This window comes from Kitasatospora sp. NPDC096147, from assembly GCF_044763225.1.
Classification (GTDB): domain Bacteria; phylum Actinomycetota; class Actinomycetes; order Streptomycetales; family Streptomycetaceae; genus Kitasatospora.
The window spans coordinates 17,313-72,181 of record NZ_JBIWFX010000022.1 but is presented as its reverse complement, the minus strand read 5'-3'; the positions used below and the strand labels follow the sequence as shown (position 1 = coordinate 72,181).

Annotated in this window: 55 protein-coding genes; 22 read left to right on the top strand and 33 right to left on the bottom strand. The window is 74.8% G+C overall.

Going from position 1 to position 54,869, the window contains the following annotated elements:
- The first annotated feature begins 116 nt into the window (after positions 1-116).
- The 8 genes from ACIRBX_RS36580 (at position 117) to ACIRBX_RS36545 (ending at position 10,563) form a co-directional block, all read left to right on the top strand.
- Positions 117-1,571, top strand: coding sequence for a GH1 family beta-glucosidase (locus ACIRBX_RS36580; RefSeq protein ID WP_402304355.1), 1,455 nt, complete (start codon positions 117-119; stop codon positions 1,569-1,571).
- Between the two features lie 346 nt (positions 1,572-1,917).
- Entirely contained in the window at positions 1,918-2,904 is a 987-nt protein-coding gene (locus ACIRBX_RS36575; RefSeq protein WP_402304352.1) for an ABC transporter permease, read from the top strand.
- A 3-nt stretch (positions 2,905-2,907) separates the two neighbouring features.
- Complete coding sequence (locus ACIRBX_RS36570) at positions 2,908-3,924, top strand: ABC transporter permease (protein ID WP_402304350.1); 1,017 nt, start codon at positions 2,908-2,910, stop codon at positions 3,922-3,924.
- Positions 3,921-4,991 carry an ABC transporter ATP-binding protein gene (locus tag ACIRBX_RS36565; RefSeq protein WP_402304347.1) on the top strand — a complete coding sequence of 357 codons (1,071 nt, stop codon included), beginning with the start codon at positions 3,921-3,923 and terminating at the stop codon, positions 4,989-4,991. Before ACIRBX_RS36570 ends, ACIRBX_RS36565 begins: the two co-directional genes overlap by 4 nt.
- Positions 4,988-6,040, top strand: a complete 1,053-nt coding sequence (locus tag ACIRBX_RS36560) for an ABC transporter ATP-binding protein (RefSeq protein WP_402304344.1) — start codon at positions 4,988-4,990, stop codon at positions 6,038-6,040. Before ACIRBX_RS36565 ends, ACIRBX_RS36560 begins: the two co-directional genes overlap by 4 nt.
- Positions 6,041-6,178: 138 nt before the next feature.
- On the top strand, positions 6,179-7,873 hold the full coding sequence (locus ACIRBX_RS36555; protein ID WP_402304341.1) for an ABC transporter substrate-binding protein: 1,695 nt from the start codon (positions 6,179-6,181) through the stop codon (positions 7,871-7,873).
- Between the two features lie 193 nt (positions 7,874-8,066).
- Positions 8,067-8,870, top strand: a complete 804-nt coding sequence (locus tag ACIRBX_RS36550) for a glycoside hydrolase family 16 protein (RefSeq protein ID WP_402304339.1) — start codon at positions 8,067-8,069, stop codon at positions 8,868-8,870.
- A gap of 523 nt (positions 8,871-9,393) precedes the next feature.
- On the top strand, positions 9,394-10,563 hold the full coding sequence (locus ACIRBX_RS36545) for an acyl-CoA dehydrogenase family protein (RefSeq protein ID WP_402304336.1): 1,170 nt from the start codon (positions 9,394-9,396) through the stop codon (positions 10,561-10,563).
- Between the two features lie 118 nt (positions 10,564-10,681).
- Here ACIRBX_RS36545 and ACIRBX_RS36540 read toward each other — a convergent pair whose 3' ends face one another.
- The 5 genes from ACIRBX_RS36540 to ACIRBX_RS36520 form a co-directional block, all read right to left on the bottom strand.
- The gene (locus ACIRBX_RS36540) at positions 10,682-11,551 is read right to left on the bottom strand and encodes a hypothetical protein (protein ID WP_402304333.1); all 870 of its coding nucleotides are present in this window, start codon (positions 11,549-11,551) and stop codon (positions 10,682-10,684) included.
- Positions 11,552-11,560: 9 nt separating this feature from the next.
- Positions 11,561-12,124, bottom strand: coding sequence for a papain-like cysteine protease family protein (locus tag ACIRBX_RS36535; RefSeq protein WP_402304330.1), 564 nt, complete (start codon positions 12,122-12,124; stop codon positions 11,561-11,563).
- A gap of 197 nt (positions 12,125-12,321) precedes the next feature.
- Entirely contained in the window at positions 12,322-13,047 is a 726-nt protein-coding gene (locus ACIRBX_RS36530; RefSeq protein ID WP_402304328.1) for a class I SAM-dependent methyltransferase, read from the bottom strand.
- A 158-nt stretch (positions 13,048-13,205) separates the two neighbouring features.
- Complete coding sequence (locus tag ACIRBX_RS36525) at positions 13,206-13,355, bottom strand: hypothetical protein (RefSeq protein ID WP_402304325.1); 150 nt, start codon at positions 13,353-13,355, stop codon at positions 13,206-13,208.
- A 210-nt stretch (positions 13,356-13,565) separates the two neighbouring features.
- A complete protein-coding gene (locus ACIRBX_RS36520) occupies positions 13,566-14,396 on the bottom strand; it encodes an ArsR/SmtB family transcription factor (RefSeq protein WP_402304322.1) in 831 nt (276 codons plus the stop codon).
- A 64-nt stretch (positions 14,397-14,460) separates the two neighbouring features.
- On the opposite strand from ACIRBX_RS36520, the gene ACIRBX_RS36515 reads away from it, so the two are divergent.
- Positions 14,461-15,987, top strand: coding sequence for an MFS transporter (locus tag ACIRBX_RS36515; RefSeq protein ID WP_402304319.1), 1,527 nt, complete (start codon positions 14,461-14,463; stop codon positions 15,985-15,987).
- 191 nt (positions 15,988-16,178) lie between these two features.
- On the opposite strand, the gene ACIRBX_RS36510 is transcribed toward ACIRBX_RS36515, so the two are convergent.
- Complete coding sequence (locus tag ACIRBX_RS36510; RefSeq protein ID WP_402304317.1) at positions 16,179-16,553, bottom strand: peptidase inhibitor family I36 protein; 375 nt, start codon at positions 16,551-16,553, stop codon at positions 16,179-16,181.
- 135 nt (positions 16,554-16,688) lie between these two features.
- Positions 16,689-17,624 (bottom strand): NADP-dependent oxidoreductase, encoded by a 936-nt coding sequence (locus tag ACIRBX_RS36505; protein ID WP_402304430.1) that lies wholly within the window; start codon positions 17,622-17,624, stop codon positions 16,689-16,691.
- Positions 17,625-17,726: 102 nt separating this feature from the next.
- Here ACIRBX_RS36505 and ACIRBX_RS36500 point away from each other — a divergent pair, with 102 nt between their 5' ends.
- On the top strand, positions 17,727-18,689 hold the full coding sequence (locus ACIRBX_RS36500) for a GlxA family transcriptional regulator (RefSeq protein ID WP_402304315.1): 963 nt from the start codon (positions 17,727-17,729) through the stop codon (positions 18,687-18,689).
- Positions 18,690-18,738: 49 nt separating this feature from the next.
- Here the strand turns inward: ACIRBX_RS36500 and ACIRBX_RS36495 are convergent, their stop codons facing one another.
- The 5 genes from ACIRBX_RS36495 to ACIRBX_RS36475 all read right to left on the bottom strand — a co-directional run bounded on the left by ACIRBX_RS36495 (position 18,739) and on the right by ACIRBX_RS36475 (position 21,712).
- The gene (locus ACIRBX_RS36495; RefSeq protein ID WP_402304312.1) at positions 18,739-19,293 is read right to left on the bottom strand and encodes a type 1 glutamine amidotransferase domain-containing protein; all 555 of its coding nucleotides are present in this window, start codon (positions 19,291-19,293) and stop codon (positions 18,739-18,741) included.
- A gap of 185 nt (positions 19,294-19,478) precedes the next feature.
- Positions 19,479-20,393, bottom strand: coding sequence for an oxygenase MpaB family protein (locus ACIRBX_RS36490; protein WP_402304310.1), 915 nt, complete (start codon positions 20,391-20,393; stop codon positions 19,479-19,481).
- Positions 20,394-20,448: 55 nt separating this feature from the next.
- A complete protein-coding gene (locus tag ACIRBX_RS36485; protein ID WP_402304308.1) occupies positions 20,449-20,988 on the bottom strand; it encodes a DUF6328 family protein in 540 nt (179 codons plus the stop codon).
- Between the two features lie 86 nt (positions 20,989-21,074).
- Entirely contained in the window at positions 21,075-21,359 is a 285-nt protein-coding gene (locus tag ACIRBX_RS36480) for a hypothetical protein (protein WP_402304305.1), read from the bottom strand.
- Positions 21,360-21,448: 89 nt separating this feature from the next.
- Positions 21,449-21,712, bottom strand: coding sequence for a hypothetical protein (locus ACIRBX_RS36475; RefSeq protein WP_402304303.1), 264 nt, complete (start codon positions 21,710-21,712; stop codon positions 21,449-21,451).
- Between the two features lie 258 nt (positions 21,713-21,970).
- On the opposite strand from ACIRBX_RS36475, the gene ACIRBX_RS36470 reads away from it, so the two are divergent.
- Entirely contained in the window at positions 21,971-22,141 is a 171-nt protein-coding gene (locus tag ACIRBX_RS36470) for a hydrophobic protein (protein ID WP_402304300.1), read from the top strand.
- Between the two features lie 332 nt (positions 22,142-22,473).
- Here ACIRBX_RS36470 and ACIRBX_RS36465 read toward each other — a convergent pair whose 3' ends face one another.
- Positions 22,474-24,534: a glycosyltransferase gene (locus ACIRBX_RS36465; RefSeq protein ID WP_402304297.1), complete on the bottom strand. Its 2,061-nt coding sequence runs from the start codon at positions 24,532-24,534 to the stop codon at positions 22,474-22,476.
- 158 nt (positions 24,535-24,692) lie between these two features.
- Between ACIRBX_RS36465 and ACIRBX_RS36460 the strand changes: the two genes are divergently transcribed.
- Positions 24,693-26,060: a glycosyltransferase gene (locus tag ACIRBX_RS36460; RefSeq protein ID WP_402304295.1), complete on the top strand. Its 1,368-nt coding sequence runs from the start codon at positions 24,693-24,695 to the stop codon at positions 26,058-26,060.
- Between the two features lie 38 nt (positions 26,061-26,098).
- Here ACIRBX_RS36460 and ACIRBX_RS36455 read toward each other — a convergent pair whose 3' ends face one another.
- The 4 genes from ACIRBX_RS36455 to ACIRBX_RS36440 are packed head-to-tail and all read right to left on the bottom strand — an operon-like array spanning position 26,099 to position 28,169.
- Positions 26,099-26,695 carry a hypothetical protein gene (locus ACIRBX_RS36455; RefSeq protein WP_402304293.1) on the bottom strand — a complete coding sequence of 199 codons (597 nt, stop codon included), beginning with the start codon at positions 26,693-26,695 and terminating at the stop codon, positions 26,099-26,101.
- Positions 26,692-27,597: a hypothetical protein gene (locus tag ACIRBX_RS36450; protein WP_402304290.1), complete on the bottom strand. Its 906-nt coding sequence runs from the start codon at positions 27,595-27,597 to the stop codon at positions 26,692-26,694. The genes ACIRBX_RS36455 and ACIRBX_RS36450 overlap by 4 nt, the downstream gene beginning before the upstream one ends.
- Positions 27,594-27,773 carry a DUF2273 domain-containing protein gene (locus ACIRBX_RS36445; RefSeq protein WP_402304287.1) on the bottom strand — a complete coding sequence of 60 codons (180 nt, stop codon included), beginning with the start codon at positions 27,771-27,773 and terminating at the stop codon, positions 27,594-27,596. The genes ACIRBX_RS36450 and ACIRBX_RS36445 overlap by 4 nt, the downstream gene beginning before the upstream one ends.
- A gap of 24 nt (positions 27,774-27,797) precedes the next feature.
- Complete coding sequence (locus ACIRBX_RS36440; RefSeq protein WP_402304285.1) at positions 27,798-28,169, bottom strand: STAS domain-containing protein; 372 nt, start codon at positions 28,167-28,169, stop codon at positions 27,798-27,800.
- Between the two features lie 227 nt (positions 28,170-28,396).
- Here ACIRBX_RS36440 and ACIRBX_RS36435 point away from each other — a divergent pair, with 227 nt between their 5' ends.
- The 4 genes from ACIRBX_RS36435 to ACIRBX_RS36420 all read left to right on the top strand — a co-directional run bounded on the left by ACIRBX_RS36435 (position 28,397) and on the right by ACIRBX_RS36420 (position 30,496).
- The gene (locus tag ACIRBX_RS36435) at positions 28,397-28,897 is read left to right on the top strand and encodes an Asp23/Gls24 family envelope stress response protein (RefSeq protein WP_402304283.1); all 501 of its coding nucleotides are present in this window, start codon (positions 28,397-28,399) and stop codon (positions 28,895-28,897) included.
- Positions 28,898-28,980: 83 nt separating this feature from the next.
- Complete coding sequence (locus ACIRBX_RS36430) at positions 28,981-29,571, top strand: RNA polymerase sigma factor (RefSeq protein WP_402304280.1); 591 nt, start codon at positions 28,981-28,983, stop codon at positions 29,569-29,571.
- Positions 29,562-30,170, top strand: coding sequence for a hypothetical protein (locus ACIRBX_RS36425; RefSeq protein ID WP_402304277.1), 609 nt, complete (start codon positions 29,562-29,564; stop codon positions 30,168-30,170). The genes ACIRBX_RS36430 and ACIRBX_RS36425 overlap by 10 nt, the downstream gene beginning before the upstream one ends.
- Entirely contained in the window at positions 30,170-30,496 is a 327-nt protein-coding gene (locus ACIRBX_RS36420) for a hypothetical protein (protein ID WP_402304274.1), read from the top strand. Before ACIRBX_RS36425 ends, ACIRBX_RS36420 begins: the two co-directional genes overlap by 1 nt.
- 161 nt (positions 30,497-30,657) lie before the next feature.
- Here the strand turns inward: ACIRBX_RS36420 and ACIRBX_RS36415 are convergent, their stop codons facing one another.
- The 6 genes from ACIRBX_RS36415 to ACIRBX_RS36390 all read right to left on the bottom strand — a co-directional run bounded on the left by ACIRBX_RS36415 (position 30,658) and on the right by ACIRBX_RS36390 (position 38,922).
- A complete protein-coding gene (locus ACIRBX_RS36415; protein WP_402304271.1) occupies positions 30,658-30,972 on the bottom strand; it encodes a hypothetical protein in 315 nt (104 codons plus the stop codon).
- Positions 30,973-31,220: 248 nt separating this feature from the next.
- Positions 31,221-33,527: a ricin-type beta-trefoil lectin domain protein gene (locus ACIRBX_RS36410; RefSeq protein WP_402304269.1), complete on the bottom strand. Its 2,307-nt coding sequence runs from the start codon at positions 33,525-33,527 to the stop codon at positions 31,221-31,223.
- A gap of 463 nt (positions 33,528-33,990) precedes the next feature.
- The gene (locus ACIRBX_RS36405; RefSeq protein WP_402304266.1) at positions 33,991-35,397 is read right to left on the bottom strand and encodes a mycothione reductase; all 1,407 of its coding nucleotides are present in this window, start codon (positions 35,395-35,397) and stop codon (positions 33,991-33,993) included.
- A 75-nt stretch (positions 35,398-35,472) separates the two neighbouring features.
- Positions 35,473-35,697: a hypothetical protein gene (locus ACIRBX_RS36400; protein ID WP_402304263.1), complete on the bottom strand. Its 225-nt coding sequence runs from the start codon at positions 35,695-35,697 to the stop codon at positions 35,473-35,475.
- A 202-nt stretch (positions 35,698-35,899) separates the two neighbouring features.
- Positions 35,900-38,269, bottom strand: a complete 2,370-nt coding sequence (gene secD, locus ACIRBX_RS36395) for a protein translocase subunit SecD (RefSeq protein ID WP_402304261.1) — start codon at positions 38,267-38,269, stop codon at positions 35,900-35,902.
- A 176-nt stretch (positions 38,270-38,445) separates the two neighbouring features.
- Positions 38,446-38,922, bottom strand: coding sequence for a hypothetical protein (locus ACIRBX_RS36390; RefSeq protein ID WP_402304258.1), 477 nt, complete (start codon positions 38,920-38,922; stop codon positions 38,446-38,448).
- A 261-nt stretch (positions 38,923-39,183) separates the two neighbouring features.
- Here ACIRBX_RS36390 and ACIRBX_RS36385 point away from each other — a divergent pair, with 261 nt between their 5' ends.
- Complete coding sequence (locus tag ACIRBX_RS36385) at positions 39,184-39,648, top strand: GNAT family N-acetyltransferase (RefSeq protein WP_402304256.1); 465 nt, start codon at positions 39,184-39,186, stop codon at positions 39,646-39,648.
- 93 nt (positions 39,649-39,741) lie between these two features.
- Here the strand turns inward: ACIRBX_RS36385 and ACIRBX_RS36380 are convergent, their stop codons facing one another.
- Positions 39,742-40,446, bottom strand: a complete 705-nt coding sequence (locus ACIRBX_RS36380) for a TetR/AcrR family transcriptional regulator (RefSeq protein ID WP_402304253.1) — start codon at positions 40,444-40,446, stop codon at positions 39,742-39,744.
- Between the two features lie 63 nt (positions 40,447-40,509).
- A complete protein-coding gene (locus tag ACIRBX_RS36375; RefSeq protein ID WP_402304251.1) occupies positions 40,510-41,622 on the bottom strand; it encodes a serine hydrolase domain-containing protein in 1,113 nt (370 codons plus the stop codon).
- 317 nt (positions 41,623-41,939) lie between these two features.
- Here ACIRBX_RS36375 and ACIRBX_RS36370 point away from each other — a divergent pair, with 317 nt between their 5' ends.
- On the top strand, positions 41,940-42,233 hold the full coding sequence (locus ACIRBX_RS36370) for a DUF3040 domain-containing protein (protein WP_402304248.1): 294 nt from the start codon (positions 41,940-41,942) through the stop codon (positions 42,231-42,233).
- Between the two features lie 135 nt (positions 42,234-42,368).
- On the opposite strand, the gene ACIRBX_RS36365 is transcribed toward ACIRBX_RS36370, so the two are convergent.
- Complete coding sequence (locus tag ACIRBX_RS36365; RefSeq protein WP_402304245.1) at positions 42,369-43,424, bottom strand: sulfotransferase; 1,056 nt, start codon at positions 43,422-43,424, stop codon at positions 42,369-42,371.
- Positions 43,425-43,781: 357 nt separating this feature from the next.
- On the opposite strand from ACIRBX_RS36365, the gene ACIRBX_RS36360 reads away from it, so the two are divergent.
- On the top strand, positions 43,782-44,708 hold the full coding sequence (locus ACIRBX_RS36360; RefSeq protein ID WP_402304243.1) for a hypothetical protein: 927 nt from the start codon (positions 43,782-43,784) through the stop codon (positions 44,706-44,708).
- Positions 44,709-44,823: 115 nt separating this feature from the next.
- On the top strand, positions 44,824-45,750 hold the full coding sequence (locus tag ACIRBX_RS36355) for a hypothetical protein (RefSeq protein ID WP_402304240.1): 927 nt from the start codon (positions 44,824-44,826) through the stop codon (positions 45,748-45,750).
- An 81-nt stretch (positions 45,751-45,831) separates the two neighbouring features.
- Here ACIRBX_RS36355 and ACIRBX_RS36350 read toward each other — a convergent pair whose 3' ends face one another.
- Positions 45,832-46,311, bottom strand: coding sequence for a hypothetical protein (locus ACIRBX_RS36350; protein WP_402304238.1), 480 nt, complete (start codon positions 46,309-46,311; stop codon positions 45,832-45,834).
- A 258-nt stretch (positions 46,312-46,569) separates the two neighbouring features.
- Positions 46,570-47,427, bottom strand: a complete 858-nt coding sequence (locus tag ACIRBX_RS36345; RefSeq protein ID WP_402304235.1) for a helix-turn-helix transcriptional regulator — start codon at positions 47,425-47,427, stop codon at positions 46,570-46,572.
- A 115-nt stretch (positions 47,428-47,542) separates the two neighbouring features.
- Between ACIRBX_RS36345 and ACIRBX_RS36340 the strand changes: the two genes are divergently transcribed.
- Entirely contained in the window at positions 47,543-48,316 is a 774-nt protein-coding gene (locus tag ACIRBX_RS36340; RefSeq protein ID WP_402304231.1) for an SDR family NAD(P)-dependent oxidoreductase, read from the top strand.
- 86 nt (positions 48,317-48,402) lie between these two features.
- Here ACIRBX_RS36340 and ACIRBX_RS36335 read toward each other — a convergent pair whose 3' ends face one another.
- Positions 48,403-48,801 carry a DUF3592 domain-containing protein gene (locus tag ACIRBX_RS36335; RefSeq protein ID WP_402304229.1) on the bottom strand — a complete coding sequence of 133 codons (399 nt, stop codon included), beginning with the start codon at positions 48,799-48,801 and terminating at the stop codon, positions 48,403-48,405.
- 184 nt (positions 48,802-48,985) lie between these two features.
- Positions 48,986-49,273, bottom strand: a complete 288-nt coding sequence (locus tag ACIRBX_RS36330) for a DUF427 domain-containing protein (RefSeq protein ID WP_402304226.1) — start codon at positions 49,271-49,273, stop codon at positions 48,986-48,988.
- Between the two features lie 143 nt (positions 49,274-49,416).
- Between ACIRBX_RS36330 and mscL the strand changes: the two genes are divergently transcribed.
- On the top strand, positions 49,417-49,836 hold the full coding sequence (gene mscL, locus ACIRBX_RS36325) for a large conductance mechanosensitive channel protein MscL (RefSeq protein ID WP_402304223.1): 420 nt from the start codon (positions 49,417-49,419) through the stop codon (positions 49,834-49,836).
- A gap of 5 nt (positions 49,837-49,841) precedes the next feature.
- Here the strand turns inward: mscL and ACIRBX_RS36320 are convergent, their stop codons facing one another.
- From ACIRBX_RS36320 to ACIRBX_RS36310, 3 genes are all read right to left on the bottom strand, one after another.
- The gene (locus ACIRBX_RS36320; protein ID WP_402304221.1) at positions 49,842-52,052 is read right to left on the bottom strand and encodes an alpha-N-acetylglucosaminidase; all 2,211 of its coding nucleotides are present in this window, start codon (positions 52,050-52,052) and stop codon (positions 49,842-49,844) included.
- A gap of 252 nt (positions 52,053-52,304) precedes the next feature.
- Positions 52,305-53,402, bottom strand: coding sequence for a chemotaxis protein (locus tag ACIRBX_RS36315; protein WP_402304218.1), 1,098 nt, complete (start codon positions 53,400-53,402; stop codon positions 52,305-52,307).
- Between the two features lie 177 nt (positions 53,403-53,579).
- Entirely contained in the window at positions 53,580-54,674 is a 1,095-nt protein-coding gene (locus ACIRBX_RS36310) for a polyprenyl synthetase family protein (protein WP_402304215.1), read from the bottom strand.
- Positions 54,675-54,869: the final 195 nt, after the last annotated feature.

Below are 54,869 nucleotides of genomic sequence, written 5' to 3'. Positions count from 1 at the left end.
CCAGAACTGCGCAGCGATGTGCCGATCACCCCACCCCCTCCGTGCCGGCAGCCGCCGGCTCCGCCCGGCGTCGTGGCGCGGCCCCGTGCCGTGCCCAGAATGGGAGCGCTCCCAAGATGACCTTCGTCCAGGCCCCACCGGCCGCCTCCGGCACCACCACCGCCCCGCCCGAGGAGCTCCGCCGTTTCCCCGCCGGCTTCCTGTGGGGGAGCGCCACCTCCGCCTACCAGATCGAGGGTGCGGCGCGGCAGGACGGGCGCGGGGCGTCCATCTGGGACACCTTCTGCCGCACGCCCGGCCGGGTGCACCGGGGCGACACCGGCGACGTGGCCGCCGACCACTACCACCGCTGGCGCGAGGACGTCGCGCTGATGAAGGAGCTGGGGCTGAACGCCTACCGGTTCTCGGTGTCCTGGCCCCGGGTGCAGCCCACCGGGCGCGGCCCGGCGGTGGAGATGGGCCTGGACTTCTACCGGCGTCTGGTGGACGGACTGCTGGAGGCCGGGATCACCCCGCTGGCCACGCTCTACCACTGGGACCTGCCCCAGGAGTTGGAGGACGCCGGCGGCTGGCCGCAGCGCGCCACCGCCGAGCGCTTCGCGGACTACGCACTCCTGGTGGGCGAGGCGCTCGGCGACCGGGTGCGGCACTGGACCACCCTGAACGAGCCGTGGTGCTCGGCGTTCCTGGGCTACGGGTCCGGCGTGCACGCCCCGGGCCGCACCGACGCCGGCGACGCCCTGCGCGCGGCCCACCACCTCAACCTGGCGCACGGCCTCGGGGCGGGCGCCCTGCGCGCCGTCCTGCCGCCCGGCGCCGAGCTCTCGGTCTCGCTCAACCTGCACCAGGTCCGCCCGCTCACCCCGGGCCCGGCGGACCTCGACGCCGCCCGGCGGATCGACGCGGTGGGCAACCGGATCTTCCTCGGCCCGATGCTGCGCGGCGCGTACGACGACGACCTGCTCGCGGACACCGGCCACCTGGTGGACTGGGACGCCCTGGTGCACCCCGGCGACCTGGCGGCCGCCGCCGCCCCGATCGACCAGCTCGGCCTGAACTACTACACCCCGGCCGTGGTCTCGGCCGGCGGAGGCGTCCGCAGCGACGCGCACGGCCGCAGTGAGCACAGCCCCTGGTCCGGCGCCGAGGCGGTGGCCTTCCACCAGCCGCCCGGCGAGGTCAGCGCGATGAACTGGAGCATCGACGCCTCCGGCCTGCGCGACCTGCTGGACCGGATCCACACCGAGCGCCCGGGCCTGCCGATCGTCATCACCGAGAACGGGATGGCCTGCGAGGACTACGTCTCGCCCGACGGCACGGTCAACGACACCGACCGCATCGCCTACCTGCACCAGCACCTCGGCGCGGTGCACGACGCGATCGAGGCGGGGATCCCGGTGGCCGGGTACTTCGCCTGGTCCCTGATGGACAACTTCGAGTGGGCCTACGGCTACGCCAAGCGCTTCGGCCTGGTCTACGTCGACTTCGCCTCGCAGCGGCGCACCCCCAAGAACAGCGCCCACTGGTACGGCGCGACCAGCCGCCGCGGCGGACTGACCCGGCTGCCCTGACCCCGCCACCCCGACCCGCCGTCAGGCGGCGCGCGCCGCCTGACCACGCGCCGGCCGCCGGACGGCGACACCGGACGCCGCTCCGCCCGTCCGACACCCATCCGTCCGACAGCCGCCCGTCCGACACCCCATCCGTCCGACGGCTGCCCGTCCGCGCCGCCCGTCCGACCACACGCCACCCGACCGACCCCCAGCCCCGCAGGCACCCGTGCCCGCCCGGCCGCCCGAGCTCCGAGGCCCCGCCCGTGACCGCCACACCCGATGCCCTCCCGCCCCACCCGACCCCCCGCCAGCGGCGGGGCCGGCCCGCACCGGCCCGCCGGACGGCCTGAAGGAGATCCCGCAGATGCGAACGATCGTGCGCCGTCTCGGCTTCTACCTGCTGGCCGGCTTCGCGGCGGTGACCGCCAACTTCTTCCTCGCCCGGCTCCTGCCCGGCAGCGCGCTGCAGAACGTGCTGTCCAAGCTGCGCTCCGCCAACCTCGACCAGGACGCCATCAGGGCCCTGGAGGCCCAGTACGGCGCGGGCACCGAGAGCCTGCCCGCGCAGTACCTGACCTACCTGGGCCACCTGCTCCGGGGCGACCTCGGCGTCTCCACCTCGCAGTCCGCGCCGGTCGCCACCATCCTGGGCGACAGCCTGCCCTGGACGCTGGGGCTGGTGGGCACCGCGACCGTGCTGGCCTTCCTGGTCGGCACGGTGGGCGGCATCGTCATCGGGTGGAAGCGCAGCGGCGTGCTCGACGCCCTGCTGCCGGCCACCACGTTCTTCCAGGCGGTGCCGTACTTCATCCTGGCGTTCCTGGTGATGATGACGCTGGGCTTCTTCGGCGGCCTCCTCCCTTACCAGAACGGGTACGACATCGGCCGGGACGCCGACCTGACGCCGGGGTGGAACGGCCCGTTCGTCCTCAGCGTGGCCGGGCACGCCGTCCTGCCGGTGCTGACCGTCGTGCTCGCCTCGCTGGCCGGCTGGGTGGTCGGCATGCGCAACCTGATGATCACCACGATGGACCAGGACTACGTCCTGGTCGCGGCCGCCAAGGGCCTGCCGCCGTGGAAGGTGGCGGCGGTGGCCGCGCGCAACGCGATCCTGCCGACCATCGCCAACTTCGCCCTGTCGATCAGCCTGGTGGTCACCGGCTCCCTGGTCACCGAGATCGTCTTCACCTACCCCGGCGTCGGCTGGCAGATCTACCAGGCGATCCTCACCGGCGACTTCCCCCTGCTCCAGGGCGTCCTGCTGGTCGTCGTGTTCACCGTGCTGGCCGTGAACCTGATCGCGGACCTCGCCTACGTCGCCCTGGACCCCCGCGCCCGCAAGGAGGCATGAGCGATGCCCCGGATGCTCCGCTCCCGCAAGGTGGCCGCCGGCCTGGTGCTGCTGCTGGTCCTGCTCGGACTGGCCCTGCTGGGGCCGCTGCTCGCCCCGTACGCCCCGGACTTCCAGGCCAACCGCACCAGCGGCCTGCCCTCGGCCCCGTCCGCCGCGCACTGGCTGGGCACCGACCAGCAGCAGCACGACCTGTTCTCCCGGCTGCTGGCCGGCGGCCGGGACACCCTGCTGATCTCCTTCCTGGCCGGTGCGCTCGCCAACACGCTCTCGGTCCTGGTCGGCGTCACGGCCGGCTACCTGGGCGGCCTGGCGGACGAGGTGCTGTCCGCCCTGACCAACATCTTCCTGGCGCTGCCCGGCCTGCTGATCCTGATGGTGATCATGAAGCCGCTGCCGCCCTCCGAGACGTCGGACCCGCTGCTGATCGGCTCGGTCATCGCGGTCACCGCCTGGGCCTGGGGTGCGCGGGTGCTGCGGGCCCAGACGATGGCGCTGCGCGGGCAGGACTACGTCGAAGCTTCCAAGATCATCGGCGAGCGCACCTGGCGGATCATCGCCTTCGAGGTGGTCCCCAACCTGCTGCCGATCCTGGCCTCGGCGTTCATCTTCACGGTGATCTACGGCATCGGCACCTACACCGCGCTGGCCTGGCTCGGCGTGATCAGCCCGGCCTCGGTGACCTGGGGCACCGTGCTCAACGAGGCCCAGGCGTCCGGGGCCGCGATCAACGGCTACTGGTGGTGGTACCTGCCGCCGGCGCTGGCGGTGGCCCTGGTCGGCATCGCCCTCGCCCTGATCAACTTCGGCATCGACGAGATCACCAACCCGCGTCTCTCCTCGGCCCGCGCGGGCCGGGCCGCCGGAGTCCGCTTCCGGCTCGGCCTGACCCCGGTGCTCCGCAGCCCGGAGCCCCCGGACCCCCTCCCGGTCGGCCCGCCCTCCCCGCCCCGGCGGCCCACGGCCGTGCACCCGGCCGGGCGCACCACGAACCCCACGACCGCGGAGGTCCAGCCGTGACCGGAGAACCCATCCTCGAGGTGCGCGGACTGTGCGTCGACTACGGCCTGGGCGAGCAGGCGGTGCGCGCCGTCACCGACGCCACCCTCACCCTGCACCGCGGCGAGGTGCTCGGGCTGGCCGGTGAGTCCGGCTCCGGCAAGTCCACCCTGGCCTACGCGCTCACCCGGCTGCTGCGCGCACCCGGCGTGATCACCGGCGGCGAGGTCCGCTTCCACGGCCGGGACGGCTCGCTGGACCTGCTGGACGCCGACGCCGCCGCCCTGCGCCGGGTGCGCTGGAGCCGGATCTCGGTCGTCTTCCAGAGCGCGATGCACGCCCTGAACCCCGTCGCCCGGATCGACGCCCAGCTGACCGACGCACTGCGGGCGCACCGCCCCGAGCTGAGCGCTGCTCAGCGCACCGAGCGGGCGGCCGAGTTGCTGCGGATGGTGGGCATCAGCGCGGACCGGCTGCGCAGCCACCCGCACGAGCTGTCGGGCGGCATGCGGCAGCGGGTGATGATCGCCATGGCACTGGCGCTGGACCCGGAGATCGTCATCATGGACGAGCCGACCACCGCGCTGGACGTCGTCACCCAGCGCGAGATCCTCACCGAACTGATGCGCCTGAAGGACGAGTTGGGCTTCGCGGTGGTCTTCATCACCCACGACCTGTCGCTGCTGGTCGAACTCGCCGACACCATCGCGATCATGTACGCGGGACGCCTGGTCGAGCGCGGCCCGGCCCGGGCACTGTTCGAGCGCCCCCTCCACCCCTACACGGCCGGGCTGCTGGACTCCTTCCCCCCGCTGCACGGCGCGCGGGTGCGGATGGAGGGCATCCCCGGCTCGCCACCGGCCCTGACCGCACTCCCGCCCGGCTGCGCCTTCCACCCGCGCTGCCCGTCCGCACGGGAACGCTGCCGGGTCGACCAGCCGCCCACCGCCGCGCCCGCGCCCGCGCCCGCAGCCGCCACCGCCGCGCCCGCAGCCGCCGACGGCGAGCGGACGGCCGCCTGCTGGCTGATCGACGCTGACCGCGAAACCCCGGCCCGACCGGCCCGAACCCCCGGGAGCACCCCGTGACCAGCACCGTCGAGGAGGCCGCACCCCGCGTGGTGCACGGCCCGAAGAGGCCGGGCACACCCGCGCTGGAGGCGCGCGGCCTGACCAAGCACTTCCCGGTGCACCGGGGTCTGCGCGGACGCGCGGTGGTGCACGCCGCCGAGGACGTCTCGCTGGCGCTGCCCGAGGCGACCGTGACGGCGGTGGTGGGCGAGTCCGGCTCCGGCAAGTCCACGCTGTCCCGGCTGCTGACCGGGCTGATCACCCCGACCTCCGGTGAACTGCTGCTGGACGGACGGCCGGTGGGCACCACCGCCAAGGAGCGCCGGGCGTACACCAGCCAGGTGCACTTGGTCCTCCAGGACCCGTTCTCCTCCCTGAACGGGGTGCACAGCGTGCGCCACCACCTGGCCCGCCCGCTGAAGCTGCACCGCCAGGCAAGCGGTCGTCAACTCGACCTGTTGGCAGCGGAGTTGCTGGAGCGGGTCAGTCTCACACCCGCCGACCGCTACCTCGACGCCTTCCCGCACGAACTGTCCGGCGGGCAGCGCCAGCGGGTCGCCATCGCCCGGGGCCTCGCGGTGCGGCCCCGGGTGCTGCTCGCGGACGAGCCGGTCTCGATGCTGGACGTCTCGATCCGGCTGGGCGTGCTCAACCTCCTGGACGAGCTCCGCGAGCGCGAGCGGATGGCGATCCTGTACGTCACCCACGACATCGCCTCGGCCCGCTACCTGGCCGACACCGTGGTGGTGATGTACGCGGGGCAGGTGGTGGAGTCCGGGCCGGCCCGGCAGATCACCGACCTCCCCAGCCACCCGTACACCCGGCTGCTGCTGAGCGCCGCGCCGGACCCGCACCGCAGCGGGCCCGTGGTGCTGCGGGGTAGCGGGGCACCGCCCAGCCTGATCGACCCGCCGGCCGGCTGCCGCTTCCACCCGCGCTGCCCGCTCGCGATGCCGGTCTGCTCCCGGGAGGCGCCGCCGACCCTGCCGGCCGGCCCCGACCAGGTCGCGGCCTGCTGGCTGCTGAGCCCGGACCACCCGGCCGCCGCGCCGCGCCCCGGCGCGTAGCGGCCCGCGCCCCACCCCGTCCGTCCCGCACACCCCACTCGAACCCCCGCCCGGCGCGGCACGCGCCCGCCGGGCCTCCGCGCCGGCACCGACGCCGGCGTCGACCCACAGGTCGACCCACAGAAGGAGCACGTCACCATGAGCCGTCCCACCGCCTGGAGAACCGCCGCGCTGGTCGCGGCGATCGGCCTCGGCATCACCTCCTGCACCGGCTCCGGGGCGGGGCCGGCCACGAGCGCCAAGGTCCGCACCCTGGTCGTGGAGTCCAACCCGGTGCCGTCCTTCACCGAGAACTACAACCCCTTCGACGGCAACTCCTTCGTGACGGTGGCCAACGCCCGCTCGCTGGTGTGGGAGCCGCTGTTCCAGTTCAACACCCTGACCGAGCAGGACCCGATCCCGTGGCTGGCCCAGAGCCACGCGTGGTCGAACGGGAACCGGACGCTGACGCTGGCCCTGACACCCGGCGTCAAGTGGAGCGACGGTCAGGCGTTCTCCTCGGCGGACGTCAAGTTCACCTTCGAGATGCTGAAGGCGAACCCGGCCGCCAACGGCGGCGGCGCTCCGCTCCCCAGCGCCATCGAGACGCCCGACGCCGACACCGTGGTCATGACCTTCGACGGCCCGCAGAAGGCCAACTTCGTCGGCATCGCCAACCAGCTGATCGTGCCCCGGCACGTCTGGTCGACCGTCAAGGACCCGGCCACCGCCGTCATCACGGCCGACCAGCTGATCGGCACCGGCCCCTACCTGCTGGAGAAGTTCACCGGCCAGAACGTCACCTTCAAGGTCAACCCGCAGTTCCGCGAGACCCCGACGGTCAAGCGGATCTCCTTCCCCGCCTACGCCACCAACGACGCGGCCACCCTGGCACTCAGCTCCGGCGAGATCGACCTCGCCGGCAACAACGTCACCAACGTGCTGAACTCCTTCGTCGCCAAGAACCCGCAGCACCACCACCTCTTCCAGAAGGACGCGCCGTACTTCCCGGCCTCCAACACCGTCTCCCTCTTCCTCAACACCCGGAGCGCCAACGCCCCCGCACTGGCCGACCCGGCGGTACGGCGGGCGATCAGCGCGGGCATGAACCGCAAGGCGTACGCCAGCCAGTGCGAGACCGACTACGCGCTCCCCGCCACCTCCTCCAGCGGCCTGCTGCTGCCCAACGACGCCAAGGCACTGGACCCCTCGCTCAAGGACGACCTCAAGCCCGAGGCCGACCCGGCCGCGGTCGACTCGCTGCTCACCGCGGCCGGCTGGAGCCGGACCGGCGGGAAGTGGACCAAGGACGGGAAGACGATCAAGTTCACGATCATCGACCCGAACTCCTTCACCGACTACTGGTGCGCGGCCCAGGCGATGGCCAAGGACCTGAACGCCCTGGGCTTCGACGTCGACGCCGACGGCGCGTTCGACTTCAACAGCTGGAACACCGCCATCACCACCGGCAAGTACGACGCGGCCATCCACTGGGGCCAGGGCGGCACCGCCTACCAGCGCCTCCAGTACGTGCTGGACCCGAGGATGGGCGCGGAGACCGGCAAGGTCGCGGCGGGCAACTTCAGCAAGTACGGCCCCGACAAGTCGCTCGACGCGGTCCGGTCCTTCGAGTCCGCCGCCGACCCGGCGGCCGAGCAGGCCGCGCTGCGCACCCTGCAGCAGATCATGGCGCAGGACGTGCCCGCGGTCCCGGTCTTCTACGGCCCGGCCTGGTACGAGTACAACGACACCCGGTTCACCGGCTGGCCCAGCGAGAGCGACCCGTACATGAACCCGTCGCCCAACAGCCAGGCGTACGAGTACATCATCCTCCGGCTGACGCCGCGCGACTGACGCACCGTCGGGCGGCGGAGCAGCACGCCCCGGTCCGGTGGGGAGCACCCCCCGCCCGGCCGGGCCGGGGCGTCCTCCCGGCCCACCCCAGAGTTCCGCGGACGCGGCGGCGGCCCCCACCGCCGCCCGTGCGCGGCGCACCACAGGCACCACCGGCACCACCCCCACCCACCCGTGCCCCAGGAGGCCGAGCATGCGAAGCCCTGCACACCCCCGCCGGACCAGCCCGACCCGAACCTCCCGCAGCCGCCGCTGGCTGCTCGCCCCGCTCGCCGCGCTCGCACTGACCGTCAGCCCGGTGGTCAGCCCCGCCGCCAACGCCGCCATCGGCGGCAGCTTCACCGACAACCTCGACTCCTTCGACACCGGCCGCTGGCACAAGGCCGACGGCTGGACCAACGGCGGGATGTTCAACGCCGGCTGGCGCGCCGACCACGTCTGGTTCAACGGCGGCGTGATGGGTGAGAACCTCGACACAGCCGGCTGCCCGGGCGGCTGCTCGGGCCGGCCCTACGCCTCCGGGGAGTTCCGCTCCAACGACCTGTTCTCCTACGGCCGCTTCGAGGCCCGGCTCCAGGCGGTGAAGAACCCCGGCACCGTCACCGGGTTCTTCACCTACACCGGGCCGAGCGACAACCAGGCGTGGGACGAGATCGACGTCGAGATCCTCGGCAAGAACCCCACCCAGATGCAGACCAACTACTTCACCAACGGTGTCGGCGGCCACGAGAGCGTCATCAACCTCGGCTTCGACGCCTCGGCCGGCTACCACGACTACGCGATCGAGTGGTGGAACCAGGGCACCGTCAACTGGTTCGTCGACGGCAGGCTCGTCCACCAGGAGAACGGCTCGCGCGGCGCCCTGCCCACCCGGCCGATGCGCATCATGGCCAACCTGTGGCCCGGCACCGGGGTCGACAGCTGGCTCAACCCCTTCACCTACCCGGGCACCCCGCTGACGGCCCGCTACGACCGGATCAAGTACACCAAGTACTGATCCCCCGACCGGGGCGCCGGGCCGGCCCGTGGCCGGGGTCGGCCCGGCGCCCCGGGGCGTGCTGTGCCCACCGCCCGCCGCTCGCGGTGGGCACGTCCGAACCACGATGCCCCCGACCGCCGTGCGGTGGAGATCCCGGAACGGGGGAAGAGCGACATCGGAAGGACGTTTCCCGTCCGAACGGCGGGGCGGACCGTGCCGCCGGTGTGGACCCTGGGGAACGCGCGCCGAGGGGCTGCGGGTCCCCGGTGCCTGGGCCGACGCCCCCGGAAGCGGGCAGCGACCGCACCGACCACTACCGGTCCCGTCAAAGAACCGCACCCCACCGCTGCTGACGGGCCGTCAGGCTCCGGCCCTGACGGAGCACCGGGTGCGCGTACTGCCCCCCCGGCGGCCGGGCACCCGGGCACCGGCGGGACGGATGATCGGGACGAGCGCGTCGGATGATCGGCAGCGGGTAGGCGAGGCACGAGGGCGGCACCGCCCGTCCGCCGCCCGTTCCGTCGAGCCGAGGAGCACGCCGATGACCGACGCCGTCCTGGTGGAGGACCTGTACCGTTTCGAGGACCTGCTGTCCGCCGACGAGGCCGAAGTGCTGGGACGGGTCCGCGAGTTCCTGCGGAGCGAGGTCGCGCCGCACGCCAACGCGTGGTGGGGCCGGGCCGAGTTTCCGCACCATCTGATCCCCCGGTACGCCGAGCTGGACATCTGCGGCCTCGCCTACCGGGAGCAGCCGGCCAGCAGCCTGCTGACCGGGTTCATCGCGCTGGAGATGGCCAGGGTGGACGCCTCGCTGGCGACCTTCTACGGGGTGCACGCCGGTCTGGCCATGGGCAGCATCGCCCGCTGCGGCTCCCCGGAGCAGCGCGAGCGCTGGCTCCCGGCGATGACCCGGATGGAGCGGATCGGCGCCTTCGCGCTGACCGAACCGCAGGGCGGGTCCGACGTCGCGGCCGGGCTGCGCACCACCGCCCGGCGGGACGGCGACAGTTGGGTGCTCAACGGCACCAAGCGCTGGATCGGCAACGCCACCTTCGCCGACCTGGTGGTGGTCTGGGCAAAGGACGAGGAGAGCGGCCACGTCCTGGGCTTCGTCGTGCACGGCGACAACCCGGGCTTCAGCGCCACCCGGATCGAGAACAAGATGGCGCTGCGCACCGTGGAGAACGCCGACGTGGTGCTCACCGACTGCCGGGTGCCGGAGGCCGACCGCCTGCAACGGGCGGAGGGCTTCCGCGACACCGCCGACGTGCTGCGGCACACCCGCAGCGGGGTGGCCTGGGAGGCGGTCGGCGTGATGCTCGGCGCCTACCGGATCGCGCTGGACTACACCCGCGAGCGCGAGCAGTTCGGCGGCCCGATCGCCCGCTTCCAGCTGGTCCAGGACCTGCTGGTGCGGATGCTCGGCAACGCCACCTCCTGCCTGGGCATGGTGGTGCGGCTGGCGCAGCTGGAGGACGCCGGCACCTTCCGGGACGAGCACTCCGCACTGGCCAAGGCGTACTGCACCAGCCGGATGCGGGAGGCGGTCGGCTGGGGCCGTGAACTGCTGGCGGGCAACGGCATCGTGCTGGACTACGGCATCGCCCGCTTCGTCGCCGACGCCGAGGCGCTCTACTCCTACGAAGGCACCCGGGAGATCAACACCCTCATCGTCGGCCGGGCCGCCACCGGCATCGGCGCCTTCGTCTGACGCCCGCTCAGGAGACCCCGGGGAGGACCGGCGCGAGCAGGGCCACCGGCCGCCGGTCCTCCTCGGTGCGTCTCCGTCAGGCCGGAGCCCTTACGGAGAAGAGGAGTTCGCTTCTGGGTCAGCCGATGGTCCGGCGTCGGCGGCGGACCGCGAAGGCGCCGCCCGCGAGGGCCAGAGCCGTCCCCGAGCCGCCCATGACCAGGGTGGTGGACGAGGGTGCGGAGCTCTCCCGCGCGGCGGGGCCGTAGCCGCTGGACATGCCCGTGGTGTCGTACTCCGAGCCGGGCCGCTTGTCGGCGTAGCGGGCCTTGACCAGCTTCTGGTAGTCGCTCAGCGAGGCGGACGGGCGCCCGTTGAGGCCCTCCCGGGCCGCGTCGTTGAGCGGTTCGACGGTGGTGAGCTTCAGCCGGTACCAGCCACGGATCTGCGGCTCGGTGAAGACCAGGCTGCCCACTCCGGCCCTGCCCGCGTACCCGGCGTCGGCGTCACCGTCGCGGACGGCCGCCAGGTGCCAGCCGCCGCCCCGGGTGGGGGCGAGCAGGACGGTGGCGGTGCGCCCGTTGACCGGGGCGTTCAGTGCGGAGACCAGACTGCTCAGCCGGACGGCCTCGGTGGCGACGGGCAGGGCGGTGCCCGCGACGAAGCCGGGCGTCACCTCGTTCAGGGCCAGCGGGTCCTGGAGGGTGAACGCCGGGATGCCCGCGCACGGTTCGGCCGGTTCGGGAAGCGGCTGCACGGCCCCGGTCCCGCCCCCTTCGCCCTGCGGCAGGGGCGTGCTGAGGAAGCGGCAGACGGTGTCGCGGACGTCCGCCGACTTCACCAGGTCGAGGGCGGCCCGGTAGTCCGGGATGTCGGCCGGGAGCGGGTCCGCCGGAGCGAGCGCGAGGGCCGTGCCCGGGAGCAGGACGGACGCGCCCAGGGCCACCACGGCGCTCAGGCGGGAGAGCCGGAGTACCGTGCGGCGCCGGGAGGTTGGTGCGTGGTGCATGTGCCTGCCTTACCGGGAGATGCCGATGCGGGAGTGGGTCCACTTGAACGAGCTGTTGCTGACGTAGTCGTCGTAGTTCCACCACGTGTAGGTGGCGGTGTCCGGCCACGGGTCCGCGACGGCGATGGTGTTGTTCGAGGTGTCGAAGCCGTAGACGACGTTCATGTGGCCACCGCCCGAGGTCCACCCGATGCGGGCGCCGACCGGTCGGGCCGCCTTCACGTCGGTGTAGACCTCGTTGAACGTGGCCGCCCGGCTGAGTCCAGAACCGGTGCGGCTCATGCCGAGGCTGTTCCAGCCGCGGGCCATGTCCTCGAGGGTGGCGGGCTGGTTGTTGCAGCCGTAGTACGGATTGGCCCGGTTGCAGAAGTCCGCCTGGGTGCTGCCGAGACCGTGGAACTTGGCGATCGTGAGTCCGGAGGCGTCCCAACACCACTGGGTCTTCTCCTGTTTGAGCATGGTGATGGTGTCCTGCCCCGCCTCGGCGTGAGCGGGGCTGACGCCGGCCGCGAGCAGCGCCGAGACGGCCAGGGCGGTGGCGGTCGCCCTGGCGGCGAGGGTGGATGTGGCCATGCTGCTGCCTGCTCTCGTCGTGGGGTGGGTTTCCGGAATGCCGGCACCGACATGTCAGCACGGACGAGAGCCGAAGGGAACGGTCAGTGCAAGAACTGAATTCCTGCGAGTGAATTGTCATACGGGGAAAGGCTGCTGAGTGCCGTACTCCTCAATGCGCGCGGGCGGAGTACGGGGTACGGGGTGCGGGGTGCGGATCAGTCGCGGCGGGCGGCGACCAGATCGGACCGGGACCACCGGATCGGCCGCAGCCCGGCCAGGGCGAGTTCCTCGGCGATCAGCGCGGGGGCGGCCGGCCAGAGCTCGAAGGTCTCGTGCTCGCGGCGCAGCACGCGGCCCTCGCGTTCGACGCGGTAGGCGAACTCGGTGCGGACGGTGCCGTCACCGGGGCCTTGGTGGAGCTCGGCGTAGTAGTGGTCCGGGCCGACCCGGACCGGGCCGAGGGTGCCCACGTGCTCGCGGGCGGCGGGGGGTGCAGCCGGAGGGGGGTCGAACAGCAGGAGACCACCGGGGGTGAGGGCGGTGCCGACGTGCTTCCAGAACTCGCGCCGGGTGGTTGGGTCCAGGCAGGCGACGACGTTCGAGGCGACGGCGAGGTCGGCGACCTGTTCCAGCCCCGCTTCCTGGAGCGGGTGGGGGTGGACGGTGACCCGGGCGCGTCGGTCCGCGCGCGTGGCGGCCAGCCGGCTCAGCAGCAGGGAGCGCATCGCGGGGGAGGGCTCGACCGCGTGCACGGGGACGGCGGAGGCGGCCAGCAGTACTTGGGTCACGATGCCGCTGCCCGCGCCCACGTCCAGGACGCCCCGGGTGGCGCGGCGGGCGGCATGGCCGAAGCGGCGCTCGGCCCGGCGCCTGTCGTCCTCGGCCTGGAGCAGGTCGTAGAACTCGGCGGACACCTCGTACGACCCCGGTTCCCGGCCCACGGCTTCCTCTCCTTCGGCCGGACCCGCTCGTCCGGTCGTGGACCGCGTCTTCCCGTCCTCGGCCGCACCACACCCGCCGCACCTGTCGCATCTGCCACTCGCGTTGCGTGGGTGGAGGTGGGGCGGGATGACCGTCCGGGAGCCCGGCCGGGCAGGAGTCAGCCTCGTTGACCGGAGGCCCGGAGGTCGGTCTCGGCCGGCGCGAGCCGACGGGCGCCACGGTGGCGCCCGTACGGGCTGACGGCCGCCTCGACCGCCGCGAGGGCGATGAACGCCAGCAGTGCGAGCAGCAGCAGGGTCATCGTCATCGGAACCTCCACCTCGACGGGCCGTTCGGTGCCGCTCCGCCTGCCCCGGATCCCGGCGCCGACACCCCGTGAGGCCTGCCGTCGACGGGCGGGGCAGCCGACGGACCGTCAGGACGGCACCGTGGCACCGAGCGTAGGAGTGGTCCGCATCCGGCCGCCGGTCGGCTCCTGTGGACGGAACGCCCTCCCCGAGGCCGCTGACGCCCGTGGTCAGGGCCGCCGGGGCGGGCCGTCGTCCGGCAGCACGACCCCGAAGGTGCGCTCCAGCCCGAGGGCGCCCGCGTCGGTGAGGTGGACGACCCGGGGGCCGGTGCCCCAGCGGACCCAGTCCAGGGCGAACAGGTGGGTGGCGAGGGCGGCGCCGAGGCCGCCGGCGAGGTGGTGCCGGTGCTCGCTCCAGTCCACGCAGTAGCGGACCGCCGGGCGGCGGGGCGCCAGCCGGTCGGTGTCGAGGCCGAAGGCGGCGAGGGTGGCCCGGCCGCCCGGGGTGAGGGCGTAGCGGAGGTCGCGGCCGACCGCCGACGGCCGGTCGTGCGCGGCCTCGTTCGGGCGGTGCACGCCGTCGTGGCCCGTCAGCACCCCGCGCTCCAGCAGGCCGTGCAGCAGGGCGACGCCGAGCCGGCCGGCCAGGTGGTCGTAGCAGGAGCGGGCCCGGTGGAGGGCGTTGGCGCGGCTGCTCTGCCGGAGCGAGGTGATCGGCAGCGGCGGGGCGATCACGGCGAGGGCCTCCAGGGCGGCGCTCACGTCCGGGCCGGCCAGCCGGAAGAGGCGGTTCCGTCCGCGCCGTTCGACGGTGATGAGCCCGCCCTCGACGAGCCTGGCCAGGTGCGCGCTGGCCGTCGCCGCACCGATCCCGGCCTCCTCGGCCAGCGCACCGGCGCTCAGCGGGCGGCCGTCGGCCAGGCACTTGAGGACGACGGCGCGCGACGGATCGGCGATCAGGGCGGCGGCCCGGGCGATGTCGGTCTGCTGCTTCAGCGGCGCTCCCCGGTCGGCCGGGCGGGCCGGGGAGGCGGACTGGTCACGGCTGGAGTCGGGCACGGCCCCACCCTACGACGCCGACACTTCGCCGACCGACGAAGCATCGGGGGCCGAAGCTCGTCCCATGACCACCGCAGCGACTCCCCGCGCCGCCCGGCACCTGACCGCCAGGCACCTGACCGCCCGACACCGCACGGCCCGGCATTGGATCGGCGTCGCGGCCCCGGAGGTCGTCCCGTCAGGGCGAGCGCCCGCCGGGCCCGACCGGCTCGCCCTGGCACCGCTGATCGCCCTCAGCCTCGGCTACTTCCTGGTGATGCTGGACGTCACGGCCGTGAACGTCGCGCTCCCCGCCCTCCGCTCCTCGCTCGGCGCCGGCCCGGCCGCGCTCCAGTGGATCGTCGACGGCTACAGCACCGTCTTCGCCGCACTGCTACTGCTCGGTGGCGGTCTCGCCGACCGGTTCGGGCCGCGCCGGGTGTACCTCGCCGGGCTGGTGCTGTTCACCGCCGCCTCCGCCGCGTGCGGCCTGGCGGGGAGTTCGGCGGCGCTGATCGCCGGACGGTTCGGCCAGGGCGCCGGGGCGGCGCTGCTGGTGCCCGCCTCGCTGGTGCTGCTCCGGTCCGCCTTCCCCGGACGGGTGCTGCGGGCCCGGGCCGTCGCCGTCTGGGGCGCGGTCGCGGCCGTCGCCTTCGGCGCCGGGCCGGCGGTCGGCGGCCTGCTCGTCGCGGGGGCGGGCTGGCGCGCGGTCTTCTGGCTGAACCTGCCGGTCGGGACGCTCGCCGTCCTGCTGACCCTGCGTCACGTCCGGTCCACCGCAGCCCGGCCGGGGCGCCGGACGGCGGACCCGGTCGGCCAGGTGCTCGCCGTCCTCGGCCTGGCCGGGGTGGCGGGCGGCCTCAACGAGGCGGGCGCGCGCGGCTGGACGTCCCCCGTCACGCTGTCGGCCCTCGGCGGCGGAGCCGCCGCCCTGCTGGCGTTCGTCCTGGTCGAACGTGCCCTGGAGGCCCGCGCGGCGGACGGCCGGGGCGGGCGGGTGCCCCTGCTGCGCCCTTCGCTGTTCCGGGCCCGGGCGTTCACCTCCGTCACCCTGATCGGTCTGCTGATCAGCTTCGGCTACTACGGGATGCTCTTCCTGGCCACCCTGTGGTTCCAACAGGAGCGCCACCTCGGCGCGTTGGAGACCGGCCTGGCCCTGCTGCCCTCGGCCGGGACGGGCCTACTGGCGGCCCCGCTGTTCGGCCGCGTCGCGGCGCGCACCGGTCCGCACGTCCCGATGGCGGGCGGTCTGCTGCTGGGCGCGGTCGGCTTCCTGGGATGGCTGCTCGCCGGGCCCGGCACCCCCTACCCCGCGCTGCTCTTCGCCCTGGCCGCCACCGGGCTCGGGCAGACCACCACGGCGCTGGCCGCCGTCGCCGCCGTGGTCGAGGCGGCCCCGCCCGCCGGTGCGGGCGTCGCCACCGCCCTGTTCAACGTCTCCCGGCAGATCGGCAGCACGGTCGGCGTGGCCCTGTTCGGCACCCTCGCTGCCACCGCGGCGGACTTCACGACCGGCCTGCGCTTGTCGGCGGCCATCGCTGCGGCGGCCTTCGCCGTCGGCGCCGTGCTCGCCCTGACGGCCCGGCGCGGCACCGGCAGAGGCGTCAACTGACCGTCCTGGAAAAGTCGTTCGCGGCTGTGCGGGCCGGCGGGGCGGACGGAAGGGCCGACGGCGACCCCATGTCCCACGGCACGACAGGGGCGCCAAGGTCGCCCCCGGTCCGCGCGTACGCGGCAGCCGACGACCCCTCCCTCACGCGGGACGGCGGGGAAGGGGTCGTCGGCGGGTCCGTCAGGCGGGGGTCAGCACTCCCCGCGCCACACCACGCCGGTGATGATCACGCCGGCGGCGACGGTGCCCTTGTAGTTGCCCGGGCCCGGGTTGTAGTGGACGCAGAAACTGTCCTGCAGCCCCTGCCAGTTGTAGTGCAGGTCGACGTGGTCGGCGCCGGGGTAGACGTAGCCGTTGTTGAAGTAGGACTGGTACCAGGCCGAGCCGCTCCAGTTGCCCGCCGTGCGGACCACCTGACGGCCCGTCTGGTTCGGGCCCTCCCAGGCGCAGAAGTACCCCTTCGGGCAGTCGGCCGGGCTGGGTTCGGCGGAGGCGGTGGGTGCGGCGACCAGGACGGTGGCGAGGGCGGCGGAGGAGGCGAGGGCGGCAACGGCGCGTCGGAGCATGGCAGTTCCTTCCGGAAGCGTGGTGCTGCTGGTGCTATTGATGCTGACATGTCATCAACTTCCGGTGCAACACGAGCAGGTGGCGGGCCCCGTCGGGCCCGGCCGTGGTGGGGACGGCCGGGCCCCGGGCGTGGCTCAGTCCACGGTCAGCACGATCTTGCCGGTGGTGCGGTCGGTCTCGCCCAGGGCGTGCGCCTTCGCCGCGTCGGCGAGCGGGAAGACCGCCTCGACGTGGGCGCGGAGCGCGCCGGAGGCCGCCAGGTCGGCGATGGCGTTCATGCCCGCGTGGTCGGCCTCGACCAGCAGGGTCTCCACCCGGATCCGCCGCTCGGCGGCCGTGGCCGCCTCCTCGGGCGAGCCGCCGCCCGGCAGGATGGAGACCAGCACGCCGCCCGGCCGCAGGACGTCGAGGGACCGGGTCCGGGTGTCGCCGGAGATGGTGTCGAGCACCACGTCCACGTCCCGCACGGCCTCGCGGAAGTCGGTGGTGCGGTAGTCGACCACCTCGTCCGCGCCCAGCCCGCGCACGAAGTCGTGCTTGGGGGCGCTGGCGGTGCCGATCACGTACGCGCCCAGGGACTTGGCGATCTGGACGGCGAGGTGGCCGACCCCGCCCGCCGCCGCGTGCACCAGCACGCGCTGGCCGGGGCGCACCCCGGCGGTGTCGACCAGGGCCTGACGGGCCGTCAGCGCGGCGAGCGGCAGCGCGCCGGCCTGGACGTGGTCGAGGGCGGCGGGCTTGTGCGCGAAGGCCCGAGCGGGCCCGGTCACGTACTCGGCGTGCGCGCCGACCCCGTACGGGTAGGGCAGCATCCCGAAGACCTCGTCGCCGGGCTTGAACAGCGTCACGCCGAAGCCGACCGCCTCGACCACGCCGGAGACGTCCCAGCCGAGGACCAGCGGCAGCCGGTCGAGGAACAGGCCGCCGGCCCGGTGCTTCCAGTCGGTCGGGTTCACCCCGGCGGCGCGGACGGCGATCAGCAGCTGGCTCGGGCCGGGCACCGGCCGGGGCAGCTCGACCTCCCGCAGGACCTCGGGGCCGCCGTGGGTGTCCTGGGCGACGGCGCGCATGGTGGGGGGCTTCGGTGCGGTGGTGTTCGTCATGGCTCCAGCCTCGCCGCCGGGGCTCGCCCGTACCATGGCATGAATGACAACTTCCGACGGGATCGTGCCATGGCCGCTGCTCACCGCGTCGTCGTCCTCGCCCTGGACGGCGTCTACCCCTTCGAACTCGGCATCCCCGGCCGGATCTTCGGCGCCCTCCAGGACCGGTACGAGGTCCTGACCTGCTCCGTCGACGGCGGCCCCGTCGCCACCAACGCCGACTTCTCGGTGACGGTGCCGCACGGCCCGGAGGTGATCGCCACGGCGGACACCCTGCTGCTGCCGCCCTTCGACAGCTCCCGCCTCTCCCGCGAGCTGCCACCGGGCGTGGCGGAAGCCCTCGCACTGGTCCGGCCCGGCACCCGGATCGTCTCCATCTGCACCGCCGCCTTCGTACTGGCCGCCGCCGGCCTCCTGGACGGCCGCCCCGCCACCACCCACTGGGCCGTCGCCGACCGGCTGCGCGACTGGCACCCGGCGGTCGCGCTCGACCCCAACGTGCTCTTCGTGGACGACGGCGATGTGCTCACCTCGGCCGGAGCCGCCTCCGGCGTCGACGTCTGCCTGCACCTCGTCCGCCGCGACCACGGCAGTGCCGTCGCCAACCAGGTGGCCCGGGCCTGCGTGGTGCCGCCCTGGCGGGACGGCGGGCAGGCGCAGTACATCGAGCAGCCGGTGCCGCCGCCCTCGGCGCACGGCACCTCGGCGACCCGGCAGTGGGCACTGGAGAACCTGCACGAGCCGCTGACGCTGCGTCAACTCGCCGGGCACGCCCGGATGAGCCTGCGCACCTTCGTCCGCCGCTTCACCGAGGAGGTCGGCACCAGCCCCGGCCGCTGGGTCATCCAGCAGCGCGTCCACCGGGCCCAGCACCTGCTGGAGACCACCGACCTGCCCGTCGACGACATCGCCGGCCGGGTCGGCTTCGCCTCCGGCACCTCGCTGCGCGAGCACCTGCACGCCGCCATCGGCGTCTCCCCGGTGGCCTACCGCCGCACCTTCCGGGGAGCCGCCGCAGCGGTCTCGGCGTAGACACCGCCCCGGGCCGGGAAGCCCGTGGCCCAGGGCGGCCGACGGAGCGTCAGGCCTTGCCGAAGGCCGTGACGAGGGCGTCGCCGAAGGCCGGCAGGTCATCCGGCTTCCGGCTGGTGACCAGGGTGTTCGGGCCGTCGGTGCACACCCGTACCGGCTCGTCCACCCAGGTGGCTCCGGCGTTGGCCAGATCGGTGCGCAGGCTCGGCCAGGAGGTGAGCGTGCGTCCGCGCACCACGTCGGCCTCGATCAGGGTCCACGGAGCGTGGCAGATGGCGGCGACGGGCTTCCCCGCCCGGAAGAAGGCCCGGGTGAAGTCCACCGCCGCACGGTCCAGCCGCAGCGCGTCGGGGTTGGCCACGCCGCCCGGCAGGACCAGGGCGTCGTAGTCGTCGGCCGTGACCGAGCCGAGCACGTCGTCGACGTCGAAGGCGTCGCCCCGGTCGAGGTGGTGGAACGCCTGGACCTTGCCGCTCTCCAGCGAGACCAGGCGCGGTGTCCCGCCGGCCTCGGTGACGGCCTTCCAGGGCTCCGTCAGTTCTGCCTCCTCGACGCCCTCGGGGGCGACCAGGAAGGCGACGGTCTTTCCTTGCAGGGTGAACATGGGACGACCTCTCGGTGGGGACGGGTCGGACCTGGTCGGTCACCTGATCGCCTGGCCGCTGAGCCCGGATTCAAACCCGTCCGGGGCTCCCGGGAGCAGGAGCGGCCGGTACGCCTCCGGCCATGGTGCGGGCCGCCCCTCCGGTCGAACAGCCAGGCGCCTGACGCGCCGAGAGGCCGCCGGGATCAGTCGGACGCAGCCGGTCCCGGTCCCGGGGCTACGGTGCCGGGCGGCGGCGGGGCCATCGCCCAGCGGATCAGGCCGGTGACGGCCCGGCCGGCGGGTCGTACGAGGGCGGCCTCGACGACCGGCACGACCGGCAGGCGCAGTTCCACGCGGGCCCAGTCGGGCAGCAGGGAGACCGCAGCGGCCGCGAGCAGTCCGTAGCCGGGACGGGCCGGCAGGGGCACCGGCGGGTGGAGGAGCAGGAACCGGGCCGCCGCGAGCGCGTCCGCCCCGGCCCCGAGCTCCGGCCGGTAGGCGGCCAGGCAGGCGGCCAACTCCCGCTGGTTCATGGGGGGTTGGGTGACTCCTAGGGCGCGGGCGGTCCTGGCCGTGCTCGCGACGTACGCGTCGTACTCGGCGGGCGCCAACTCCGTTGCCCCGTACAGCCGGTGGGCCCGCAGGAAGCTGTCGACCTCGGCGGCGTGGACCCAGCCCAGCAGGTGCGGGTCGGCCGCCCGGTAGGGCCGGCCGGAGGCGGTGGTGCCCCGGATGCGCTCGTGCACGGCGCGGACCCGGTCGACCGCGCGCTGGGCGTCGTCGGCGGTGCCGAAGGTGGTGACCGCCAGGAAGGTGCTGGTGCGCTGCAACCGTCCCCACGGGTCGCTGCGGTAGCCGGAGTGGCCGGCCACGGCCGCCATCGCCGACGGGTGGAGGGACTGGAGCAGCAGCGCGCGCAGGCCGCCGACGAACATCGAGGCGTCGGCGTGCACGGTGCGGATCGGGTCGTCGGGCCCGAACCACCGTGGCCCGGGCCGCTGGTGGATGCGGGCGCGGGTGGCCGGCCCGTCGGGGCCGGCCACCCGCGCGAAGAGCTCGGCCCCGAGCCGCTCGCGCAGCCCCGGCGGTCGCCTGGTCCTCCCGCGTTCGGACTCCATGCCCTCACCGTACGTCGGCCACGACGGACACCGGGCCGATCCGGCGGGCAGGGTGTTACTCCGGGTACCCGGCCCGGTCCGGACGGCGGAGCAGGACCTGCGGCAGCACCAGCCAGGTCGTCGCGAAGTACGCCAGGGCGAGGCCGGCGAGGATCCAGGAGAGCGCCGGGTTGTCGGTGGCGGAGCGCAGCAGCAGGAGCAGCGAGCTCCCGATGGTGAGGGCGAGCAGGGTCAGGCCGAGGCTGAGCATCCGGGACGCTATCCGGATCAGCGAGGGCTTGAGGTTGTGGCCGGTGGTGATCCGGTGGATGGAGACCGGGGCGATCAGGGTGCCGGTGGCGAGCGCGCCCAGCAGCACGGTGACGACGTAGAGGGTCCGGTCGAAGTGCGGCAGGTCCTCGAAGTGCGGGGTGAAGGCGACGCTGACCAGGAAGCCGAACAGCACCTGGGCGCCGGTCTGGGCGACCCGCACCTCCTGGAGCATCTCCGTCCAGCGCCGGTCCGCCTGCTCCTGCGGCGACTCGTCGCGGCCGGGGCCGCCGGAGCCGCCGGAGGTGCCGTGGGCGGGCTGGTCACGGGTCGGTACGTCTCTCAAGGGTTCTCCTCCGGAGCCGGTCTCGCAGGGACGGGGATGCGGGCGGGCGCTCCGCCGGTCGGCGGAGCGCCCGGGGCTGAGCGTGTTCAGCGCTTCTTCCGGCCCCTGCCGACGGCCAGCAGGAGCACCACGACGGCGGCTGCCCCGGCCAGCAGCGGCACGCGCCGCGCCCGGGCCGGGTCCGCCGTCGGGAGCGCCCCCTCCCGGGCGAGGCCGGCGGCGCGGTCCGTCCCGTGCCGGGCGGTCCGGGCCGCCTTCTCGCCCAGTCGGAGCGCGGCGCGGGCGGTCCGTTCGAGCACCGGGTCGGGGACCCGGTCCTTCAGCAGCTGGACACCAGACCGGGTCTGGGTGTGCGGTCGCTGGATGCGCATGGGTGTGGGTGCTCCTCGGTCCCGGCCGGGTCGGCCGTGGCGTCGTTGATGGTCCGTCAAGGGCGGGCGCGTGCCCGGCGCGGGGACGGTCAGCGGTGGTCGCGGCCGGCACCGCCGCTGCCGTCGTCGGCGGGCGGCTCGCCCTCGCGCGGGGTGCGGTAGGGGCTACTGGGGCCCTCGGCCGCAGCGCTCTCGGCGGTCGCGTCGTAGTCCTGCCGCACCGGGCGCTGCCCGTTGTCCCCGGCGGCTGCCGGCTCGGCATGGTCGGAGGCGGTGTCACCGTACGAGCGGTCGGCGGGCACGCCGCCGTCCGGGCGCCGATCCGTGCGAGGTTCCTTCTCCTGCTTCGGCATCGGTGACTCCTCGTCAGTTGGGCGTCAGCGGCGGCCGGTCGTCCGTGGAGAGGCGACGGGCGCCCCGACGGTGGCCGTGGCGGGGCCCGTGCCCGGGCGACGTACGGCCCGGGGCGCTGATCGTGGCCGGAAGCTCCTGCCGCCCTCGCGTCTGCCCACTCCGGCCCACTGCACGCCTGTCGCCAGGGCGAACATTCCTACGAATAGTCCGCCTGCGGCGGGGCAGCCGGTCTGTCGACACAGACTTCGGAGGTCATCATGGTTCCGCTTCTTCTCGTCCTGCTGCTCGCCCTTCTGCTGTTCGGCCTCGGTTTCGCGGTGAAGATCCTCTGGTGGGTCGCGATCATCGTCCTGGTGGTCTGGCTGGTGGGCTTCGTGGCCCGTGGCACGGGCGCCTCGGGCAGCCGTGGCCGCTGGTACCGCTGGTAACGGAGACCTGCCGCGCGATCGGATCGAGCGGGGTGCACGCCACGGCGCGCACCCCGCTCCGGCGTGTCCGGACCGAAGCTCGACCACCACCGCCGCCGCCCGGGCGGTGTCCCTGGTCAGCCGATGACGGCGACGGGGGCGTCCCAGGCGTTGCGGTCGACGGTGACGGTGGCGCCGCCGTGCGTCTCCTTCTGGTTGATCAGGTACTGGTGCCCGCGTCGGTGTCCGCTCCACTGGCCGCCGAACGGGAAGCTCGCGGTGGTGTCGGCCTGGCCGTCGTACTGCGCGTACCAGAGCGCGGCCGGTCGGTGCCGCCCGCCCGGCGGGTGCCGTCAGCGGTGCGCGGGCCCGGTCGCCAGGAGGTGGTAGGCGTCGGCGAGCCGGGCCGCCATGGCGGCGGCCGAGAACCGGCCGGCCACCGTCCGCTGCCCGGCTGAGGCGACCCGGGCCAGGTCCTGCGGGGGCAGCGCGGCGAGCTCCGTGAGGCGGGCCGCGAGCGCGGGGGTGGAGTGGGTCGGCAGCAGGAACCCGTTGACGCCGTCGTCGATGTAGTGCCCCACACCACCGCGCTGCGGGCCGGCGGCCGTCAGGCCCGCCTCCATGGCCTCCAGGACGGCCAGGCCGAACTCCTCCTTGCCGCTCGGACAGACGTAGACGGTGCGGTGCGCCGGTGCCCCCTGGGCCAACGCCCGCTCCAGCAGCCGGACATGACGGTTCGGCAGGGCCGGCCAGCAGGCGAGGTTGCGCCGGGCGGCGGGCTCACCCGCGACGAGCTTGGCGATGCGCTCGCGCATCTCCGCCTCGGTGGCCGTCGCGGCCGAGGCCGATCCGCCCACCAGGAGCATCGTGGTCCGGTGGTGGAGGCCCGCCTCGATCCACGCCTCGACCAACCGGTCCTGCTGCTTCACCGGGTGCAGCCGCCCGACAGACAGGAACATCCGCAGTCCGAGGGTTCCGGGGTCGAGGCCGTCCCCGCTGTCCCCGCCGCCGAAGAGCCTGCGCAGGAGCACCGCCGCCAGGTCCCCGTCCCCGTCGGCGGTGACGAACGGAGGGATGCCCTCGGGCGGAGCGACCACCGGCCGGGCCGTCCCGGAGCGGGCGAGCTGCGGGAAGTGGGTCGCGAGCTCCCGGGTCCCGGTCCGGCCCGGGATGGTCACCAGCAGCTCGCACCGGTCGGTGAGCAGGTCGGCGGCGAAGACCCGGTGCAGGTCCTCCCGCAGGGCCGCCGCAGGCTCGGAGTACAGGGCCCGCACACCGGTGTGACGCTCCGTCATCATCCGGTGCGGGTCGGGGGTGGCGGTGAACGCCAGACGTGCCCGGCGGCGCCGGGCCGCGGACGCCACGGCGAGCGAGCCGTCGTCCGCGAACCGGGCGTGCACCACCGCGGGGCGTGCTCCCGGAAGGCCCAGCAGGCGGGTCATCCACCAGGCGAGCGCGGCCCGCCGGTCAGGACCGGTCACGGACCCGCCGGCCGCCGCCGCGCACTGCGGGACCCGCAGGAGCCAGTGCTGCGGACCCAGCCGGCCCACCAGGCCCTGCGCCAGGTCCCGGCCGCTCGCGGGAGCGAGGGTCAGGACCCGGGACACGGGGACGGTCGCGGTAAGCGCGTCACCGAGCGCGGCCACTAGGACGCTCATCCCGCCGCTGGTGCCGGCCCCCGGTTCCTCCAGCCTGCCGAGCAGCATGGTCTGGGCCACCACCACCCCGGCGGGGTGCGCGGCGGGCAGGCCCGCGACGGCGTGCCGGAAGCCCGCGCCTCTGGGGTGTCCGGGCTCGGCCCGCTCCCAAGCGGCGGCGAGCAGCAGCGCCTCGGCGGGGTCGCAGGGGGCCGAGCGCGCCCGCGGAAGGGCATCCGCACCGTCCGGCACCCCCGACAGGTAGCGCCACGCGGCCTGCCGGACCCGCACGTCCTCGCCGTGCGCGTGAGCCGCGCACTCCGTCGCGGTCAGCGGTGTGAGCGCCTGCTCCTCGGCCAGGTCCAGCAGCAGGGCCCGTTCCACCGGCGGGAGCCGCAGCAGCAGGCGGCTGCGCAGCGCCGAGGTCGCCTCGCTCCGCGCGCCCGAGCGCACCGCCACGGCCCAGGCCTCCGTCAGGGCGCCGCGCTGGAGCGGCCCACCGCGCGCGGCCCGCACCAGCCACCACGGATCGGCCGGTATCCCGCTCCGGGCACTGCGCCGCAACCGTGCGGTGAGCAGGTCCTCCGCCGGCAGACCGTCCTCCCCACCGTCGCGGGGACCGCCACCGTGCCCGTACTCCGCGCGCGCCAGCAGCGCCATCAGGTCGTCGCCGACGGGCGCGGGCACGGTGGGGTCCACGTGGTGCAGCCGCCACCGGGCCAGCACGTCCGGTGCTGCCCGTCCGTCCGTGCGGGAGGGCGCGGAGCGCGGGGCCATGGGGGTCCTTCCGTCGACGGATGTCCCCCTCCGTTCGGCGCCGGCCGCCCGGAAGGATGGGTGACCACGCCGATCCGGGCCCGGCGTCTGCGGGGCACGATCCGGGGAATCGGTACTGTGGCGATGTCCCGCCGACGCAGCCGACCACGGAGAGTCGCGTGCCCAGAGTCGTGGTGATCAGCCCGCCGTTCCACTCCCACGCCGCCCCGTTGAGCGCCCTCGGCGCCGCGCTGCGCGAGGAGGGCGCCGAGGTGACCCTCGCGTGCGCGTCGGCCTTCGCGGACCTCGCCGAAGGGCACGGGCTGGGCTTCACCGAGCTCACGGTCACCCGCAACGCGAACACCGGCGTCGCCGAACGGACCGTCCAGGCCGCCGAGGAGGCCGCACGGCTGCGCGAGTTCGTCGACGCGACCGGCCGGGGCGCGATCGCCGCGCTGCTCACGCAGGCACGCCACCGCGCGGCCGACATGCTGGCCGACCCCGACCTCGTGCTGGAGTCCGTCCGCGACCTCGACGCCCGGCTCCGGCCCGACTGGTACCTGGTCGACCAGCTCAGCTACCCCGTCACCCTCGCGATGCACTGCCTGGAGCTGCCGTACGCGACGTTCTGCCCCGGGCACCCCGGCTGCATCCCCACCCGGCCCGACGCCTACTTCGGCCTGCCCACCGCGTGGCCACAGGCCCTGCGTCCGGCGCCCGGTGCCCTGGCCGGGCTGCGCACCGCCGTGGCGGAGAACGACCGGGCGTTCACCGCCGCCTTCCGCGAGGTGGCCCGCACGCACGCACCCCACCTGCCCGTGATCGACCGGGCCTTCGCGCTCTGCTCCTCCCGCGCGGTGGTCTTCAACTACCCACGGCTGCCCCAGCTGCCGCCGGCACCGAGCGGGCCCACCGCGATCCACGCCGGCCACTGCACGCCCGCGCGCCGCGCTACGGGCCCGGACGGGACCTGGCAGGCCGTGGTCGACCGGCTGACCTCGGGCGGGCGCCCGCTGGTGCTGGTCGCCTTCGGGACCTTCCTCTCCGCCCGCCACGACGTCCTGCGCACCGTCACGGAAGCCGTCCTGTCCCGGACCGACGCCTCCGTGATCGTCGCCGCCGGCACCAGGACCGCCGAACTGTCACGGAGCCCGGTGTTGGAGGCCGCCGGTGGCCGGCGGGTGCACATCGCCGACGCCGTACCCCAACAGGAGCTGCTCGCCCACTGCGCCGTCATGGTCCACCACGGCGGGAACAACTCCTTCACCGAGTGCCTGGCAGTCGGCGTCCCGGCCCTCGTCCTGCCGTTCTCCAGCGACCAGTTCGCGATCGCCCACGACCTCGAACGCGCAGGGCTGGGGGCCGTTCTCGACCCCAACACCGCGAGCGGGGCCGCGATCGGCCTGGCAGTGCGGGGACTGCTGTCCGCCGGAGGCGGGACGAACCGGTCCATGGCCGCCGAGGTCCGAGCCGCCGGCCCGCGCCACGCCGCCCGGCGGCTCCTCGCGGCGATGCCCGCGTCGCGGGACACGGCGGCGGCCCGCTGACGGCGCGGGCCACCGGACCGCGCGGCTCCGTCGGTGCCTCAGCGCAGGTGCCGCCGGTCGCGGGCGGCCGGAGCCAGCCGGAGCCGCAGGCGCAGCGGCACGCCGCTGCTCCGCCGGGCCTCGGTGAGCACCGCGATGAGCGGGTCGACGGTGGACACCGGGGCGGTGCGCCCGGTCAGACGGGCCGTCAGGTCCAGGCGTGGGCGGCGTCCCCGACCCACCCGGGCGGTGGCGTCCGCGACTCCGGGGACCAGCAGGGCGCGGGCACGGACGGCCTCCGCCAGCGCGGCGGTGCGCAGGCCGAGGGGGCGCGGGTCCGACGGGTGTTGCGGGTCGGGGGAGTGCAGGCGCAGCTTCGAGGGGCTGCGGGAGGCGAGCTGGGCGAGGAGCAGGATCAGGCACAGCAGCCCGGCGGCGGCGACCGCGAGGGCCAGCGGCTGGTTCCAGTCGCGGTCCTGCGAGAGGCCCCGGACGAGCTGGCCGGGCAGGGCGGGGGAGTCGGGTGTGCGGGGCAGCCAGGCCGGTCCGCGTCCGCCGGGGAGCAGGCCTGCGCCGGCGAGCAGGACCGAGGCGGACAGGGCCAGCAGGGCCAGTCCGGTCAGCGCCAGTGCGGTGCGGTTGAGGGTGCCTCTCATCGTTCCTCCGGGTTCTGGGACGCGCTCGGGACGGGCTCTGGATCGGTGGTGCGGCGCACTCGGACGACGGTGCGGGGTGCGCCGTCGAAGCCCAGGCGGGTGTAGGCGTCCCGGGTGGCCTGCCGCACCGCGTCGGGAGGCAGCGCGGACCGGACGGTGATCCGGACGGATCCGCGTCGGTGCACCCGGACGCGGGCCGGAAGGTCCAGCGCCCGGTGGATCTCTCGCTGCACCAGCCTGCGATCGACCTCGACCGGCGGTGCACCGGCCGGGGGTGAGATCCGCCAGCCGGCGGGCCTGCCGGCCGTGACGGCCAGGGCGACCAGCCAGAGGCCGAGGAGCCCGCCCACCGCAGCGGCGGCCAGCACGGGCAGGTCGCCCGCGCGCGCCGTCGCGAGCGCGTCGAAGGCCCGATCGAGGCCGTGCGGATGGGCGACGCCCCGTACCCGGGCGAGCCACCAGAGGACCGCAGCGGCGAGGCCGACGGCCGAGAGCAGCGCTGCCGGGACGCGCCGGGCGGTCCAGCGGCGCGCGGCACGCGCGGCCTTGGCCGGCGCCGGTGGTCGGCCGGCCTGCGCGGGCGCCGGCGCGTCCGTCACGTCCAGGGCGGCGACCAGGACCCGGGTGCGGCGGAGCCGGAGGCCGGCCTGCGCGCGCGACTGCCGCTCGGCCGACTCGGCCGCCGCAGCGGCGCCTTCGGCGAGCGGGCCGGGATAGCGCAGGACGAGCCGGACGTCCGCCTCGGCCTCGGCGCCGCGACGTCGTACCCGGGCCCGGGGAGTGCCGGTGGCCGGGAGCGTGCCGTCCTTGGCCGCCTGGGCGACGACCCGGGACAGTGCGCGGTCGCTGATCCGGAGCCCGCCGCGCACGCGGGGTGCCGGGAGGGCGGGACGGCCGGTCATCGCCGGCCCGTCCGGTGCCAGAGCTCGGCGGGCCCCGGTCCGCCGTCTGCCCACCTGCCCAGCAGGTAGCCGAGGGCGCCGAGGACGGCGACCAGGAGGAAGGCGGCGAATCCGCCGAACGCGGCGGCGAAGCCGAGGGCCAGGCCGGCCAGCAGGCCGGTGAGGGTGTGCGACACGGGAGCTCCTCCGATGATGGTCCGTCAGGCGGTGGCCGGCAGCGGTGGGTTGTGGCCCAGCAGGTTCAGCAGCAGGCGGTGCTGGGGGCGCAGGCCGGAGACCTCCAGCCGGGCGCCCGCACGGGCGCACCGCCGGTGCGCGCGGATGAGCAGGCTCACGCCGCTGGAGTCCATGAAGCCGACCCCGGCCAGGTCCAGGCGCACCAGGCCGGTGCCCGGGCCGATCAGCTCCAGGGGTGCGGTGAGGAGAGGGAGAACGGTCGCGTCGAGATCGCCGCAAGGGGCCAGCAGCAGGGCGGAGCCGGTCCGCTCGACGCGGCAGTGGAACTGCTCGTGGGGAGCGGCTGCGCCGTGGTCGGCATGGTCGGCCCGGTCTGCGGGCTGGGCGGTGGTCATGGCGGAGCTCTTCTCTCGTCCGGACGGGAGCGGGGTGCGCGTCCTTCCCTTCTTCGACACCGGCGGACGCGGATTCCTCACGCGCCGGTCTGCACCCGCACGGGTGAAGCCGGCCCCGGGCAGCCCGGTTGACGGCCCCGGGACTTTTTCCGCCGACCGCGCGTGAGGATCCCGGGGCCTCCGGTGTCCAAGAGCACGAGACGCCACGACGACCTCTGGAGGCACCCGTGCCCACGACCGCGACCACCCCCCGTACCACCGCTCCCGCCGACCCCGCCGTCTCACGCACGGACCTCGCCTCCCCGGAGTCCGGTGCCGCCCGCTCGGGGGAGCGGGGCCGCACCGCGATCGCCGACCAGGTGGTCGGCAAGATCGCCGGGATGGCCGCGCGGGAGGTCGACGGCGTCCACTCCTTCGGCGCCGGCCTCACCCGCGCGCTCGGTGCGGTGCGCGACCGCGTCCCGGGCGGGCGCTCGTCCTCCAGCGTGACCCGGGGCGTCAAGGTGGAGGTCGGCGAGAAGCAGGCCGCCATCGACCTCGACCTGGTGGTGGAGTACGGGGTGTCGATCGCCGACGTCGCGGCCGAGGTCCGGGAGGAGGTCGTCGGTGCGGTGGAGCGCATGACGGGCCTTCAGGTGGTGGAGGTGAACATCAACGTCGTGGACGTCCACCTCCCCGACGAGGACGACGAGCCGGACGACGAGGCGCCGACCGCCCGTGTCCGCTAGCCGCGCGGGGCGTTTGCCCGGGTGGGGCGACCGTCGCCCCGCCCGCCCGCCACGGCGACCACCTCCCGGAGCGACGGATCCCCATGCCCGAGTGCCCACCCCTGCCACCGGCCACGCCGGGGCCCGCCCTCGCCGCCCTGCCGGACCAGATCCTGACCGCCCGTGCGGGGGACGGCGACCAGGAGTCCTTCGCCGAGCTGATGCGCCGTCACACCCCGAGGATGCTCGCCCTGGCCACCCGCATGCTGGACGACCGCCAGGCCGCCGAGGACGAGGTGCAGGAAGCCTGCCTGGCCGCATGGCGTGCCCTGCCCGCCTTCCGCGCCGACGCGGCCTTCGGCACCTGGCTCTACCGCATCGTCACCAACCGCTGCCTGAACGCCCTCCGGGCCCGCCGGACGGAGGTCCCCCTGCACTCCGCCCGGGAGCCGGCCGGGACCAATCCGGCCGAGCTGCCCGAACGGGCCGCCGAAGCCCACGCCTCCGTCCGCGACCTGCAACGGGCCCTGGCCTCCCTCACCCCCGAGCAGCGGGCATGCTGGGTGCTCCGGGAGCTGCACGGCCTCAGCTACGACGAGATCGCCGAGGTGACCGGCACCGGCGAGACGGCAGTACGCGGGCGGATCTTCCGTGCCCGCCGACAGTTGACGGAGGCGATGGCCCCATGGCGCTAGACGACCCCGGCCCCGACACGGCCGACGCCGAGACCCTGCCCTGCGGCGCCGACCTCGCCACCGTCTGGGAGGAGGACCGCGCCGCCCCCGGGCACGGCGACTGCCCCGACTGCGCCGGAGCGCTCGACGCCCGGCGATCCCTGGAGGCGACCGTCCGGGCCGCCCTCGACGAGGACCGCCGCCCCGGGAACGAACCCGCCTTCCTGGAGCGGCTGATGGCCGCCGTCCAGACCGAGCTGCGCCCCGGCCCGCTCGTCCCGCTGGACCCGGTCGGCGACGACTGGGTCACCGGCTCGGCCGCGGCGGCCGTGCTGCGCGGCGCCGTCGACGCGCTGCCCGGAGTCTGTGCCGGCAGCTGCCGGATCGTGCCGCTCGCCGAACCGCAGCCGCGCGGCACGGCCGCCTTCGCCCGCCGCCTCCCGCTCGGCCCGCTGCTGGCCGTGGTGGAGGTCTTCGCCGACCTCAGCCGCCCGCTGCCCGACACCGCCGACCTGGTCCGCTCCGCCGTGACGGACGCGGCGACGGAACGGCTCGGCCTGACCCTGAGCCGGATCGACGTGACCGTCCGGGACCTCCTCGCCGAGCCGGAGGAGCTGTGATGACCACCGACGAACGCCGCCGCCTCGAAGCCGCCATCGCCGGATGGGTCACGGAGGTCCCCGGCGTCGCCTACCTCAGCCCCCGCCTGACCCGACGCCTCACCTCCCGGCCCGGCGCCGCCGACGGCGTACGGCTTCGCCACACCGAACCGGTGACCGTGGAGGTGAGGGTCGCGGTCCGGCCCGGCCACCAGGCCGCCGCCACGGCGCGCGCCGTCCGCGACCGGATCTCCGGCGAACGCGGTGCCCAGCCGGCGCTGGCCGGCAGCCGGATCGAGGTGATCGTCACCGCCTGCCTCGATCCGGCGGGCCGGGCCGACGCCTGACGGGTGCAGCCGGGCGCCCGGACAGCGCCGACGGGTGGGACGTCGCCGGTGGCCATGCCCCACCCCGGTCTGCCTGCGCACCGGCACGGGCACCTGCCGTCCGCGGGCCCTGCGCCTCCGGCCCGGTCAGAAGGATGCGTGCCGGCACTCCTGACGGGGCGTCACCCGGCGTCGATGCCGGTGACCACCGGAGTGCCGATGGCGATCGTCCCCGCCGGGTACCCGGCGGCCTCGAAGGCCCGCGCCGCCAGGTCCGAGGCTGCCGACCCCGCGTCGGTGCGGTCGCGGGCCTCGACCTCCAGCCGCAGCACGAACGTCCCCTCCGGCTCGTCCAATGTCAGCACGTCGAGGTCGGGGACCTGCTCGCCGACCCGGTTCGGGTCGGCGCCGCGCACGACGGCCAGCAGCCTGTCCCGCGCGGCGCGGTCCATCGGCTGGGGCACGGTTCCGGGGACGGTGATCACATAGCTACCCATGACCTGCGTGTGACCGGCTAGTGCCCCCGTGAAACCCGGCTGTCGCCGGATCACCCCGGGTGGGTGATCGGGTCGGCGTGCCGCATCCCCCACGGGATGCCCGACCGGGGGCCGGTGGCGCGCACGGACAGTCCGGTCCTCCTCGCCCGTCCGGGCACGACGGACGCCGCCGTCCCCGCACTGCGGGGACGGCGGCGCCGGTGGTCATCCGCCGGTCCGGGACCCACCCCGGGCCGGCCCGGGGGCGGCTACTGGCCGGTGCCGGTGTAGGCGCCGCGGTTGGGGGTGGCGGTGACGGGGGCCGAGTTGCCCCAGAGGTCCCTGCCGAACTGGCCGGTCACGGGGGTGCCGCTGCCGAGGGCGGGAGAGCCGGCCTGGAGGCGGTAGCCGCCGAGGTTGGCGATGCCGACGGGGGCGGTGACACCGGAGGAGGTGGCGGCGGGCAGGGCGACGAAGTTCGGGCTGGTGGTGGACGCCTGCGGGTCGGAGGCGGGCGGGGTGAAGCCGAGATAGGTGTTGTTGCGGTAGAGGAAGCTCGGGTTGAGGGTGGCCCCGGCCTTGCCGAGGAAGACGTTGTTGGTCATCTGGACGTTCTTCAGGGTGGGCTCGAAGGTGAAGTCCCGGCCCCGGCAGTCGATCACGTTGTTGTAGAACTGGAAGGCGGCCAGGTAGCCGGAGCTCTTCACCTGGTGGATCCGGCAGTCGTTCACCGCGATGTTGTAGCGGAAGACGATCCGGGTGGCCTGGTTGCCGCCGCAGCCGGTGCACTGGGTGATGATGCCGCCGTTGTTGTCGCGGCTGTAGTTGTACTGGTAGGTGCAGGTGCCGGTGATCTCGCCGTCGCAGTCCCAGGCGGTGCTGTCGTCGGAGACCCGGACGATGTTGGACACCTCGTTGTACTGGAAGGTGGGGTTGGTGTCGCCCCAGCCCCAGATGCCCGCGATCACGCCGTAGCCGACGGCGCCGAGCCGGTCGGCGGTGTTGTACTCGACCAGCGGGGAGTCCGAGACGCTGACCACGACGGCGTCGTTGGAGACGTCGCGCACCGTGTTCCGCAGGACGTGGGTGTACTGGTGGCGGACCGCGTTGGCGTTGCCGTGGGCCTGGTCGCCGTAGATGCCGATGCCGACGCCGCTCATGTCGCGGACGGTGTTGTCGACGATGGTCAGGCCGGTGAGGTAGCCACCGTTGACCGGGCTGTCGACCCCGATGCCGTGGGAGAGGTAGAAGTTGTTCAGGAGCCGGCTGTTGGTGTCGTCCCGCTCCTTCTTCTGAGCCGCCGTCAGAGCGTTGTACTCGTCCTCGGAGATCTCGGGCAGGTTGCGCGTGGTCCAGCCCTTGACGTGGTGGACCGTGTTGTTGCGGATGGTGATGCCGGCGTGCGGCTGGCCGTCGGTGATGTACACGTTGATGCCCGAGCGGCGCGCCTCCTCGGTGGCGTCGTTGGTGACCTCCAGGTTCTCGATGATCCAGTGGCTCTGGTTGGTGAGCCGCACGGTCGAGTCGCTGATGGTGGGGTTCGAGCCGCCGTCCGAGATGCCGTTGCCGTTGACCACGGGCTTGGCGGTGCCGGTACCGTACGAGCCGAGGGTGATCGGAGCGGTGGCGCTGCCGTTGCCCTTCGGGGCGAGCTGGCCGTTGCAGGTGCTGCCCTTCTTGAGCAGCAGGCTCTCACCGGGCTGGAAGACCCGGGAGTTGGCGCTGGCGAGCGAGTTCCACGGGGTGTCGGTGCCGTTGCCGTTGGTGGCCGCGTTGCAGTCCAGGTAGTACTTGGCTGCGGTGGTGGCCGCCGCGACGTTCCAGGTGAAGTTCCTGGTCGCGGTCGCTCCGGTGGCGTCGGTGACCGTGACGGTCACGGTGGAGGAGCCGGTGGCGGTCGGTGCGCCCTGGATCGTGCCGTTGATGTAGTTCATCGACATCCCGGCGGGCAGGCCGCTGGCGGTCCACTGGTGCTGTCCGGTGCCGCCGGTGGCGGTCGGCCGGAAGCCGGTGGCCACGCCCTGGGTGGCGCTCTGGGCGCCGATGGCGTTGACGGCGAGCGGGGTGGTCACGGTGGAGGAGCCGGGCAGGGTCCAGGTCTGCGAGCCGGTGCCGTTGCAGTGCCACAGCACGATGGGGTTGCCGTCCTGGACGACGCCGTTGGCGTTGTCCAGGCAGAGTGTGGAGCCGAGGGCGACCAGGGAGCCGTTCGGTCCGGTCGTCCACTCCTGGCTGCGGGTGCCGTTGCAGTCCCAGATGATCGCGGGGGTGCCGGGGTTGAGGGAGGTCTGCGAGTCGAGGCACTTGGTGCCGAACACCCGGACGGTGCGGTCGCTGCCCACGGTCCACTTCTGGGCGTCCGTGCCGTTGCAGGCCCAGAGCTTCATCGCGGTGCCGTTGGTGATGACGGCGCCGGGGTCGTCCAGGCACTTGCCGCCGGGCCCGACGATCGGTCCGGTCGAGCCGGCGGCCTGCGCGGGCTGGACGGCCGGGACCACCAGGCCCAGGGCCGTCAGCGCGGTGGTGGTGAGCGCCACGATCAGTGGTCTGCGGCTGGTGGTTCGGGTTCCTTGCACGGGGTCACTTCCTTGCTGGCGAAGGACTTCTCCGACCGGCCCCGGGGGGAGGGCCGGTGGTGGTGCCATGGAGGGGACCGCCGGTCGCGGGGTGCGGACCGGCCAAGGGGAGCCATGGCGGTGGATCCTCTGCTCCTGGTGCGGAGCCGGCGGGGCGGCGGGGCGGCGACCGGGTCGCCTGGCCCGGCGGACCTGACCGGTGGGGATGTTTCGGGAGCGTAGCCCTGCCGTTTCCCGGAAGTCAACCGGTTGACCTACTGATTTCTGATACTCGGGACTTGGGTCACTGGTAGCTGTTCATGGGGCGCGAGCCAGTAGGTCAACCGATTGACCTACTGGCCAATGCCGACCCCTCCATCCTCGCGCGGCCGCCGAGCCACGGGGAGGGGGAACCTACGGATCGGACCACGGAGACGGCGGCGTGCGGTGCCGCCCCCGTCCGGGCGTTCGCGGCGGGGCGGGCTCAGCCGTCGAGGGGCAGGTCGAGGAGCGCGTTCTCGATGACCTCGGGCAGGGCGGGGTGGATCCAGTACTGGCCGTGGGCCAGGGTGGTCACGTCGGTGCCCAACGACACGGCCTGGACCAGGGGTTGGACGAGGACGGGGGCGTCCGGGCCGAGGATGTGGGCGCCGAGGAGCCGGCCGGTGGCCGGGTCGGCGAGGAGTTTGACGAAGCCGGTGGTGTCCTCCAGGGCCCAGCCGTAGGCGGTGGAGGAGTAGGGGCGGGTGGCGGTGACGTAGCGCTGCCCGGTCGCCTCCGCCTGCTGCTCGGTGAGGCCGACGGCTGCGACGGCCGGGTGGCTGAAGACGGCGTGCGGGACGTGGCGGTGGTCAGTGCGGCGGGGCGCGTCCGGGTGGAGGAGGTTGTGCCGGACGGTGCGGGCCTCGTGGTTCGCGACGTGCTTGAGCTGGAAGGGGGACGAGACGTCCCCGAGCGCCCACACCCCGGGCACGGAGGTGGCCTGCCGGGCGTCCACCGCGATCCGGCCGTCGGGGTGGAGGGCGAGGCCGCCCGCCCGGGCGTCGACCAGGTCGGAGTTGGGGCGCCGCCCGGTGGCGACCAGCAGCTCGTCGGTGACGACGGTCGAGCGCCCCTCGGGCCCGTCGACGTCCAGCCGGAGACGGCCCCGGTCACGGCGGGCGCCGACCAGCGTGTGCCGCAGACGCACGTCCCACCGGGTGAGTGCCAGGTCGGTGAACCGGCGGGCGATGTCGGCGTCCTCGGCGCCGAGCAGCGCCTCGCCCCTGGCCAGCACCGTGACCTCCACCCCCAGCGCGGCGAAGACGTGGGCCAGCTCGGCGGCGACCACCCCGCCGCCGAGGACGGTCAGGTGCCCGGGCAGGCTCTCCATCCGCATCACGTCGTCGCTGGTGCGGAAGCCCAGCCCGGCGTCCAGCCCCGGGATGTCGGGGACGATCGGGCGGCTGCCGGTCGCGACCACCACCTGGTCGGCCGTCAGGTCCAGCCGGCCGTCGGCGGTCTCCACGCTCAGGCGGCGCTCGCCGGTGAAGCGGGCGGTGCCCCGGATCAGGGTGACGTTCGGTGTCCCGTCGGCCCGGTGGCGCTCGCCGGCCGCCGCGATCGGGTCGATCCGTCCGAAGACCCGCTCGCGCACCGCCTTCCAGTCCACCGGACCCAGCGTCAGATCGAGGCCCAGGGCCGCACCGTGCTCCGGCGCGAGGGCGGTGTCGGCGGTGTGGACGAACATCTTGGTCGGGATGCACCCCGCGTTCAGGCAGGTGCCGCCGAAGGCGCCGAGCGGGCCGAGGCCGCGTTCGACGACGGCTGCCTTCAGGTCGGCGAAGCGCTCGTCGAGGATCGAGTTCCCCGAGCCGGAGCCGATCACGACGAGGTCGAAGTGCTGGTCCACGCGGGGGACTCCCTCGGCAGGTGCTGGACGGATGGCGACGCGCGGGCGCCGGGCGGACGGGCCGGTGCGGCCGGGTCAGCGGGAGTGGTCGTCCTCGTCGAGGTCGAGGGGGACGACCCGGGCCTGCTCGGCGAGGTCGCCTTCGGCCGCTTCGGTGAGGGCGGGGTCGGCGAGGGACTCGTCCTCGTGGGGCAGCAGGTCGGTGTGCTGTTCGGCGGTGTCGGCCTCGGGCGCCTCGGGGCCGGGTGCCTGCTGGGCGTCGGTGGAGTAGGTGTCGGGCTCGGTGGGGTCCACGGTCATGGCCTGCTCCTCGGTCGGTCGGTCGGCTGGTCGGTCGGTTGGTCGGGTTCTGGATGCGCCTGCCCCCGGGCGGACCGTTCAGACGGGCGGGAACCGAACGGCCGGGTCCCCGCCGGCGCGGGCCCGCACTCCATGGTGACCCGTTCCCGTCCTCCCCGGCACCGCGACCGGCCCGGTGGTGTCACCGGGCCGGCCGCAGTCCTCAGACCACCGCGCCGCTGCGGTCGCGCGCATCCGACGCCGCGCCCGTCCGCCCGGACGGTGCCTTCCCCGTCGGCCGCCCGGCCGGCGGCTGCTTCGGGTACCGCTCCTGGAGCAGGACCGTCACCGGCATCGCGGTGAACACGGTGGAGGCCGTGCCCACCAGCACGCCCGCGAGCAGGGCGACGGAGAAGTCGGTGAGCGAGTCCCCGCCGAGGAAGGCCAGGGCGATCAGGACGAACAGCGCGCCCATGCCGGTGTTCACCGTCCGGGGCAGGGTCTGGGCCACCGCGCGGTCGGCGAGCTCGGCCCAGCTCGGCACGGTGCTGGTGCGCCGCAGTTCGCGCAGCCGGTCCAGCACCACCACGGTGTCGTTGACGGAGTATCCGACCACGGTGAGCAGCGCGGCGAGGAAGACGCTGTCCACCGGGCGGCCCAGCCAGGCGAACAGGCCGAGGACGATCAGCACGTCCTGCACCATCGCGATGACGGCCGCCGCCGCGTACGTCCAGCGGAACCTGACGGTGAGGTAGAGGAGCTGCGCCGCCACGGCCAGCCCGAACGCGATCAGGGCGTACCGCCGCAGCTCGCTGCCCAGGCTCGGGCCGATCAACTCGTCCCGCTCCACCGACAGTTCACCGGTGACCTCGGTGAGCGCCGCCCGGATGCGCTGCTGCTCCCCGTCGCCGGTCTCCTTGATCCGGACGGACACGCCGGTGTCGCCGGTGCTCTGCACCACCGCCTGCGGGAAGCCGGCCTCCACCACGGCCGCGCGGGCGGCGTCCGCGTCCACCCGCTGGGCGGTGCCGTACTGGGCCACCCGTCCGCCGGTGAACTCGACGCCGAAGTCCAGCCCGCGCAGGCCGATCCCGGCCAGCGCGAGGAGCACCAGCCCGGCGCACAGGGCGGGCCAGCGCCGCAGGTGACGGCGCATCAGCCGGGGCGGGCGCCGGGCCAGCCGGGTGCGCAGGCGGCCGGTGGTCGCCATGCCGGTCACGGCGGGGCGCCGGGCCACGGCCGGGCGGCGGACCGCCCACTCGGCGAGCAGCCGGGTGATCACCATGGCCGACACCATCGAGGCCAGCACGCCGATCGAGAGCGTCACCCCGAAGCCCTTGACCGGCCCGGTGGCGAACGCGAAGAGCAGCCCGGCGGCCAGCAGCGTGGTGACGTTCGAGTCCGCCACCGCGCTCCAGGCCTTGGCGAAGCCGGTGGCCAGCGGGCGCCGCAGGTCGCGCTGCCCGCCCCGGAGCACCGCGCCGGGTTTGGTGTACTCCTCCCGGGCCCGTTCGAAGACCAGCACGTTGGCGTCGACCGCGATGCCGATGGCGAGCACGAACCCGGCCAGTCCGGGAAGCGTGAGGGTCGCCCCGAGGGAGACCACGGCCGCGTACGAGATCAGCCCGTAGAGCACCAGCGCGACGGTGGCCAGCAGGCCGAGCAGCCGGTAGACCGCGATCACGAAGGCCGCCGTGCAGGCCAGGCCGATCACGGCGGCCCAGGCGCTGGCCCGGATCGCCTCCGCCCCGAGAGTGGGGCCGACGGTGCTCTGCTCGATCACCGTCACCGGCACGGGCAGGGCGCCGCCCTGCACCAGGGCGGCGAGGTCGCGGGCCTCACCGGCCGAGAAGCCGCCGGTGATCTGGGTGGTGCCGCCGGTGATGCCCTGGCCGCAGGGCACGCCGCTCTGCATCCCGGGGGCGGAGACGATCCGGTCGTCCAGCACGATGGCCACCCGGCGGGCCGGGTCGGCCGGGGCGGCGCACGCCGCCGCTCCGGTGAGCCCCGCCCAGGCGTCGCCGGCCGCGCTCCGGAAGGAGAGGTCGACGCTCCAGCCCCGGCCGGACTGGGTGTCCAGCGAGGCCCGGGCGTCCTTGACGCCCTCGCCGGTCAGGGCCGGCGGGCCCAGCCGCAGGTACCGGCCGGGCGCGTCGGGGTCGGGCAGTTCGCGCGAGCCGTCCGAGGGGGCGGCCGCGAGGCCCTGGGCCGGTGCGGGCCCGTCGGTGGTCCCGGTGACGGGGTGGAAGGCGAGCTGGGCGGTGCGGCCGATGACCTCGGCGGCCTGCCGCGGGTCCTGGAGGCCGGGCAGCTCGACCACGATGCGGCGTTCGCCGGAGCGGGCCAGCGAGGGCTCGGCCACGCCGAGGCCGTCGACCCGGCGGCGGAGCACCTCCAGCGTGCGGTCGGTGGCCTCGGCGTCGGCACCGGCCAGCGGCGAGTCCCGGGTCTCCAGGACGATCCGGGTCCCGCCGCGCAGGTCGAGTCCGAGGCGGGCGGGCGTGGTCAGCGCGGCGTAGAGGGAGAGGGCGACGACGGCGAGGGCGAGCAGGGCGCGCCAGCGGGTGGCGCGGCGGGAACGGCGAGAGGACACGGGTACTCCACGGGTGGCCCGCAGGCCGGGCACGTCCGCAGGCGGACGCGCCGGACCCGGGGGCGGGCGGACGCAAGGGGACGGCGCGCCGCCGGAGGAGTCCGCCACCGGGTGGCGGGCCCTCACGGGCCGGCTGCGGGCAGGCCGCAGCTCCCGGACGGCGGGCGCGTGGGACGTCAGTTGCTCCGGTCGGAGGGAGGACCCCGGGTCTCTCGCGGGTGGTGGGCGTCGCGCGGGGGCGCCCGCTCCCGGACGGCGCCGGGCACGAACGTCGCCGACCCGACGGACGGGGCGGCGGCCGGGACGGGCGGGAGCACGGCGACGGGCAGGAACGGCGGGCGGGTGGCCGGCTCGGTCGCGGCGGCCCGCCGCAGCGTGCTGTCGGGGGCGGTGCGGTCCGTGCCCCGCCGCACCTCGGCCCGGGCGGGGCCGGTGCGGAGCGGGACGGCCGCGGGTGAGGCGGACGGCGCCGCGGCCGGGCCGGCGGCCACCGCGGCCTGCGCGGCAGGGGCCGCACCGAGCAGCACCAGGAGCAGCGCCCAGAGGGCGAGCAGTGCGGTCGGAAGCCCGGACGGAAGCCCGGACGGAAGCCCGGACGACGCGCGCGGACGGGCACGTCGGCCCGTCGCGTCCCCCGCCACCCGTGTGCTCACCGAGACCTCCCCTTCCCGGCTCACTGTAGGCGACCGGACGGGAGGTGCCCAGCGCCCCTCCACCGGCCGGTCGTCCGGGCGGGCCTGACGGTTCGTCGGCCGGCGGTGCAGGGACGGGAGCCGGGGCGGTACGCGGCCGGTGTCCACCCGAACGGACCGCAGCGCCCCGCGCCTGCGATCATGAAGCGCACTGACGGGCCGTCAACGCGGCGGCGGGGACGCCCCGCCCCGGCCTCCCGATCCCTCCCGCCTGGAGCTCCGATGTCCGAAACCCCCGCGATCACCGTCCGGGACCTCTCCGCGAACGACGAGGCGGCCTGGCGCCGGCTCTGGGACGGCTACCTCGCCTTCTACGAGTCCACCGTGCCGGCCGGGGTCGCCGACACCACCTGGCGACGGCTGCTCGACCCGGCCGAGCCGCTGCTCGGCCGGGTGGCGGAGCAGGACGGGACGGTGATCGGCATCACCAACAGCGTGCTCCACCACAGCACCTGGCTCGCCGGCCGGGTCTGCTACCTGGAGGACCTCTTCGTCGACCCCGCCCACCGGGGAGCGGGGGCGGGGCGCCTGCTCCTCCAGGACCTCTTCGACCTCGCCGCCGAGCGCGGCTGGGCGCGCGTCCACTGGCTCACCGCCCACGACAACCCGGCCCGCCGCCTCTACGACACCTTCGTCCCGGCGGATCACTTCGTCCACTACGAGCGGGACCTGCCCGCCCCCGCCTGAACCGACCCGTGCTGACCCCCGGTCAGCTCCCCGGCCCCTTCCGGCCCGCCGCCGCCCGCCGTGGTGGCGGGTGGCGCGCGGGCCCGGTGGCGGTCAGTCGGTGGCGGAGCGCGCCTCGACCGCGTCGAGCAGCAGCCCCATCACGAACTCGAACTGATCGTCCTCGTCCGCCTGGGCCAAGTGCGGTGCCACCAAGGCGAGTCGCGGGTACTTCCGGGGGGAGGCGGCCAGGTACTCCCGGCCCCACGCGCTCCGGTCGCCCTCCCGGTCGGCGCTGTCCAGGACGGCCGAGGCCGCCTCGAAGGAGCTCATCGCCAGCGTGACGTCGACCAGCGCCCGGTAGTAGCGCGCGGACTCCCGGGGGCCGAAGCCGGCCTCCAGCAGGGCCCCGATCACCAGATCCGCCCCGCGGAACTCGGCGTCCCGCCGGGAGACCCGGGAGGCGACCAGGACGGCCAGCGCCGGGTGCGCCAGACAGGCCCGGCGTACCCGGCGGGCCAGGGTGGTCAGCGTCTCCCGCCAGGTGGGGCCGGGCTCGAAGCCGTCGACCGCCTCGGCGATCAGCCGCTCGGCGAGGCCGAGCAGGATCTCGTCCTTGCCGGAGAAGTAGCGCAGCACCGCCGTGTGGTTGGACCCCAGGTCGGCGCCGAGCCGACGCAGCGTCAGGGCCTCGGGGCCCTCCGACTCCAGGACGGTCATCGCCGCGTCCAGGATCCGCTCCCGGCTGAGGGTGCTGAGCGGCGGGCGCCCCCGCCTGGCTCCGACGGTGCGGGGGGCCGGGGTGCTGGGATCCGTCATGCCCACATCCTAGGGGCGGGCTCGGGTGCGACCGGGCCCGTCCGGACCCGCCCCGGGCGCCGGCTACCCGTCCGCCGCCAGCCGTTCGACCAGCGCGGTGAGCGCCGTCGCGGTCTCGCCGTCCAGCTCGGGGTCGTCGGCGACCGGCCAGGCGCTGGTCTTCACCACCACCACGTCCGCCACCGGGTCGATCCAGAGGTACTGGCCGTGGATGCCGAGCCCGGTGAACGCGCGGTTCGGCCCGCCGAGCGTCCACCACTGGTTGGCGTACCCGTAGCCCCCGGGCCAGCCCTCGCCCAGCGCGCCGACCTCCAGGTGCGGCAGCCCGGTGCCCCGGCTGCGCTCCACCCACGGCTCGGGGACCACCTGCCGCCCGCCGGCCCGGCCGCCCCGGGCCATCAGCAGGCCGAACCGGGCCAGGTCGCGGACCGTGGCGTTGAACGAGCCGCCGCCGACGGCGGTGCGCGGGGCGCTGCGGGAGAGCGCGTAGTACGCGTCGAACTCGGCGCCGATCGGCTGCCAGAGCCGTTCGGCGGCGTAGCGCGCCAGGCTCCGGCCGGTGGCGGCCTCCAGGACCCAGCCCAGCACCTGACTGTCGATGGTGGAGTAGTTGAACCGGGTGCCGGGCCGGGTCTCCGGCCGCACCGACCGCACCGCGTCCAGCACCGTGCCCCGACCGGTGACCGCCCGCATCAGCCGGTTGACCGGGGCGTCCGGGTCCTCGTAGTCCTCCTCGCCGCCCGCGCCGCTGGTCATCTGCAGCAGGTCCTCGACGGTGGGGCCGTCGAAGGCCGAACCGGCCAGGTACGGGCAGTACGTGACGACCTTGTCGTCCGTCGAGCCGATCGCCCCCTCCGCCAGCGCGATCCCCAGCAGCGCCGAGGTCACCGACTTGGTGAGCGAGAACAGCTGGAAGCGCCGGTCCGGTGCGGCGAACCGTCCCGGGTACGCCTCGTGCACCAGCCGGCCCCGGTGCACCACGGCGAACCCGGTGGTCCGGGTCCTGGCGTGCAGCTCGGCGGGGGTGCGGGTGGCGCCGTCCCACTCGTAGGTGAAGTCGAGCGGCCGGGGCGCCGACGGCAGGCTGCCGGGGCGGGCGGCGCGCGGCACCGGCTCGGACGGCAGCAGCAGCGACATGTGGGTGAAGGTCCACTCGTTCAGCGGCCGACGGGTCATCAGTTCGTCCTGGTGGCGCCACGCCCACCACGCACCGGCTCCCGCCGCCGCCGTCGCGGCCCCCAGTGCCCACGTCCCGCCACGCTCCATGTCCTCACCCTCGCCAGGTTGCTCCGGTCATTTTTGAACCAATGGTGACACCGTTGGTTCGGCGGGGCAAGGAGCACTTCGGACAGCGGACCGGGAACGTCCTGACCCCCGAGGCCCGGGGCTCGGCGCTCGGCGTCGCGGGGCCGGTCCCACCGACCGCTGCGCAAACGCTGCGGAGGGCCCCCGACAGCCCGCCCCGCGACGGTGGGAGCAGGAGGTACACCGCCATGACCCAGCCCCTGAACGCCCGGGAGACCACGCTCATCGCGGAGATCGAGCGAGGCCTGACCACCGCCGACCCCCGGCTCGACCGGCTGCTCCGGCGGCGCACCACCCCGGCCCGGCTCTGGCTGTGGCGCGCTCCCTCCCTGGTGCTGGTGGTGGCGTGCGCGGCCGTCCTCACCCTGGCCGCCGTGGTGACGGCCGGCACCGTCACCCCGTGGGCCGCCGTCGCGGCCGGACCGGGCGTCCTCACACTCGGCGCGGCGTTCCGACGCCTCGGCGGGCTCCGTCTCTTCTGACGGCTCCTCAGGCAGCCGCCGGAGCCGTCCGGTCCGCCGAGGTCCGTCCTGGCGGGGGAGCGTGCCCAGGGCGACGCGGGGAGGACGGCACCGCACTCGACGCCCCCGCCCGGCGCGCGCTGACCGCCCGTCAGGTCAGTGGACGTTCGCCGCCACGCCGTCGGCGGCCTCCGCGAACAGGGCGGCCTGCCGCGCCAGGGCCAGGGTGCCCGGATCACACGCCTCCAGCGTGCCGGGGTCGGTGACGGGAGCGCGGTCGGTGCGCAGGACCGAGTCGGCCGCCGAGCGCAGCCAGCCGGGGTGCGGTTCGGCACCCGCGAAGGCGGCCAGCCGGGCGAAGTGGTGCTCCGGCTCGTCGAGGACCTCCTCGTAGGAGAGGGCCATCCGGCGCTCCGCGGGCAGGGCCGTCATCTCCTCGACCCCCTGGACCACCAGGCCCGACCAGAACGCGCCGAACGCGGACAGCGGCACGGGGGTGCGCATGACCAGGTCGCAGTCCACCTCCCCGGCCAGGTGGGCGAGGTGGCCCGGCAGCAGCGGGACGTGCTCCGGGCCGAGGTCGAAGGGCGAGGCCAGGCCGAGCAGCGTCATCGCCTCGGTGCGCAACAGGAGCGTGCGGAAACCGATGTGACGGCTCATCGACAGCGCGACGGCCGGTCCCGAACGGCTGAGGTGCACGAAGCGGGCCTCGGGGAACATCGCGCGCAGAGCCGGGAGGAAGGCGAGCGAGGCCCCGGAGCGCTCCACCACCACCGAGGTGCGCTCGCGCCGGCCGAGGTCGGCGAAGAGCGCGCGGTACTGCTCGGGCAGCGGCCGGACGGGCCAGTCGGGGACGGTGGCGGCGAGTTCGTCGTGCAGGGCGTCGGGGGCGTCGGTGAGGGCGGGCAGGGTCATGTGGGCGATGGTGGGGACACCGGTCCCGGGTCGGTAGCGCCCGGTCGCGTAGGGGTAGAGCAACTCCGGCATCGGGTACGGGGAGGCCGCGATGGCGTCGAGCGGTCGGACCGGTCCGCCCAGGACCTCCCAGAAGCTCCGGCCGTCGAGCTCCCGGTCACCGAAGCCGAGGGTGCCCCGGCAGGCCAGGGAGGTGAAGAACTCGTTCATGCTGAGCACGTCGGGGTGGGCCTGGAGGGCGCGGGACAGCATGGTCGAACCGCACCGGCCCGTCCCCACGACGAAGGTGATGCTCATGCGTCCTCCCGGATCGGATGCGGATCGTCCGTGCGCGATCGCGGCCTGACCGTACGTCACCCGGACGGTGGCCGATCCCCGGTCCGCGAGCGGGACGGAAGGACCGTGGCCCGGGAACGACGGGCGGGCGGGTCGACGGCGGCCCGTCCCCGTTCATCCGAACGGGTGGCCCGGCCGGTGCGCCGTCGCCCGCCGGATCACAGCAGGGTTTCGCGCCACGGCGGAGATCCTTCCGGTCGTTCTGGCGCTCGTGCCGGTGCAACCGGGGGAACGGCGCACGACGGGGGTGCCGGCACCTCGATCATGAAGGAGACCGCCCGGCCGACAAGGCCCCTTCGTCCAGGAACGGAATCCCGCATGCCTGTTTCGCGCCTTCCACTCCGCGCACGCTCCGCCCGGCGCGGGCTCGCCGTGCTCACGCTGCTCGCCACCGCACTGCTGGGTGCCCCGCACCGCGCCGAAGCGGCACCGGTGACGGCCACTCAGAGCCAGCACAGCACCTTGGCGGTGTCCGCACTGTCCGCGGCCCCGGGGGAGAGCGTCACCTTCACGCTCACCGTCACCAACGCCGGCGGCTCGGCCGTGCAGGCGTACCAGGACTTCACGCCCTCGGGCCCGGTCTTCGCCACCACCGACAGCCTGGCCTGCGCCGTCCGGTCCGGGCCCGCCCCGGGGGTGTGCGTGGTCCAGCCGCCGACCCGCCACCTGGACGTCGAGTGGGGCTACGGTTCCAGCACCCGGATCCCCGCGCACTCCACCGCCGAGGTCTCGGTGACCACGACCGTCCCGGCGGACGCCGCCCCCGGCACGTACACCGTCACTCCCAGCGGAGCCGTCGGCGGTGTGGCCAGCACCTTCACCCCGGCCTCCTTCACCTTCGAGGTGACCGGCCGGGCGGACCTGGCCGTCGGTCTGACGGCCACCCCGACCGCACTGCTCTCCAGCGCCGTCACCTACACCCAGACCACCACCAACCACGGACCTGCCGCAGCGACTTCGGCGACCGTCAGCACCGCACTGCCGAGCCGGACCACCGGGGTCACCGACCTCCCGGCCGGCTGCGCCTACGACCCGGCGACCCGCACGGTGGCCTGCACCGACCTGGACCTGGCGGCCGGGACGAGCGCCACCCACACGTTCACCGCCCGGTTCGGCGCGCTCAGCGTCGGCAGCCTGACCGCGACGGCCACCCGGACGGCGAGCAGCCCCGCCGACGCCACGCCCGCCGATGACACCGCGACCGTGACCTGCACCGCGATCACGTCACTGATCCTCTCCTGCTGAATCCGTGGGCGGGACCGACTCGTCCGCCGCCGTCGAGGCGGCCGGAACAGGAGGGACGACGATAAACGATGCCGACGCACCCGGGCAGGACCCGGCTCTCGGGCTCGGCGCCGCCGTGCGGCAACTCCACGCCGAGGCCACGGCGGGCGCGCGGGAGCGGCTGCTCGCGTCCACCCCCGTGATCCTCGCCCTGTTCGACGGCACCGGCGGCCGACTGCTGCTCCACACCCCGGGCTGCCCGCCCACCGAGGCGCCGCCGGTCCCCGACTCCTACCGGTGGCTCAAGGACCTGGCACACGCACCGGTGGCCCTCTTCGACCTCGCCACCTCGCGCACCCGTCCCGAGGCAGAGGCGCACGACCGGCTCGTCGCCGCACTCGCCGACGCGGCGGCCGGCCCGGTCCCGGCCGGGACCGGGCCCGAGGAGGTGCGGACCGGGCGCGCCCTGCTCTCCCTCTGCGAGGGCTTCCTGGCGGGGCTCGACGGCGAGCGGGGTGCCGCGCCCGAGGACACCGCACGCTTCTCCCGCCGCTGCGCTCCGCTCCTGCTGCGCCTGATCGAGGCGGGTGCCGCCGTCCAAGTCGGCCACTGGGTCGCCGTGTTGGACGACTGGCAGACCCGGCTGGGCGGCTCCTTCGACGGTGCGTACGCGGTCGCGAACACCCTCTACGTCACCCGGGCCAAGAACGTCCTGTTCACCGTCCTGGCCCAGTACCTGGGCGAGGAGGCGGTCAACGAGCGCCTCTTCCTCTTCGAGACCCCCGAGTTCACCACGACCCCGGACCGGATGCTCGACCTCCTCGCTCGGATCGTCGCCGACCGTGAGCTCGGGCGGTCGTTCTTCGGGCAAGGTCGCGTGATGGACGTGGAACTGATGGGTGACGCCACCCGCTCCGCGCTACGGCGAGAGATGGCGAGGCGAGGCCGCAAGGCGGTCCTGCCTGCCACTGCTCCCTACGACACCCGCCAGTGGCCGTGGGCCACCGATCCCACCAGCGGCACCGCACCGAGCACCCTCGGCTCCCTGCGCGCCGACCGCTGAACGTCCGTCAGCCCGCCCGGGGCCTTCGCCCGGACGACGGGTCACGTACCGTCGGGCCCGGCCTGCCACCGGTCGGTCCCCTCACTCCCCGAGGACACCGCGCAGGCCGCGCAGCGCACGGTGGGCCCGGCCCAGCTCCACCGGATCGTGCGCTCCGGTGCGGAACTGCGTGATGCGCCGGAAGGGGCGGCCGTTCCCGGTTTCGGCGAGGGCGCTGACCTGGTCCCAGACCTGGCTGACGGGGGCCCAGGCGAACTGCTGGCGCATGGCGGCGGACCAGATCCGCCAGGTGCGGTCGCTGATCCAGCCGGCCGCCCTCAGTTCGAGTTCGTCCTCGCAGAGGATCAGGTAGGCGCGAAGGACCCGCTCGTCGGCCTCCGTGAGGGTGACCGTGGTGGTGGCCTTCAGGACGGGGAGGGAGAGGTCGTCCATCAGCTTCCAGTACCTCGCGACGTAGAAGTCCTCGAAGGCCCGGATCCGTTGCCGCTGGATCTGGCGCAGGCTCAGCACGGCCGCGATGACGGCCAGGACGGTGGCGATGGCAGCCGTGTCTGCGAGCATCCGTGTGATCTCCCCCGAGTCGCGGTGCGGCCAGGATGCCGTGCGGCCCACGCACGGACAAGGCCCAACACACCGACATGGCAAGGGTGTTGCGCGCGCGTGGCAAGGTGGCCCGTGGCGGCGCCCAGAGGCCGAGCGAGGTGCGGGGAGCCGATCAGGGCAGGCCCCTCGGAGTGCGGCGCGTCTCGGCGAAGTGCGCTCCTTCCCAACGGAGTTCGACGCGGCGAGGTGCGAGCGCACCGGCTCGGCCGGCCACGGTCAGCAGGAGTCCGGCGGGCCCAGACGGCGGAAGGGGTCCGGGGCGCCACGGCCTTCGGGGGGCAGGTAGACGAAGAGGTGCCGGCCGTCGGCGGGGAGGGCGAGGGCGGTGTAGTCGAGGACGTCGGTGTCCAGGGCGGGGTGGTGCAGGGTGAGGCGGCCCTCGCGGGGCGGGGCGGCGCGGTGACGGGCCCACAGGGCGGCGAACTGTGGGCTGTGGGTGGAGAGTCGGGTGACCAGGTCGGTCAGCTCGTCGTCGTCGGGGCGGGTGGCGTGCCGGACGCGCAGCCCGGCCACCAGGTCCGCGCCGATGGAACCGGTGGGAGCGTGGTTGGCGTGCTGGGTGGCGCCGTGCGGGCAGCAGAACACCTGCCAGAGCAGGTTGCGCTCCCGGACAGGCCGGGAGGCGGGGTCGGCCATCAGCGCGCCGGCTTGGGTGTTCCACGCGAGCAGGTCGAACAGGGGCCCGGTCACGAAGGCCGGTGAGCGGTCGAGGGAGTCGAGCAGCGTGCGGGTGCGCGCGTCGAGGGCGGCCGGGCCGGTCGGCGTCGTGGCCGTCGTGGCCGTCGCCGTCGTCGCGGCGGACCGGCGGTGGGCGAGCCGGTGCAGGTGGTCCCGTTCGGGGTCGCTGAGCTGGAGGGCGGCGGCGATGCCGTCGAGCACCGGCCCGGTCGGCAGTCGTTGGCGGCCCTGCTCCAGCCGGGCGTAGTAGTCGGTCGAGATGCCGGCCCGAACGGCGACTTCCTCCCGGCGCAGCCCCGGCGTGCGGCGACGCGGCCCGCCCGGCAGTCCGGCCTCGGCGGGGGCCAGGCCTTGGCGTCGGGCCCGGAGGAAGGCACTGAACGGGGTGTCGGGCATGGTGTCACGCTTTCACAGCCCGGCGCGCGTATCCAGGACCTGGCAGACCCTGGCTGCGGAGCCCGGGACGATCCGGCCGCTGCCGCCGTCCGGCCGTCCGCAGCATGCTCCTTGCATGGGACTTCTCGACCGGAAGGTCACGATCATCACCGGCGCGGGGCGGGGGATCGGCGCGGCTGCCGCCGAACTCTTCGCGGCGGAGGGCGCGTTGCTCGTCCTGGCCGCCCGTACCGGGCCCGAGGTGGAGGCACTGGCAGCGCGCCTGCGGGCAAGCGGTGCAGACGCGACGGCGGTGGCCGCCGACATCTCCACGGCCGACGGGGCGGAGCGCGTGGTGGAGGTCGCACTGGACACCCACGGCCGGCTCGACGCGGCGTTCGACAACGCCGGCTCGGGGCCGATGCCCGCGCCGCTCGCGGACCGGACCGAGGAGGAGTGGGACGCCGTCCACGCCGTCAACCTCCGTGGCACCTGGCTCTGCCTGCGGGCCCAGCTCCGGGCGATGGTCGCGGGCGGCCGGGGCGGCTCGATCGTGCTGTGCGGCGGGGTCGGCGGACTGGTGGGCGGATTCGGGGACGGTACGCAGCAGGCGGCCAAGCACGGGCTCACGGGTCTGGCGAAGGCGGCCACCGCCGACTACGCCCGCCACGGCGTCCGGACCAATGTGATCGCACCCGGCGTCGTCCGGACGCCGTCCGCCGAGCCGCTGTTCACCGCCGGTCCGGCCTTCGGCGAGGCCGTCGCCCGCTTCACCCCGCTGGGCCGCCCGGCCGGCCCGGTCGAGATCGCGCAGGCCGCGGCCTGGCTGCTCAGTGACCGGTCCTCGTACGTCACCGGGGTGACGCTCCCCGTGGACGGCGGCATCACGGCGACCCGGTCCTTCGACTGAGCGCGTCCCGCCGTTCCGGACCACCTTCGCCGGTCGGGCCGCGCCGGTGCAGGCCGAGCGCCAGGCCGCCGAGCAGACGGCAGCGGTCAGCGCAGGTTCCGGACGTTCAGCACGATGCCGACGACCCCGACGACGGTGACGGGGAGGGCGAGCCACAGCTTGGCGATGATCACGCCGTTGCGTTCGGCCCGCTGAGGGCGCCCGGGGTCGTAGCGGACCGGTATCAGCGAGCCGACCTTCGGGCCCCGCAAGGCGGACCCGGAGCTGGTGACCTCGTAGCTGCGGCCGTCCTGCGCGGTGAAGCGGAAGACCGCCGACCGGCGCACCACCCCGGGCCGGGCCGAGGCGTCCCTGGTGTCGACGACCTCGGCCATCGTCGACACCAGACGCGAGCGGTCCCGCAGGTGCTCCACCGCTCCGCTGAGGACCGCCCAGATCACGTACGCGAAGAACGCCACACCGAGCACCGAACCGACCTTGTCCACCGCACACCCCCTCCGCAGCGTGACGCCCGCCGTCCCCCGACGGCGAGCACCGTCCGAACCGTAGCCGCCCGGTCCTGACAGGTCGTCAACCCTGGGGTTGAATCCGGAGGTTGCGGGGCGAAGGGGGCACGGGGAGTGAGCGGCTCCGCCGGCGGCTGCGGTGGACGGACCGCCGGACGGCGGCTCAGTGCTCGGTGACGTCCACGCCCCGCCAGAAGGCGACCCGGTCGCGGACCTGGTCGGCGGCCGGCAGCGGGTCGGCGTAGTACCAGGCGGCGTCGGGGTTGGTGAGCCCGTCGACGCTGACGGTGTAGTAGGAGGCGGTCCCCTTCCAGCCGCAGTACGTCGTGGTGTCGGAGGGGAGCAGGAGGTCCTGCCGGACGGACTCCAGGGGGAAGTAGTGGTTGCCCTCGACGACGACGGTCTCGTCGCTCCGGGCGATGACGGTGCCTTGCCAGCGTGCAGTGACCATGCCCCGATTGTGGCCGGGCCGACCCCGGTGGCGCCAGGGCCTGCCGGTGCCTGGCCCCGACAGGCCAGGCATACGGTCGGTCAGGCCGGGCAGACGGGCCGGGCGGCACCGGGCTGCGCGCACACCGGAGGGAAGGCAGGCCAGTGAGGGGATTCCGGGATTTCGTCCTGCGGGGCAACGTCGTCGACCTCGCCGTGGGCATCGTGATCGGCGCGGCCTTCTCGGCCGTCGTCACCGCCCTGGTGCGTGCGTTCCTCACCCCGCTGGTCGGCCTCGCCACCGGGGTGGCGGGCGACTTCAGCCGACGGACCGTCACCGTCCACCACGTCGAGTTCCCCTACGGCGCGTTCGTCGACGCCGCCCTGACCCTGGTGCTCACCGCGCTGGTGCTCTACTTCCTGGTCGTCCTGCCGTTCAACCGGCTGCACGAGCGCTTCGCCCCGCACCACGACGTCCAGGCGCCGAAGCGCGACTGCCCCGAGTGCCTGTCCGCCGTCCCCGCACCGGCCCGCCGCTGCGCCTTCTGCACCGCCGAGCTCGCCCCGGTCGCGGACCGCCCCTGACGGGTTCACTGCGCCGGCAGGGCGGCGATGGACGTGGCGATGGCGTGGAGGTCGCCGCTCGGCGTGGTCGGGTAGCCGGTGGTGGAGCGTGCCCAGGCGTCGTCCATCGCGAAGAAGTCGACCGGGGCCGGGGCCGTGCCGGTGCTCAACGCCCGCTCCAGGGAACGGAAGTAGGCCGCCCAGCGCTTGGCGTAGAGGTCGCTGATCAGTCCGGAGTACTCGCGGGCGGCGTAGTCGTGCAGGCCGTGGTCGTCGGCCTGGGAGCGGTCGCCCCAGGTGGTGAGCAGCGAGCGGGCGTCGTACTGGAGCCGGTCGGCCTCGGCGGCGTTCGCGGCCCAGCCGTCGGTGCCGGCCAGCCAACTGCCCACCAGGAAGCGGCTGTCGGTGGCCATCAGCCGGTCCAGGGTGGCCAGCTCGGCGGCCCACTCCGCGGCCAGGGAGCGGAAGGCGGTGAGGTCCCCGGCGGTGTGGGCGGCGGCGATCCGCGGCAGCAGGGTGCGGCCGTGGTCGTCGAGCGCCTGGCGGGCGGTGTGCAGCAGGTCGAACCGGTAGGCATCGGTGCCGCGCAGGGCGGGGTCGACCCGGAGCAGCTCGGTCAGCGCGTCCCGGACGGTGGCCGGGTCGTAGCGTAGTCGGCGGGGCGACCAAGTGGCCGAGCCGGCCGCCGTCAGTGCCGGCCGGGCGGTGAAGAGGCTGTCCTGCGGTTCGGCCCAGGTGCCGGACGGCATCGAGTACGGGCCGCTGCGCAGCAGGTCCCAGGCGGCGGCGGCATGCGGGTCGGCGGCGCCGTAGCGGGCGTGCGCGTAGGCCCGGAACCACTCGGCCTGGTCGATCGGGTCGGCCGACCAGGCGAGTTCGGCGAACAGGGCGAGGGCGGCCGGGTCGGTGCCGGTGCCCTCGGGCATGAAGGCGATGCCTCGGAGCGCGCTGCCGGGCTTGGTCCGCCACTGGTGGAAACGGGCCGTCCAGACGGCGGAGTTGGCGCCGAAGGTGGTCTTGCCGCCCATGTTCGCGATGCTGCCGAACGCGTACGGGGTGCCGTGCCAGGAGGCTTCCCGGTCGAGGCCCAGGTAGCGGTCGGAGAGGCCGTCGACCACCAGCATCCTCGATTTGTCGACACCGGCCAGCAGGGCGTCCGAGGGGTTGTCCTGCCAGCCGAGGAGCGCCCAGGTGGCGCCGGGGTGGGCGGCGAGCATCGCCTGTTGGATGGCTCCGGCGGCGGTGCTGAGGTCGATCGACCCGGCGCTGCCGCCCTCCTGGAGCGGGTCCATCTTGAACATGCCCGTCGGGCCGAACTCCGCGCTCTGGTGGGCGTAGTAGGAGGCCGCGACCTCGCGGAAGCGCGGGTCGTTCGGGTCGAGCCAGGACGGGCGGGTGAAGCCGACCCAGTCGCCGGGCGCGACCACCTGGCTGCCGGGGTTGCGGACGGCGAAGTCGGCCGGGACGGTGCCGAAGTAGCCGGGCAGCACTGGCGTCATGCCGAGCCCGCGCAGCTGGTCGCAGATCTGCCGGCCGAGCGCGGCGCGGTCGGCGATCAGCCGGGCGGAGACCCGGGAGGCGGCGGAGCCGGACAGGTTCTGCATCAGCCACCAGGGTTGGTGCGCCGGGCCGGGCACCCAGGACTCCACCTCGGCTGCGGTGTAGCCGAACTGCTGGAGCGTCCGGTGGTACGGCTGCTCGGCGCCGACGGTGACCAGCACCTCGTTGATGCCGTGCAGGGCGAGCACGTCGATCCGGTGCCGGTGCTCGGCGAAGGTGCGGTAGGCCCCGGAGTAGCCGTCGTCGGTGTCGTTGAGCGCGTAACGGTGCGGCACCACGGCGGAGTCGGTGTACGGGGCCGGGACGCCCGGGAGCGTCGCGGGCAGCGCGGAGGTGCTGCTGCCGGGCAGGCCGATGTCCACGTGGGCGACGTGGCGCAGGTACCAGCCGACGCCGGTCAGCAGAGTGGCCGGGGTGGTGCCTACCACCCGGATCGCGCCGGGGGCGCCGGAGACCGAGAAGGAGTCGGTGCCCGGGGTGGTCCGCTCGGCCGGGCGGAGGGTGAACTGCCCAGCGTGGGAGGGGAGGAGGCGCTGGAGGCTCGCGACGGCGGGCGCGGTGTCGAAGGCGGCGGCCCGGGAGGCGGGTGCGGCGACGGCGGACAGCCCGGCGGCCACCGTCGCCAGGGCGGTCAGCAGGATGAGCAGCAGCGGTCCGTGCCGCGTCGGGTCCTTCACGGGGCCTCTCCTCGCCGGACGGACGGACGGCTGTCCGGGGACGGACGGCGGACAGCGTGGGCGGTGGGGCGGTGTCCCCTCGACGGGGCGTCAGGGGTGGGGCTGGAACGGCTGGACGCTACCGGCTCGCCGTTCGGCCCGGAGGCGGAGCGAGGGCGGGTCGGGCCGCCGGACGGCGTGCCTCGGCCCGCCGTGGCCCCGGGGGTCACCGCTCGCCCCGGGGCCACGACGTCCGTTCCCGGACCGGCCGGGTCAGTACCGCAGGTCGGCGGCGATCCCGCCGGAGTCGGCGAGGGTGCCGTCGGGGACGAAGGCGACCCGGGCGCCGGTGTCGAGGGCGCGCTCGACCACCTCGTCGACGATGTCCTCGCGCGCGCCGGGCTGCCCGGCCTCGGCCGGGACGAGGTGGTCACCGTCGTCGCGGACCACCGTGCGGAAGTTCTCCTCGACCACCAGCAGCGCGATCCGCCCGCCGCCGACGGCCTGCCAGACCTCGTCCAGGCCGGCCGCGAACGCCTGGCGGCCCCGCGCCTTGTCGAGCACCGCCAGGGTGTCCGTGACGTCCTGGGCGGCCCGCTCGCGGAGTGCCGGGCTGATCACCCGCAGGACCTCCTCCGGGCCGGAGTGGGTGAGGCCGCCGTGCGGGAGCCGGGCGTCGGCCGCCTTGAGGGCGGGGCCGGACTCGTCCAGCAGGGCCAGCGCCGCCGCCTCGCCGACCACGTACAGCGGGCGCGGATCGACGGTGAGCAGCTCGCCCACCGCCCGGTCCGCCTCCCGCAGGAAGGTCTTGGTCTCCTCGTCGCGGAAGGTGCTGGGCCGGTCGCCGATCCGCTCCTGCCGCTCCGGGTCCGGATTGTCGAACGTCCGCACCAGCGGGAAGCCGTGCGCGGCCGTCTCGGTGAGCCGGGCCTCGTCGCCGCCCCACAGCACCACCCGGTCGGCGGCCAGCGCGAGCACCCAGACGGGCCGCTCGGCCGCCTGGGCGGCGACCAGATTGCGGGTCAGGAAGGTGTCGGACAGCACCACCCGGGCCGGCACGGCCCGGCCGAGCGACCAGATCCGGTGCTCGCCCGGAGCGGCCAGCAGCACCAGGCCGTCCTCGGCGTGCACCAGGTCGACCTCGGCCGCCGCGCGGTCCAGCTGCTCCAGCACGTCGATCCGGTCCGCCCGGGAGACCTGCGGGTCGTCCTCGACCCGCTTCCTGGCCTCCGCGACCAGCGTGCGCAGGCGGACCGGGTCCTGGGTGTTCTCGGGCTCGCGCCGGTGGGTGGGCATCAGGACGGACACGGCCGGGTAGGGCCGGGGACGGCGCAGGTCGGCCAGGACGGCGGGGGTGAGGGTGGGATGCATGGTGACCCTTTCCGAAGCGGACATTTCACCTGATTCGTCATCAATCTAATGATTTCTGGACCAGGTTGTGGGACCGCCACCCTCCAGGCCGAGCCGAGCCGAGCCGAGCCGAGCCGAGCCGAGCCGAGCCGAGCCGGGATGGGCCGAGCCGGGATGGGCCGGGCCCGGGCGCGCCGCTCAGTGGTCCCGGGTCACCGTCCAGGCCGGCAGGTGGTGGAAGAACGCCACGGCGTCCGGCTGCCAGCGGTCGTACCAGTCACCCGCCACGGCGGAGGCCTCGGCTGCGTACCGCTGCGCCTCGGCCTGGAGCGAGCGGTCCACCCCGTGTCGGCGCCCCAGCGCACGGACCTGGTCGAGGGTCTCCTCGTCGGCGTCCGGATCGCCGAGCGCGCGGGCCAGCAGCTCGCGTCCGGCGGCGTCGGTGTCGGCCGTCAGCAGGGCCCGGACCGCGTAGCTGCGGCGGCCGGACCGGAGGTCGGAACCGACCGACTTGCCGACCGTCGCCGGGTCGCCGAACAGGTCGAGCCAGTCGTCGCGCAGCATGTTGGCGATGCCCAACGCGGTGGCGTAGCGCCGCAGTTCGCCGTCGTACGGCGCGGGGTCGACCCGGGCGGCGAGCAGGCCGAGGCGGAGCGGGGTCAGGAGGGAGTAGCGGGTGGTCTTGTACTCGGTGACCGCGTGCAGGAAGTCCGTGCCGGGGACGGGGCCGAAGTCCCGCTCCAGGTCCAGGAACTGGCCGAGCACGGTGGTGGCCCCGACCCCGGCCAGCTCGGCCGTCATGGCGGCGCCGCGCTCGGGCGGCGGCTCGGCGGCGGCCAGCACCCGCAGGGCGAGGAAGGCGGCCAGGTCGCCCGCGAGCACGGCCAGGCCCAGGGCCGTGTCCGGCCGGTCCGGGTGCTCGTCCCGGTACTGCTGGGGCACCGAAGGGGCGCCACGCCGGACGGCCGAGCCGTCGATGATGTCGTCGTGCACCAGGCCGTGGGTCTGGAGCAGCTCGATGGCGACGGCGGCCTCGTCCAGGCCGGGCAGCGGCTGACGGGTGATCAGCCCGGCCGCCTCGTGCAGCACCGCCACCCGCAGGCGCTTGCCGCCGCGCAGCGACATGTCCCGGAGCAACTCGACGGCGCGGGCGGGGAAGCGCCCGTGCCCGAGCCCGTCGAGGGCGCTGCCGCCGGGGCCGGTCAGGGAGTCGAAGTAGGCCGCGAAGCGGTCGTCGAAGCGCTGCCGGTGCCCGGCCGCGCGCCGCAGGGCGGCAGTGATCGTCTGGTCCACCGCCCCAGACTTCCATCCGCCCCGGGGCCGACCCCGACCGGGGCCGGCACCGACCGGGGCCGCCACCGACCGGGGCCGGCACCGACCGGGGTGGGGGGGCCCCCCCCCCGGGGGGGGGGGGGGGGGGGGCCCCCCCGGGGCCCGGGGGGGGCGCGGGGGGGCGGGGGGGGGGGCCCGGGGGGGCCCCCCCCGCCG

What these genes read in the sequence shown, in the direction of transcription:
- ACIRBX_RS36580 (WP_402304355.1), top strand. Translation starts at nt 117, where the DNA reads ATGACCTTCGTCCAGGCCCCACCGGCCGCCTCCGGCACCACCACCGCC.
- ACIRBX_RS36575 (WP_402304352.1), top strand. Translation starts at nt 1,918, where the DNA reads ATGCGAACGATCGTGCGCCGTCTCGGCTTCTACCTGCTGGCCGGCTTC.
- ACIRBX_RS36570 (WP_402304350.1), top strand. Translation starts at nt 2,908, where the DNA reads ATGCCCCGGATGCTCCGCTCCCGCAAGGTGGCCGCCGGCCTGGTGCTG.
- ACIRBX_RS36555 (WP_402304341.1), top strand. Translation starts at nt 6,179, where the DNA reads ATGAGCCGTCCCACCGCCTGGAGAACCGCCGCGCTGGTCGCGGCGATC.
- ACIRBX_RS36550 (WP_402304339.1), top strand. Translation starts at nt 8,067, where the DNA reads ATGCGAAGCCCTGCACACCCCCGCCGGACCAGCCCGACCCGAACCTCC.
- ACIRBX_RS36545 (WP_402304336.1), top strand. Translation starts at nt 9,394, where the DNA reads ATGACCGACGCCGTCCTGGTGGAGGACCTGTACCGTTTCGAGGACCTG.
- ACIRBX_RS36540 (WP_402304333.1), bottom strand. Translation starts at nt 11,551, where the DNA reads ATGCACCACGCACCAACCTCCCGGCGCCGCACGGTACTCCGGCTCTCC.
- ACIRBX_RS36535 (WP_402304330.1), bottom strand. Translation starts at nt 12,124, where the DNA reads ATGGCCACATCCACCCTCGCCGCCAGGGCGACCGCCACCGCCCTGGCC.
- ACIRBX_RS36525 (WP_402304325.1), bottom strand. Translation starts at nt 13,355, where the DNA reads ATGACGATGACCCTGCTGCTGCTCGCACTGCTGGCGTTCATCGCCCTC.
- ACIRBX_RS36515 (WP_402304319.1), top strand. Translation starts at nt 14,461, where the DNA reads ATGACCACCGCAGCGACTCCCCGCGCCGCCCGGCACCTGACCGCCAGG.
- ACIRBX_RS36510 (WP_402304317.1), bottom strand. Translation starts at nt 16,553, where the DNA reads ATGCTCCGACGCGCCGTTGCCGCCCTCGCCTCCTCCGCCGCCCTCGCC.
- ACIRBX_RS36505 (WP_402304430.1), bottom strand. Translation starts at nt 17,624, where the DNA reads ATGCGCGCCGTCGCCCAGGACACCCACGGCGGCCCCGAGGTCCTGCGG.
- ACIRBX_RS36500 (WP_402304315.1), top strand. Translation starts at nt 17,727, where the DNA reads ATGGCCGCTGCTCACCGCGTCGTCGTCCTCGCCCTGGACGGCGTCTAC.
- ACIRBX_RS36495 (WP_402304312.1), bottom strand. Translation starts at nt 19,293, where the DNA reads ATGTTCACCCTGCAAGGAAAGACCGTCGCCTTCCTGGTCGCCCCCGAG.
- ACIRBX_RS36490 (WP_402304310.1), bottom strand. Translation starts at nt 20,393, where the DNA reads ATGGAGTCCGAACGCGGGAGGACCAGGCGACCGCCGGGGCTGCGCGAG.
- ACIRBX_RS36480 (WP_402304305.1), bottom strand. Translation starts at nt 21,359, where the DNA reads ATGCGCATCCAGCGACCGCACACCCAGACCCGGTCTGGTGTCCAGCTG.
- ACIRBX_RS36475 (WP_402304303.1), bottom strand. Translation starts at nt 21,712, where the DNA reads ATGCCGAAGCAGGAGAAGGAACCTCGCACGGATCGGCGCCCGGACGGC.
- ACIRBX_RS36470 (WP_402304300.1), top strand. Translation starts at nt 21,971, where the DNA reads ATGGTTCCGCTTCTTCTCGTCCTGCTGCTCGCCCTTCTGCTGTTCGGC.
- ACIRBX_RS36465 (WP_402304297.1), bottom strand. Translation starts at nt 24,534, where the DNA reads ATGGCCCCGCGCTCCGCGCCCTCCCGCACGGACGGACGGGCAGCACCG.
- ACIRBX_RS36455 (WP_402304293.1), bottom strand. Translation starts at nt 26,695, where the DNA reads ATGAGAGGCACCCTCAACCGCACCGCACTGGCGCTGACCGGACTGGCC.
- ACIRBX_RS36450 (WP_402304290.1), bottom strand. Translation starts at nt 27,597, where the DNA reads ATGACCGGCCGTCCCGCCCTCCCGGCACCCCGCGTGCGCGGCGGGCTC.
- ACIRBX_RS36440 (WP_402304285.1), bottom strand. Translation starts at nt 28,169, where the DNA reads ATGACCACCGCCCAGCCCGCAGACCGGGCCGACCATGCCGACCACGGC.
- ACIRBX_RS36430 (WP_402304280.1), top strand. Translation starts at nt 28,981, where the DNA reads ATGCCCGAGTGCCCACCCCTGCCACCGGCCACGCCGGGGCCCGCCCTC.
- ACIRBX_RS36425 (WP_402304277.1), top strand. Translation starts at nt 29,562, where the DNA reads ATGGCGCTAGACGACCCCGGCCCCGACACGGCCGACGCCGAGACCCTG.
- ACIRBX_RS36420 (WP_402304274.1), top strand. Translation starts at nt 30,170, where the DNA reads ATGACCACCGACGAACGCCGCCGCCTCGAAGCCGCCATCGCCGGATGG.
- ACIRBX_RS36415 (WP_402304271.1), bottom strand. Translation starts at nt 30,972, where the DNA reads ATGGGTAGCTATGTGATCACCGTCCCCGGAACCGTGCCCCAGCCGATG.
- ACIRBX_RS36400 (WP_402304263.1), bottom strand. Translation starts at nt 35,697, where the DNA reads ATGACCGTGGACCCCACCGAGCCCGACACCTACTCCACCGACGCCCAG.
- ACIRBX_RS36385 (WP_402304256.1), top strand. Translation starts at nt 39,184, where the DNA reads ATGTCCGAAACCCCCGCGATCACCGTCCGGGACCTCTCCGCGAACGAC.
- ACIRBX_RS36380 (WP_402304253.1), bottom strand. Translation starts at nt 40,446, where the DNA reads ATGACGGATCCCAGCACCCCGGCCCCCCGCACCGTCGGAGCCAGGCGG.
- ACIRBX_RS36375 (WP_402304251.1), bottom strand. Translation starts at nt 41,622, where the DNA reads ATGACCCGTCGGCCGCTGAACGAGTGGACCTTCACCCACATGTCGCTG.
- ACIRBX_RS36370 (WP_402304248.1), top strand. Translation starts at nt 41,940, where the DNA reads ATGACCCAGCCCCTGAACGCCCGGGAGACCACGCTCATCGCGGAGATC.
- ACIRBX_RS36365 (WP_402304245.1), bottom strand. Translation starts at nt 43,424, where the DNA reads ATGAGCATCACCTTCGTCGTGGGGACGGGCCGGTGCGGTTCGACCATG.
- ACIRBX_RS36360 (WP_402304243.1), top strand. Translation starts at nt 43,782, where the DNA reads ATGCCTGTTTCGCGCCTTCCACTCCGCGCACGCTCCGCCCGGCGCGGG.
- ACIRBX_RS36350 (WP_402304238.1), bottom strand. Translation starts at nt 46,311, where the DNA reads ATGCTCGCAGACACGGCTGCCATCGCCACCGTCCTGGCCGTCATCGCG.
- ACIRBX_RS36345 (WP_402304235.1), bottom strand. Translation starts at nt 47,427, where the DNA reads ATGCCCGACACCCCGTTCAGTGCCTTCCTCCGGGCCCGACGCCAAGGC.
- ACIRBX_RS36340 (WP_402304231.1), top strand. Translation starts at nt 47,543, where the DNA reads ATGGGACTTCTCGACCGGAAGGTCACGATCATCACCGGCGCGGGGCGG.
- ACIRBX_RS36330 (WP_402304226.1), bottom strand. Translation starts at nt 49,273, where the DNA reads ATGGTCACTGCACGCTGGCAAGGCACCGTCATCGCCCGGAGCGACGAG.
- ACIRBX_RS36315 (WP_402304218.1), bottom strand. Translation starts at nt 53,402, where the DNA reads ATGCATCCCACCCTCACCCCCGCCGTCCTGGCCGACCTGCGCCGTCCC.